The 55,614-nt window shown below is 69.4% G+C and carries 43 protein-coding genes and 5 pseudogenes (1 of these 48 only partly in view); 27 read left to right on the top strand and 21 right to left on the bottom strand.

Translation table 11 applies throughout. The features are described from left to right. Positions 1-655 (bottom strand): cupredoxin domain-containing protein (locus tag ACZ7L1_RS16290; RefSeq protein WP_471437789.1); only part of this gene is annotated, 655 nt, incomplete at its 3' end. A 775-nt stretch (positions 656-1,430) separates the two neighbouring features. Between ACZ7L1_RS16290 and ACZ7L1_RS16285 the strand changes: the two genes are divergently transcribed. From ACZ7L1_RS16285 to ACZ7L1_RS16275, 3 genes are all read left to right on the top strand, one after another. Further along, entirely contained in the window at positions 1,431-2,396 is a 966-nt protein-coding gene (locus tag ACZ7L1_RS16285) for a multicopper oxidase domain-containing protein (RefSeq protein WP_471437727.1), read from the top strand. Between the two features lie 288 nt (positions 2,397-2,684). Further along, positions 2,685-6,731 (top strand): ThuA domain-containing protein, encoded by a 4,047-nt coding sequence (locus ACZ7L1_RS16280; protein ID WP_471437726.1) that lies wholly within the window; start codon positions 2,685-2,687, stop codon positions 6,729-6,731. Between the two features lie 273 nt (positions 6,732-7,004). Further along, the gene (locus ACZ7L1_RS16275; protein WP_471437724.1) at positions 7,005-7,244 is read left to right on the top strand and encodes a helix-turn-helix domain-containing protein; all 240 of its coding nucleotides are present in this window, start codon (positions 7,005-7,007) and stop codon (positions 7,242-7,244) included. Positions 7,245-7,963: 719 nt separating this feature from the next. On the opposite strand, the gene ACZ7L1_RS16270 is transcribed toward ACZ7L1_RS16275, so the two are convergent. Then, positions 7,964-8,956 (bottom strand): sugar phosphate isomerase/epimerase family protein, encoded by a 993-nt coding sequence (locus tag ACZ7L1_RS16270; protein WP_471437723.1) that lies wholly within the window; start codon positions 8,954-8,956, stop codon positions 7,964-7,966. A gap of 670 nt (positions 8,957-9,626) precedes the next feature. Here ACZ7L1_RS16270 and ACZ7L1_RS16265 point away from each other — a divergent pair. Continuing rightward, positions 9,627-12,059 carry a PQQ-dependent sugar dehydrogenase gene (locus ACZ7L1_RS16265; RefSeq protein WP_471437787.1) on the top strand — a complete coding sequence of 811 codons (2,433 nt, stop codon included), beginning with the start codon at positions 9,627-9,629 and terminating at the stop codon, positions 12,057-12,059. Positions 12,060-12,238: 179 nt separating this feature from the next. Here the strand turns inward: ACZ7L1_RS16265 and ACZ7L1_RS16260 are convergent, their stop codons facing one another. Both ACZ7L1_RS16260 and ACZ7L1_RS16255 read right to left on the bottom strand, forming a co-directional pair. After that, complete coding sequence (locus ACZ7L1_RS16260; RefSeq protein ID WP_471437722.1) at positions 12,239-12,727, bottom strand: alpha-L-rhamnosidase C-terminal domain-containing protein; 489 nt, start codon at positions 12,725-12,727, stop codon at positions 12,239-12,241. Between the two features lie 39 nt (positions 12,728-12,766). Beyond that, entirely contained in the window at positions 12,767-14,926 is a 2,160-nt protein-coding gene (locus ACZ7L1_RS16255) for a ricin-type beta-trefoil lectin domain protein (protein ID WP_471437721.1), read from the bottom strand. A gap of 298 nt (positions 14,927-15,224) precedes the next feature. On the opposite strand from ACZ7L1_RS16255, the gene ACZ7L1_RS16250 reads away from it, so the two are divergent. The 9 genes and pseudogenes from ACZ7L1_RS16250 to ACZ7L1_RS16210 all read left to right on the top strand — a co-directional run bounded on the left by ACZ7L1_RS16250 (position 15,225) and on the right by ACZ7L1_RS16210 (position 25,601). Next, positions 15,225-16,259 (top strand): LacI family DNA-binding transcriptional regulator, encoded by a 1,035-nt coding sequence (locus tag ACZ7L1_RS16250; protein ID WP_471437719.1) that lies wholly within the window; start codon positions 15,225-15,227, stop codon positions 16,257-16,259. An 85-nt stretch (positions 16,260-16,344) separates the two neighbouring features. Further along, the gene (locus ACZ7L1_RS16245; protein ID WP_471437785.1) at positions 16,345-18,216 is read left to right on the top strand and encodes a glycoside hydrolase family 2 protein; all 1,872 of its coding nucleotides are present in this window, start codon (positions 16,345-16,347) and stop codon (positions 18,214-18,216) included. A 76-nt stretch (positions 18,217-18,292) separates the two neighbouring features. Further along, positions 18,293-19,567: an ABC transporter substrate-binding protein gene (locus ACZ7L1_RS16240; protein ID WP_471437718.1), complete on the top strand. Its 1,275-nt coding sequence runs from the start codon at positions 18,293-18,295 to the stop codon at positions 19,565-19,567. Between the two features lie 78 nt (positions 19,568-19,645). Then, positions 19,646-20,518, top strand: coding sequence for a carbohydrate ABC transporter permease (locus tag ACZ7L1_RS16235; protein WP_471437717.1), 873 nt, complete (start codon positions 19,646-19,648; stop codon positions 20,516-20,518). Then, positions 20,515-21,405 carry a carbohydrate ABC transporter permease gene (locus tag ACZ7L1_RS16230; protein WP_471437715.1) on the top strand — a complete coding sequence of 297 codons (891 nt, stop codon included), beginning with the start codon at positions 20,515-20,517 and terminating at the stop codon, positions 21,403-21,405. The genes ACZ7L1_RS16235 and ACZ7L1_RS16230 overlap by 4 nt, the downstream gene beginning before the upstream one ends. Before the next feature lie 468 nt (positions 21,406-21,873). Continuing rightward, a pseudogene (locus tag ACZ7L1_RS16225) lies at positions 21,874-22,089 on the top strand (IS630 family transposase); the annotation flags it as partial. A 224-nt stretch (positions 22,090-22,313) separates the two neighbouring features. Continuing rightward, entirely contained in the window at positions 22,314-22,517 is a 204-nt protein-coding gene (locus ACZ7L1_RS16220; RefSeq protein WP_471437713.1) for a hypothetical protein, read from the top strand. Positions 22,518-24,528: 2,011 nt separating this feature from the next. After that, positions 24,529-25,185 carry a YeeE/YedE family protein gene (locus tag ACZ7L1_RS16215; RefSeq protein WP_471437712.1) on the top strand — a complete coding sequence of 219 codons (657 nt, stop codon included), beginning with the start codon at positions 24,529-24,531 and terminating at the stop codon, positions 25,183-25,185. Further along, a complete protein-coding gene (locus ACZ7L1_RS16210) occupies positions 25,185-25,601 on the top strand; it encodes a YeeE/YedE thiosulfate transporter family protein (protein ID WP_471437711.1) in 417 nt (138 codons plus the stop codon). The genes ACZ7L1_RS16215 and ACZ7L1_RS16210 overlap by 1 nt, the downstream gene beginning before the upstream one ends. Before the next feature lie 493 nt (positions 25,602-26,094). On the opposite strand, the pseudogene ACZ7L1_RS16205 reads toward ACZ7L1_RS16210, so the two are convergent. Then, positions 26,095-26,558, bottom strand: a pseudogene (locus ACZ7L1_RS16205) (IS5 family transposase); the annotation flags it as partial. A 219-nt stretch (positions 26,559-26,777) separates the two neighbouring features. On the opposite strand from ACZ7L1_RS16205, the gene ACZ7L1_RS16200 reads away from it, so the two are divergent. From ACZ7L1_RS16200 to ACZ7L1_RS16185, 4 genes are all read left to right on the top strand, one after another. Next, positions 26,778-28,484 (top strand): FAD-dependent oxidoreductase, encoded by a 1,707-nt coding sequence (locus tag ACZ7L1_RS16200; protein ID WP_471437709.1) that lies wholly within the window; start codon positions 26,778-26,780, stop codon positions 28,482-28,484. 49 nt (positions 28,485-28,533) lie between these two features. Then, positions 28,534-29,538, top strand: a complete 1,005-nt coding sequence (locus tag ACZ7L1_RS16195) for an amidohydrolase family protein (protein ID WP_471437784.1) — start codon at positions 28,534-28,536, stop codon at positions 29,536-29,538. A 180-nt stretch (positions 29,539-29,718) separates the two neighbouring features. After that, positions 29,719-29,952: a hypothetical protein gene (locus ACZ7L1_RS16190; protein ID WP_471437707.1), complete on the top strand. Its 234-nt coding sequence runs from the start codon at positions 29,719-29,721 to the stop codon at positions 29,950-29,952. Between the two features lie 187 nt (positions 29,953-30,139). Continuing rightward, positions 30,140-30,277, top strand: coding sequence for a hypothetical protein (locus ACZ7L1_RS16185; RefSeq protein WP_471437706.1), 138 nt, complete (start codon positions 30,140-30,142; stop codon positions 30,275-30,277). Positions 30,278-30,605: 328 nt separating this feature from the next. On the opposite strand, the gene ACZ7L1_RS16180 is transcribed toward ACZ7L1_RS16185, so the two are convergent. Continuing rightward, a complete protein-coding gene (locus tag ACZ7L1_RS16180) occupies positions 30,606-30,965 on the bottom strand; it encodes a MerR family transcriptional regulator (protein ID WP_471437704.1) in 360 nt (119 codons plus the stop codon). A 62-nt stretch (positions 30,966-31,027) separates the two neighbouring features. Between ACZ7L1_RS16180 and ACZ7L1_RS16175 the strand changes: the two genes are divergently transcribed. After that, positions 31,028-32,260, top strand: coding sequence for an alkene reductase (locus ACZ7L1_RS16175; protein ID WP_471437703.1), 1,233 nt, complete (start codon positions 31,028-31,030; stop codon positions 32,258-32,260). 221 nt (positions 32,261-32,481) lie between these two features. Then, entirely contained in the window at positions 32,482-32,607 is a 126-nt protein-coding gene (locus tag ACZ7L1_RS16170) for a hypothetical protein (protein ID WP_471437702.1), read from the top strand. Between the two features lie 155 nt (positions 32,608-32,762). Here the strand turns inward: ACZ7L1_RS16170 and ACZ7L1_RS16165 are convergent, their stop codons facing one another. The 7 genes from ACZ7L1_RS16165 to ACZ7L1_RS16135 are packed head-to-tail and all read right to left on the bottom strand — an operon-like array spanning position 32,763 to position 40,960. Next, positions 32,763-33,572, bottom strand: a complete 810-nt coding sequence (locus tag ACZ7L1_RS16165) for a DUF427 domain-containing protein (protein WP_471437700.1) — start codon at positions 33,570-33,572, stop codon at positions 32,763-32,765. 22 nt (positions 33,573-33,594) lie between these two features. Continuing rightward, on the bottom strand, positions 33,595-34,608 hold the full coding sequence (locus ACZ7L1_RS16160) for a 2-oxoglutarate and iron-dependent oxygenase domain-containing protein (protein WP_471437698.1): 1,014 nt from the start codon (positions 34,606-34,608) through the stop codon (positions 33,595-33,597). 28 nt (positions 34,609-34,636) lie between these two features. Beyond that, a complete protein-coding gene (locus ACZ7L1_RS16155) occupies positions 34,637-35,455 on the bottom strand; it encodes an alpha/beta hydrolase (protein ID WP_471437696.1) in 819 nt (272 codons plus the stop codon). Between the two features lie 32 nt (positions 35,456-35,487). After that, positions 35,488-37,515: an ABC transporter ATP-binding protein gene (locus ACZ7L1_RS16150; protein ID WP_471437694.1), complete on the bottom strand. Its 2,028-nt coding sequence runs from the start codon at positions 37,513-37,515 to the stop codon at positions 35,488-35,490. Beyond that, positions 37,512-38,357, bottom strand: coding sequence for an ABC transporter permease (locus tag ACZ7L1_RS16145; protein WP_471437693.1), 846 nt, complete (start codon positions 38,355-38,357; stop codon positions 37,512-37,514). Before ACZ7L1_RS16145 ends, ACZ7L1_RS16150 begins: the two co-directional genes overlap by 4 nt. Continuing rightward, positions 38,354-39,313 (bottom strand): ABC transporter permease, encoded by a 960-nt coding sequence (locus tag ACZ7L1_RS16140; RefSeq protein WP_471437691.1) that lies wholly within the window; start codon positions 39,311-39,313, stop codon positions 38,354-38,356. Before ACZ7L1_RS16140 ends, ACZ7L1_RS16145 begins: the two co-directional genes overlap by 4 nt. A gap of 3 nt (positions 39,314-39,316) precedes the next feature. Further along, a complete protein-coding gene (locus tag ACZ7L1_RS16135; protein WP_471437689.1) occupies positions 39,317-40,960 on the bottom strand; it encodes an ABC transporter substrate-binding protein in 1,644 nt (547 codons plus the stop codon). A gap of 426 nt (positions 40,961-41,386) precedes the next feature. Here ACZ7L1_RS16135 and ACZ7L1_RS16130 point away from each other — a divergent pair, with 426 nt between their 5' ends. Beyond that, the gene (locus ACZ7L1_RS16130; RefSeq protein ID WP_471437687.1) at positions 41,387-42,175 is read left to right on the top strand and encodes a winged helix-turn-helix domain-containing protein; all 789 of its coding nucleotides are present in this window, start codon (positions 41,387-41,389) and stop codon (positions 42,173-42,175) included. 33 nt (positions 42,176-42,208) lie between these two features. Here ACZ7L1_RS16130 and ACZ7L1_RS16125 read toward each other — a convergent pair. The 3 genes and pseudogenes from ACZ7L1_RS16125 to ACZ7L1_RS16115 all read right to left on the bottom strand — a co-directional run. Continuing rightward, a pseudogene (locus tag ACZ7L1_RS16125) lies at positions 42,209-42,454 on the bottom strand (molybdopterin-dependent oxidoreductase); the annotation flags it as partial. A 545-nt stretch (positions 42,455-42,999) separates the two neighbouring features. After that, positions 43,000-44,280 (bottom strand): NtaA/DmoA family FMN-dependent monooxygenase, encoded by a 1,281-nt coding sequence (locus ACZ7L1_RS16120; protein ID WP_471437685.1) that lies wholly within the window; start codon positions 44,278-44,280, stop codon positions 43,000-43,002. A gap of 149 nt (positions 44,281-44,429) precedes the next feature. Beyond that, on the bottom strand, positions 44,430-45,497 hold the full coding sequence (locus ACZ7L1_RS16115; RefSeq protein ID WP_471437683.1) for an LLM class flavin-dependent oxidoreductase: 1,068 nt from the start codon (positions 45,495-45,497) through the stop codon (positions 44,430-44,432). A 243-nt stretch (positions 45,498-45,740) separates the two neighbouring features. Here ACZ7L1_RS16115 and ACZ7L1_RS16110 point away from each other — a divergent pair. Then, a pseudogene (locus tag ACZ7L1_RS16110) lies at positions 45,741-46,280 on the top strand (hypothetical protein); the annotation flags it as partial. A 223-nt stretch (positions 46,281-46,503) separates the two neighbouring features. Here ACZ7L1_RS16110 and ACZ7L1_RS16105 read toward each other — a convergent pair. From ACZ7L1_RS16105 to ACZ7L1_RS16095, 3 genes are all read right to left on the bottom strand, one after another. Beyond that, positions 46,504-46,662: a hypothetical protein gene (locus ACZ7L1_RS16105; RefSeq protein WP_471437801.1), complete on the bottom strand. Its 159-nt coding sequence runs from the start codon at positions 46,660-46,662 to the stop codon at positions 46,504-46,506. A gap of 12 nt (positions 46,663-46,674) precedes the next feature. Then, positions 46,675-47,100, bottom strand: a complete 426-nt coding sequence (locus tag ACZ7L1_RS16100) for a DUF6003 family protein (RefSeq protein ID WP_471437682.1) — start codon at positions 47,098-47,100, stop codon at positions 46,675-46,677. Between the two features lie 325 nt (positions 47,101-47,425). Next, the gene (locus ACZ7L1_RS16095; RefSeq protein ID WP_471437680.1) at positions 47,426-47,899 is read right to left on the bottom strand and encodes a hypothetical protein; all 474 of its coding nucleotides are present in this window, start codon (positions 47,897-47,899) and stop codon (positions 47,426-47,428) included. Positions 47,900-48,030: 131 nt separating this feature from the next. Between ACZ7L1_RS16095 and ACZ7L1_RS16090 the strand changes: the two genes are divergently transcribed. Next, a complete protein-coding gene (locus ACZ7L1_RS16090) occupies positions 48,031-48,693 on the top strand; it encodes a TetR/AcrR family transcriptional regulator (protein WP_471437679.1) in 663 nt (220 codons plus the stop codon). Positions 48,694-48,708: 15 nt separating this feature from the next. On the opposite strand, the gene ACZ7L1_RS16085 is transcribed toward ACZ7L1_RS16090, so the two are convergent. Together ACZ7L1_RS16085 and ACZ7L1_RS16080 are read right to left on the bottom strand one after the other, a co-directional pair. Further along, positions 48,709-49,509, bottom strand: a complete 801-nt coding sequence (locus ACZ7L1_RS16085) for an SDR family NAD(P)-dependent oxidoreductase (RefSeq protein ID WP_471437678.1) — start codon at positions 49,507-49,509, stop codon at positions 48,709-48,711. Then, the gene (locus ACZ7L1_RS16080; RefSeq protein WP_471437677.1) at positions 49,502-50,101 is read right to left on the bottom strand and encodes a carboxymuconolactone decarboxylase family protein; all 600 of its coding nucleotides are present in this window, start codon (positions 50,099-50,101) and stop codon (positions 49,502-49,504) included. The genes ACZ7L1_RS16085 and ACZ7L1_RS16080 overlap by 8 nt, the downstream gene beginning before the upstream one ends. 507 nt (positions 50,102-50,608) lie before the next feature. Here ACZ7L1_RS16080 and ACZ7L1_RS16075 point away from each other — a divergent pair. The 5 genes and pseudogenes from ACZ7L1_RS16075 to ACZ7L1_RS16055 all read left to right on the top strand — a co-directional run. Then, positions 50,609-51,100 (top strand): hemerythrin domain-containing protein, encoded by a 492-nt coding sequence (locus tag ACZ7L1_RS16075; RefSeq protein WP_471437675.1) that lies wholly within the window; start codon positions 50,609-50,611, stop codon positions 51,098-51,100. A gap of 174 nt (positions 51,101-51,274) precedes the next feature. Further along, a pseudogene (locus ACZ7L1_RS16070) lies at positions 51,275-51,457 on the top strand (helix-turn-helix domain-containing protein); the annotation flags it as partial. A 127-nt stretch (positions 51,458-51,584) separates the two neighbouring features. Next, a complete protein-coding gene (locus tag ACZ7L1_RS16065) occupies positions 51,585-51,971 on the top strand; it encodes a hypothetical protein (RefSeq protein WP_471437674.1) in 387 nt (128 codons plus the stop codon). A gap of 913 nt (positions 51,972-52,884) precedes the next feature. Then, a complete protein-coding gene (locus ACZ7L1_RS16060) occupies positions 52,885-54,162 on the top strand; it encodes a vanadium-dependent haloperoxidase (protein WP_471437672.1) in 1,278 nt (425 codons plus the stop codon). A gap of 824 nt (positions 54,163-54,986) precedes the next feature. Next, on the top strand, positions 54,987-55,614 hold the 5' portion of the coding sequence (locus ACZ7L1_RS16055) for an epoxide hydrolase family protein (RefSeq protein WP_471437783.1). Its footprint extends 623 nt past the window's final position; only the first 628 of its 1,251 coding nucleotides appear in the window; the start codon lies at positions 54,987-54,989; its stop codon lies beyond the right edge, outside the window.

Genomic DNA, 55,614 nt, shown 5'->3' with positions numbered 1-55,614 from the left:
CAGACGTGTTGCCCGCCTTGTCCGTCGCCCGGTACGCCACCGTGTGCTGACCCACACCGCTCACCTGCACCGGCGCGCTGTAATCCGCGTAAGCCCCCCCGTCCAGCGCGTACTCCACCTTCGAGACACCCGACTCCGCATCCGAAGCCGACACCGTCACCGTCGCGCTGCCGACGTAGTTGCCGGAGGAGTCCTTCGTACCGGACACCGACGCCGAAGTGTCCGGCGCGGTCGTGTCGTTCCCGGGGGCCGCGGTGACGGTCAGTTCGCCGGACATCATGTGACCCGGCATCGAGCAGTAGTAGTGGTAGACACCGGGGGTCAGGGTGACCTCTGCCGTGTGACGGCCTCCGCTGGAGTCCGACGGGCTCGCCTGGATGTTGAGGCTGACGTCGGTGTTGTAGTCAGGGTTGGAGGTGTCGAACGTCAGCGTGTGCGGCATCCCCGTCGTGTTGCCGGTCGCCGCGCTGTTCTCGAACACGATGGTCGCCGGGCCCGCCACCGCGGTGGTGGGGGCGGACGTATAGCCCATGTAGCCGTCCCCAGCCGTCCAGGTGAGCACCTGGGTCGGTGCGGCGGCGTCGGGACCCATCGCCGCGTACGCGGCCGGCGCGGCCAACGAGAACACCGTGAGCGCTAGGGCCACCAGCGCCACCAACGCCGGGTGGCGGCTGAACCGGCCCCGTGGCGCGAATCTGGAGGGGGGCGGATCCGGCTGGACATGGAGCAGTCTTCTGAACACCGCTGCACCTTTCGAGAATCGCTTGGTGCGGTACCACGCACGGATGGGCGGTACCGCCGGGTGGACGACCAGCCGCCGGGACGACCGCGTCGGGGCCCGTCCGGCCGGGTGCCGCGCGGAGCTCGACCCGGGGCGGCGACGGCACACGGTCCGTGACCTGACCGGACGCCCCTGAACTCAACGGCACGGCGAGTCGGCTGCGGGTGATCACCGAACGTGACGACGGCGACCGGCCGCGGTCACGCGAACGAGCAGGCGGTGTCCGCTCCGCCCCGTGCCGGAGCGGTGACACCGCAGGCCCGCGAGCGGGGCTCACCCACCTCTTTCGAATTGCGTCAACGACGTGAAAGTACTGCTCTTTTGACGAGCCGCCAAGGTCTATGACCGCAACCCGACCAACTTTGGCCTGAGTCTGGAAAAACTGGAGAAGCGCCGCTACGGTGAGGCCGTTCCGAGGCGCAGTCCGCCTCGGCCGAGCCGAGCCCGTCTCGGCCGAACGGCAGCCCCCGCCGACCGGACGGCCACGGATCGGTGACCCAGCCGACGACTCCTCTGCCGGCCCCGCGGGGCCGAACGCCCGACGCACCACCGCAAACGGCCCCGTCCGGATGCGGTGTTGCCTGGGGCCGCGCACCTCACGATCACGAAACGCCTTCAGGCACCGACGCCTGTCGCGGATTGGAGAACGATGACCGACTCAGGCGCAGGCGTGCGACGCCTCTTGTCCCGGCGATCGTTCGCCACTTCAGCTGTGGCGGCCGCCGTCGCCCCCGCGGTGCTCGGCAGTACCGCCGCCGCGCCCTCGGACCAGCCCGCCGCGAAGGACAACGGCGGCGAGGTCCGTAACCTGACGCTGTACATGGAGAAGCTCCCCAACGGGGAGATGGGCTACGGCCTCCACCCCGGTCAGGCGACGATTCCGGGCCCCCTCATCGAGCTGACCGAGGGCGACACCATGAACATCGAGGTGGTCAACAACCTCGACGTCGCCGCCAGCCTGCACGTGCACGGCTTGGACTACGACACCGCCAGCGACGGCACCAAGATGAACGACAGCGTCGTCCAGCCGGGCGGCCGGCGCACCTACGTCTGGCGCACCCACGCCCCGGGCAGACGCCACGACGGCACGTGGGAGGCCGGAAGCGGCGGCTACTGGCACTACCACGACCACAACGTGGGCACCGAGCACGGCACCGGCGGGATCAAGAAGGGGCTGTACGGCCCGGTGGTGGTACGGCGCAAGGGCGATGTGCTGCCCGACAAGCAGTTCACGGTCGTGTTCAACGACATGACCATCAACAACAAGATCGCTCCCGACACCCCCACCTTCAAGGCCGTCCGCGGCGAGCGGGTGGAGTTCGTCGTGATCACTCACGGCGACTTCTTCCACACCTTCCACGTGCACGGCCACCGATGGGTGGACAACCGCACCGGGATGCTGGAAGGCCCGCAGGACGTCAGCCGGGTCATCGACACCAAGACCACCGGCCCCGCGGACTCCTTCGGGTTCCAGGTGATCGCCGGTGAACGGGTCGGCGCGGGCGCCTGGATGTACCACTGCCACGTCCAGAGCCACTCGGACATGGGCATGTCCGGGGTCTTCCTGGTGACCGAGGCCGACGGCACGGTCCCCGGTGGCGGCATGCCCATGTAGACCGGGCAACCCGTGCCCGTGCCGTTCCCGCCCCGAAGCCACGCCCGTCGGACCTGACCGGACGGTCTGACGGGCGTGTACCACCCTGCCGCCGGTCGGTCGGCCCTGGGGCCTGAGGTCCCGGGGCGCCCGCGACTTCACCGGCTCCGGCGCCCCGGCCGTCTCCGGACCTCCTGATGGCCGACCCGAATCCGCCTCGCCCGGCGCCTGCCGTGCGAGGCCCGTGCGGCAGCCCTGGCTCCACCCCCTGACCACTCTTCCGTTGCCGGATCGAGTCAAGGAGCAACAATGGGCCGAAGAGACCGGTTCACCCTGTCACGACGAAGTGGAGCACCACCGTCGCTTTCCACGCGGACCCACCGCCAGGCACCGGCCTGGCGACGCGCGGTCGTCCTGCTGTCCGGCTCGGCGCTGGCACTGGGGTTGTCCGCGCTGCCGGCGCTGCAGGCACAAGCGCAGTCGCCGTCCGGACACGACGACCAGGATGCCGGCGCGGAAGCCCCGGTGAACGTCCTGGTCTTCCACGGACCGGCCGATCAGCAGGACGATCCCGTCACGACCGCCGTGTCGACGATCAAGGAACTGGGTCAGAAGAACGGCTTCTCCGTGGACGAGTCGGATGATCCGTCCGTCTTCACCCCCGACCGCCTGGCCCACTATCGAGGCGTGGTCTTCCTGTCGGCCAAGGGCGTGTCCCTCACCTCCGACGAGGAGTCCGCGTTCCAGGCCTACGTCAAGGGCGGCGGCGGCTTCGTCGGCGTCCACGACGCGGCGCGCGCGGACGCCGACTCCAGCTGGTTCACCGGCCTGATCGGCACGCGTCCGGCCGCCAGTCTGCCCGCCTCCGAGAAGGTGGCGGACGTCACGGCGAGCGACGACAACCCGCCGAACGAGACGAAGGCCAAGCTGTTCGACGGCAGCAACACCACCAAGTGGCTGGCCCACCAGAACACCGCGTGGGTCACGGCGAAGATGGACCATGCGGTCGCGGTGGCCCAGTATGCGCTGACGTCGGCGAACGACTACCCGGGCCGGGACCCCAAGAACTGGACCCTCCAGGGCTCTCAGGACGGGGACACCTGGAAGACGCTGGACACCCAGACCGGCCAGAGCTTCCCGGACCGTTTCCAGACCAAGCAGTACAAGTTCTCCAACACCACGGCCTACCAGTACTACCGGCTGAACATCACGGCCAACTCCGGTGAGCCGCTCATCCAGTTGGCCGAGCTGCGGCTCTTCGGTGCCGACCCGGCGCCCGCGCCGGAGACCAAGGTGCAGCAGGCGGTCGTGGACATCACCGACCGTCAGCACCCGGCGAACAAGGGCCTGCCGCTGAAGTGGACCCGGTCCGACCAGTGGATGAACTGGGACCCGAACCCGAACGGCAAGGTGCAGACGGTCGCCCAGGTCGAGGAGAACTCCTACGACGCGGGGCCGGCGGGCAACGGCCCGTTCCACCCGATCTCCTGGTGTCGGGACTACGACGGCGGCCGGTCGTTCTACACCGGCATGGGCCGCACCGAGGACAGCTACACCTCGGACACCAAGTTCCAGAGTCATCTGCTCGGCGCCATCGAGTGGACGACCGGCATGGTCCGCGGCGACTGCCAGGCGACCATCGCGTCGAACTACTCGGTCGAACGGCTCACGGGCAAGAACCAGCAGGGCCAGCTCGACCAGATCGGTGAGCCGCACGGTCTGACGATCGCCCCCGACGGCAAGGTCTTCTACATCGGCAAGGCGGCCTGCCCGAGCGGTCCGATCCCCGACTGGAACGACCCCAACGTGGGCCTGGGCTGCGGCACCATCCACCAGTGGGACCCCAAGACCAAGCAGGTCAAGCTGCTCACCACGCTCGACGTGATGGGCAACCGGGGCAGCGGCGACGAGCTGGTCAAGAACGAGGAGGGTCTGGTCGGCATCACGCTCGACCCCAAGTTCGAGCAGAACGGCTGGATCTACATCTACTGGATGCCGCACGAGTCGGTCGACCGGGACAAGCAGACGGGCCAGCGCACCATCTCGCGGCTGACCTACGACTTCAAGAACCAGTTGATCGACCAGAGCACCCGCAAGGACCTGCTGCACTGGACCGCCCAGATCCACAGCTGCTGCCACACGGGCGGCGGCATGGCCTTCGACAACGATGGCAACCTCTACGTCGGCGTCGGTGACGACAACTCCTCCCAGGGAGCCGGGGCCGGCTACTCCGGGAACAACTGGACCAAGGACTACAAGGGCCTGTCCTTCCAGGACGCCCGCCGTACGGCCGGCAACACCAACGACCTCAACGGCAAGATCCTGCGGATCCACCCCGAGCCCGAAGGCACGTACACGATCCCCAAGGGCAATCTGTTCACCGGCCAGGAGGAGGGCGGCGGCAAGACCCGTCCGGAGATCTACGTCATGGGTGTCCGCAACATCGCGCGGATCGCCTGGGACAAGACGAACAACTGGCTGACCGCGGGCTGGGTCGGCCCCGACGCGCCGACGCCCGACCCGGAGCTCGGCCCGGCCAAGTACGAGACCGCGACCATCATCACCTCCGCGGGCAACCAGGGCTGGCCGTACTGCATGGGCAACAAGCAGCCGTACCGCGACCGCAGCAACACCGATGCCAGCGTGCTGACCGGCTGGTACGACTGCGATCACCCGAAGAACACCTCGCCTCGCAACACCGGTCTGGTGGACCTCCCGCCGATCCGCACCAACATGATCTGGTACTCGCCGCAGGGCGGCGGCGTGGTCTACCCGAAGCGCAGTGACGGCAGCGGGCTGCCCACGTACGTGCAGAGCGACGAGAAGTACACCGAGCCGTACCTCAAGGGCGGCGGCCAGGCCATCATGGACGGCCCGACCTACCACCGCTCGGAAGTCGACACCAACAGCGGTGTCGCCTGGCCCGCGTACTGGGACAACAAGTGGTTCATCGGCGACGAGTCCAACGCCAACAACCGTGTCGCGGTCACCGTCGACCCGGCGAGCGTCAAGGACCAGGCGCCGCCGGCCTTCGGTGAGGACCTGCGTCAGATCCTCCCCGGCGGCATCGGGGACAACAAAGTCCAGAGCTGGATGGACGCCAAGTTCGGCCCGGACGGCGCGCTCTACATGCTCGACTACGCCGGCGGCTTCTTCAGCCTGGACCCGAACCAGAAGCTGGTCCGCGTCACCTACCACGGTGGCCCTGCCACGCCGAACCCGAGCGACGCCTCCGGTCGCCCGGTCGCCCAGAGCAAGCCGCGGACGATCCAGTTCTCGGCCGAGAAGGCGGGCGGCGTCGCCTGGGAGTGGGACTTCGGTGACGGCAGCCAGCCGTCGCACGAGGCCAACCCCACGCACACCTACGCCTCCTACGGCACCTACCACGCCACCCTGAAGGTGACCTACGCCAACGGTGAGCAGTCCACCGGGAAGGTCGACGTGACGGCGGGCTGCACGGCGCCCGACGCCCGTGCCACCGTCTGGCTGCTCGACACCGACACCGGCGTGGCCAACCACAAGGTCGGCGGCGGATGCACCATCAACGACCTGATCGACGACGAGGGCGCCTGGCCGAACCACGGCGCGTTCGTCAGCCACCTCAACGATCTGGTGGACCAGTTCCGCAAGGACGACGTCATCGACAACCGCGAGGCGGCGACGCTCAGCAAGGAGGGTGCCCAGTCGCCCATCGGCAAGACACCCGGATACACGTCCATCTTCGACGGATCGGCGACGAGTCTCGCCGGATGGAGCCAGGCGGGCGCGGGCGGCTTCTCGCTCCTGCCGGACGGCACGATGCGCAGTTCCGGCGGCATGGGCATGCTCTGGTACAGCAAGCAGCAGTTCAAGGACTACTCCATCCGGCTGCAGTTCCGGGATGTCGCTCCGGACGACCACCGGGCCAACAGCGGTGTGTTCGTGAGGTTCCCCGATCCGCGGACGCCGCTGGACCAGCGGCCTGAGGGCTGCAGCACGCAGGGAGCGGCCCGCACCGCGCCGGAGTGGGTGGCGATCTACTGCGGCAACGAGATCCAGATCTACGACGGCGACACCGGCGAGCCCCAGAAGACCGGCTCGGTGTACAACTTCGATCCGGTCGACCTGGCCCATGCGAGGGTCACCCCGAAGGGCCAGTGGAACGACTACGAGATCCGGGTCGTCGGGCAGCACTACACGATCATCCGCAACGGCGTGGTGATCAACGAGTTCGACAACACGCCCGGCAAGTCGTCGTCGCGTGCGGGCGACCCGCCCACGGACCTGCGTCAGTTCTTCAGCGGCTACGTGGGACTGCAAAACCACAGTGACAACGACCTGATCGAGTTCCGCAACATCCGGGTGCGGAACCTGTAGCAAGGAGCGATCGGTGCCGGGCTCGGGGCGGCTGCCCCGAGCCCGGCACTGGCGCGAGTCAATGTGAAACCGCGTGCCCCAGGCTTTTTCATGTACAACACATCGATGCAGCGGCACACCCCTTGACCGTGCGCACGCGATCAGTTACCCAAGCTACTTGAAACGTAATAAGCGATTGACGATCCAGCGGTCGATCATGGGTTCAGGCCTCCGATCCGGGTGGCGGCCTCCCCCGCGTTCCCACCCGGCCGCACTTGGCAAAGGAGGACGGAAGTGTCCACGCTCAGCTACGAGACGGACCGGCGGTCCCAGCCCGACAACCCGTGTCTGCGCAGCGACGAGGTGCACCTGCTGTCGCTCCTGGCAACCGGCCTGCCGGTGGAGTCCGTCGCCCGACGACTCCACGTCTGTCCCCGCACAGTGCGACGACGTTATCGAGGCGTGTGCGACAAGATAGGCGTCAGCAGCGTCATCGAGGCCGTCGCCTGGGCGGCGCGACGCGGACTGATCTGAACCCGCCCCTGACGCCCCTGAAGTGCCGCACCGCGCTCTACCGCGCCCTGCCGCACCTCGGAGCTGCGGCAGGGCGCGGAAACGCAGGCGCGGTCGGGCGCGACCGTTCCCCACAGGGCTGCTGGGCCGACCGACGTGAGATCGGCAGGTCGCCGGAGGCCGACGGCAGCGACTGGCGGGTAGGCGACACTGCGGAGCTCTACGAGCAGGGTGTGCCCGAGATCGGTGAGGTCACCGATCGGCGTCGCCGGCCGCCGTGCCGTCGACGACATCACTGGCGGTGAGGGAACCTTCGCCTCCAGACGCTCTGGCGGCACCGGGGATCGGCGCGTCCGCAGCGGACTAGAGCTGTGGCCGGAAAGGTCTGCCGGAAAGCTCGCGGCGTCCGGTGCGGTGCATCGCAACGCGGAGCGTCGCCCGCGTACCGGATGTACTCGGGCGATGCGACAACGCGGCGAGGTGCCGTGCCGGGCGTCGCGAGCCGGTGAACCTTTCCGGCCACAGCACCAGGCGGGGCGCGTCGGTGCCTCCCGGCTCACGAGCGCCTCCAAGTGGCCGACCACGGGGAGCCCGTGCGAAAGCGCACCGGGCCGGGCAGGGCGATTCCCGACGGCCCCAAACTGCCCAGGGTTGGTAGGGTCATGACAAGCAGATATGCCCGTTCCCCCGCTTACCCGGCACCAACCGGGGAAACGGGGGAAGAGGGCGCTGACAACGGGTCAGGAGAGCAGGTCCGAGAGTGCCCCGTAACTGCGCTGGGCGGCACCGAAGGAGCCGGGCGGGTTGGGCTGGGTGTCGGGGGCGGTGTCCTGCTCCCAGATGCCGTGGTGGTTGCCGAAGGGGCCGATCGCGTGGATGAAGCGCTGGTAGGGCATGTCGCCGGCGCCGAATTCGGTCATGTCGTAGCCGTCACCGACGTTGGGGTCGGACTTGCCGTCCTTCATGTGGAACAGCGTGTACCGGTAGGGGTGGTTGCGCACATACGCAGCGGGGTCGAAGCCGGGGTAGCGGAACTGGCCGACGAAGGCCCAGTACACGTCCATCTCGAGGTAGACGTGGTCGGGGTCGGTGTTCTGCAGGAAGACGTCGTACAGGCGCACCGCCGGCTGATCCCTGGCGAAGGCGAACTCGCCCGAGTGGTTGTGCTGGTAGAGCTTGAGTCCGCGCGCCGACGCGGCCGCGCCCCAGCGGTTGAAGTCCTCCGCGGCCGCCTGGTACCCGGCGACCGTGGGGGTGTCCGAGGGAGCGTTCGGGGTCCCGATGTTCGGCATGCCGAGGATCTGGGCGTTGTCGAGCTCCTGCTGCAGGTTGCTGCGGAGGTTGCCGATGCCGATGTGGCTGCCGATGGCCCGCAGGCCGTGGTCGTCGAGCAGCGTGCGGATCTCCTGGAGGGTGATCTGCCGGCCGAGGATGGAGGGGTCCTGGGTGTAGCCGGCGAACTCCACCTCCTTGAAGCCCATCCGCGACAGTTCCTCGAAGACGACGCGGAAGCCGAGCTGGTAGACCTTGTCGCGGACGCTGTAGAGCTGGATGCCGATGGCGTCCTTGGGGATGCTCAAGCTGGCGCCGTTGGGCGGGGCATCCGGGGCGGGCGTCTGGGCGGCGGCGGGGACCGCGCCGGCGAGGGTTGCCGCACCGATGGCTACGGTGCCTGCGGCTGCCGCACGCAGGAAGCCTCTGCGGTCGAAGTCATGGGCGAACTGACCCATCATCACTCCTTCGTTGTGAAGCACCTGGCCGCGGTGGGGCCGCGGCGAGGGGCCGTCAAGCGGAGCCACCCTCGCCCGGTGTCCGGGCGGCGTGGTGGTACGGGGCGTCATCGGCCTGAACGTCTGGCGGACAGGCGGTCGGGGAACCGGTAGCGGGGCGACCGGAGTCGCGCCCGGTGAGCGAGGGCGGTACAGGGTGCCGAAGCGCAACTCCCCGCAGCCCGCCTGATGACAGCAGGAGTGCCTCTACGCACCTCTTGAGGACGATGAACGCCTGAAGTCACCGATAGTTGAGCACAGATCGCCACCACTTTTCACCAGACAAGCAAAAGATGTGTCCACTTCAGGGCGCAAAACGCTGCTACCGAGCAGTACCTCCTTGACGGCTCATGGTCACGGGGCCACGCTCATGACGCTTCACCAGGGGGCCGCGAACCCCTCCGAGCCCTCCCTTCATCCCGCTCTGGACTTGTGCGCCAATCCTCTGCTCTGTCCGCAGTCACCCGGGCCACCCGCCCGTTCCACCGATTGACCGGCTCGCGTCGGCCTGGGCATCCGAACCTGGCCGGCCTCGCGACACGCGCTCGCGCCATGTCCAGAGCAGCGCCCCAAGAGAGGTAGGCAGTACGTGCGTAAACCAGTAAGCCGACTACTCACCGCCACGTTGAGCACAGTGCTCGGCGTGGGGGTCGCGGTGGCCGGATCGACGACGTCCGCGCATGCGCGGACCCAGGCATCGGACAGAACAGCCGCAGCCGCCTCCGCTGCCGCGACGTCCGACTTCCAACAGGTCACCCTCGCCAAGGGACCGGACCAGGTTGGCGAGCCGATGGGGCTCGCGGTGCTCCCCGACGGCAGCGCGCTGCACAGCTCCCGTGACGGCACCCTCTACCACACGACCCTCGACGGCCTCACCGAGGTGGCGGCGAAGCTCTCGGTCTACACCCACGACGAGGATGGGTTGCAGACCATCGCGCTCGACCCGCACTTCGCCAAGAACCACTGGGTCTACGTGTACTACGCGCCGAAGCTCGACACCCCGATGAGCAACGCCCCGGACAACGGAACGGCCGCCGACTTCGCCCCCTACAAGGGCTACAACCAGCTGTCCCGGTTCACCTTCACGGGCGGCAAGCTCGACCTGTCGAGCGAGAAGAAGATCCTGCGCGTCGACACCGACCGCGGTCAGTGCTGCCACGTCGCGGGCGACATGCACTTCGACGGCAACGGCAACCTGCTGCTGAGCACCGGCGACGACTCCAACCCGTTCGCCTCCGACGGCTACGACCCCATCGACCGGCGACCGAACCGCAACCCGGTCTACGACGCCGAGCGCTCCACGGCCAACACCAACGACCTGCGCGGGAAGCTGCTGCGGATCAAGGTGCACGACGACGGGACGTACACGATCCCGGACGGCAACCTGTTCCCGAAGGGCACGCCCAAGACCCGTCCCGAGATCTACGCGATGGGCTTCCGCAATCCCTTCCGGTTCAACGTTGACAAGAAGACCGGCGTCATCTACCTGGCGGACTATGGCCCGGACGCCGGGAGCGCGAACCCGCTGCGCGGGCCGGAGAACACCGTCGAGTACAACCGGATCACCAAAGCCGGCTACTTCGGATGGCCGTACTGCATAGGCAACAACACGCCGTACGTCGAGTACGACTTCGCCACCGGCAAGTCCGGCAAGGCCTTCGACTGCTCCCACCCGGTCAACGACGCTCCGCTCAACACCGGCCTGCAGAACCTGCCGCCCGCCCAGCCCGCCTGGATCTGGAACCACTACGCGGGCAACCCGCAGTTCCCGCAGCTGGGCGGCCAGGGCGCGCCGATGGCCGGACCCGTGTACCAGTACGACTCCTCGCTGAATTCCTCGGTCAAGTTCCCCCAGAGCTACGACGGCAAGTTCTTCGCGTACGAGTTCAGCCGGCACTGGATCAAGCCGATCACCTCTGACAGCGACGGAAAGATCCAGTCGATCGACACGCTGACCGACGGCAACGACTGGGCGAAACTGGTCGAGCCCATCGACACCGAGTTCGGGCCCGACGGCTCGCTCTACGTCCTCGACTACGGCAGCGCGTGGTTCGGCGGATCGCTGGACGCCGCCCTGTACAAGATCGAGTACTCGCCGGGTGACAAGGCACCGACCGCGGTCATCAAGACCGATGCCTCCTCCGGCAAGGCACCGCTGGCCGTTCAGTTCGACGGCAGCGGCTCGACCGACCCGGAGAACGACAAGCTCACCTACGCGTGGGACTTCGACAACGACGGCAAGGTCGACTCGACCAGCCCCAACCCCACGTTCACCTACACCTCGAATGGCCAGTACCACGCCAAGCTCACAGTGACCGACCCGAGCGGCAGGACGGGCGTCGCCGCCGTCCTGGTCACGGTGGGCAACACCGCACCGGTCCTGTCGTTCGCCCAGCCTCCGAACGGTCTGACGTTCAAGGACGGGGACCAGGTCGCGTGGAATATCAACGTGACCGACCCGGACGGCACCCCGGTGGACTGCTCCAAGGTCCAGGTCAACTACTCCCTCGGTCATGACATGCACTCCCACAACCTCGCGCAGGCCACGGGGTGCAGCGGTACCTTCACCATGACCACGGCGGGTCACACCGACTCCGACGACTTCTACGGCATCTTCACCGCGAGCTACACCGACACCTCGCCGACCGCCGGAGTGCCCAGCCTCACCGGCACGACGCAGATCGTCCTGCAGCCCAAGGCCAGGCAGGCGGAATTCTTCCGCACGCAGTCCGGCGTACAGACGAGTTCCGACGCCAACGCTCAGGCCGGCACGGCGGTCACGTCGATCGACAACGGTGACTGGATCGAGTTCGACCCGTACGATCTCCAGGGTGTGAGCAAGATCGACTTCCGGGCCGCGTCGAGCGGTTCCGGCGGCACCATCGAGGTCCACACCGACGCCCCCGACGGCCCGCTGGCCGGCACGGCGACAGTGGGCGACACCTCCGGCGCCTACACGACGGTCAGCGCACCGGTGACCGACCCGGGCGGGACGCACAAGCTGTACTTCGTCTTCAAGGGCGGCAGCAGCGACCTGTTCCGCCTGGACTCCTTCACGATGAGCTGACACCGCAACAGCCCGTCCCTGCCCCGCCGAGCCGTCACCGACGGCCCGGCGGGGCAGTCCTCACCAACGGGTCGACGCGAAACGGATCGGAGGGACGACTGCACCTCTTTCACCCCTGAGTATGGGCAGTCAAAAGGGGTGCCGCCGGGCTGCGGTGACGGCCCGACGGCACCCGCGCGTCACCCCTTGTCGACCACTGTGGTCGTCCCCGGCCGGACCCGGTCGACGACCAGCAGGCCGACCGAGACCGAGACGCTCCCCGGAGCGGCCGCGGCCTGCACCTGCAGCCCGGAGGGCGGAACACCGAGCGCGGCGGCGTCCAACTCGATGCGGCCGGTGGTGCTGGGCGGCAGGGCCACCTTCACAGGGCCACCTTCAGTCGCGGACGGTCGCGGACGGTCGCGGCGGTCCATCTTTGCCGTCACCGGGCCGCGCACCGTCGGCACGGTCCCAGTCATCCAGGTCAGCGTCCCCGGCTGCGGCTTGACGAGCAGGGTGCGCGCACCGGCTCCGGTGACCTGGACGCCGAGCACGTGGCGGGCGACCACATTGGCGGGAGCGGTGCCCCAGGCGTGCGAGAAGGTGGTGTTGGGCTTGAGCGAGGGATCCCAGGCCTCCATGACGACAGTGGCGTGCAGATCGTCGAGCATGTGCAGCCACGACGTCACGGTCTTCGCGGTCAGCAGGACTCATCCGCGCCTGCGTGTTCAGGGCAGGTGCCACACCTGGGTGGACAACCCGTTGCAGTCGTAGATCTGCAGCTGTGTTCCGCTCGCCGTGTTGCCCTGGGGGTCGTCCAGGCAACGTCCGGACTGGGGGTTGTACAGGCTGCCGTCGGCTCGGGGGACCCACTGCTGGCCGCCCACGCCGTTGCAGTCGTAGAGCTGGACCTTGCTGAAGTCGGCCGTGGCGTTCTTGTCGATGTCGAGGCACTTGCCGAAGGCGCGCAGGGTGCCGTCGGCGGCGGCCGTCCACTGCTGTCCGGGGACCTGGTTGCAGTCCCAGAGCTGGGCCGCGTTCTGGTTGGTGTTCGTGTTGGTGTTGACGTCGAGGCACTTGCCGGTGCCGCCGGGGCCGGTGACGGCGGCCGCCGTGCGGACGGTGATGTTGCGCCAGGCTGCGGTGGTGTCGTAGTCGCGGACACCGACCGAGCCGTGGGAGAAGGCGCAGTCGTTCAGGCTGAGGTAGGCGGGGTTGCTCCAGGAGCCGGACGGTGCTCCTTGGACGGAGATGACGCAGCCGGTGACCTGGACGGTCAGGTGGTACCAGGTGCCGGCGGACAGACCGCCGGGTATCGGCGCGCTGCCCAACTGGGTCCAGCCGTGGTTCTCGCGTCCGATCACGAGGTTGGAGCCGGTGACGCCCACGTAGTAGCCGTCGACGTCGTCCGTACCGGTGGTCGGGTCGGTGGCGCGGACCAGAAAGCCGGCGTTGCCGTTGCCGCTCGTGTCGCCGAGGCGGACGTCGCCCTGGAGGGTGTAGTCGGTCCAGCCGGTGGAGCCGGTGACGGCCTTGTTGCCGCCGGTGCCCGCGGCGGACTCGGTGTACGTGCCGCCGGAAGCGGACCACGTGCCGCCGTACTGCGTCCAGCCACCGTCGTTGGAGGAGAAGTCGGCGGTGTACGGCAGGACGCCGGCATTGCCCGAGCCGGTGAGCTCCTCACAGTTGTACGGGCCGGCGGCCCCCGCCGCGCTGTAGCGCACGCTCGTACCGTCGGCCGAGGGCAGCAGGTCAGGGCTGTAGTTGGTGCCGCAACTGGACGGGGCTCCACTGGTGGGCACCGCGATGGGGGAGGGCATCCAGGACCAGGACCCGCTGCCGCCGGCGGTGTTCAGGAGGACCACCTGCTGGTTCTCGGGGGCCCCGCCGGCCAGGCGTGACTCCGTGTGGCCGGTGAGCATGAGCTCGCCCTTGGAGCCGCCGGCCGGGCTCCAGGCGATGACGGGGGTGCCGTACAGCTCCCGGCCGTCGTCGGTCTTCGGGACGGTGCCCAGGTCGGAGGGGCCGCCGCCCCAGGTGTCACCGTCGGAGGACGTCTTGGTGTGCACCAGGCAGTTCTGCGGACCGCACACCTCATAGCCGGCCACGTAGGTTCCGGTGGACGGTATTCGGGCCACCGTGATCATGCCGGGCCGGTCGGCCTGTGTGGTGCTGGCGACGTCCTTGACCTCGCCGGGAGTCACACGCGTGCTGCCGTCGGGGTTGGCGCTCCAGGTGTCGCCGCCGTCGGCGGAGACGATGTGCCCGAGGAACTGGCTGTAGGTGGTGTTCTGGCGCTCGTCGGAGAAGTACATGAGCATCTTGCCCGCGGAGTCCAGGGCGATGAAGGGTTCCCAGATTCCGCTGCCGTCGGCTCCGTGTGCGGTCTGCGGGGCCCCCACGTAGGTCCACGTGGCGCCGTGGTCGGTGCTGCGCCATTCGCGGAACGTCACTCCGGATCGGTCGGCGGGCAGTGTGGCGCCCACCAGCAGCAGGGTTCCGGCCGGGTAGGCCCCGAGGGTCCGCGGATATTCGAAGAGGAAGGGCTGGTAGGAGAAGGTGTCGCCGGGGACCGTCGACAGGGTGGACCACGAGGCACCGTCGTCGGTGCTGCGGCGGATCACATACGAACTGGGCCTGCCGTCGGTGCTCCAGTGCTCGAAGCTCGCGAGCAGTGTTCCGTTGGCCGATCCACTGTACTGCAGGCGGATCATGCGGGTGTAGGCCATGCCCTCCGCACTGGAGGCGGGGCTGTACAGGACGTTGCCCGGGGTGTTGGCGAAGGCGCTGGTCGGCAGGGCGAGCAGACAGAGAAGGACCGAGGCGAGCGGGCTGAGCAGGAGGCGCGCACGACGTCTGCGACGGTCGTGCGGTGGCGACGTGGCCATGGCGGCTCCCTGTGCGGTGACGGGTGGGGACGCGGCCCGTCCGTGCGGAGACGGCGGGTGCGACGGGCGCCGTTTGCAACGATGGCAAAGCCCGCAGTCGGGGAGTATGGAGGCGCGAAGCGGCCTTTCGCAATGCTTCGGCAGCAGGTTTTTGCATCGATGCAATCGCCTAGACTGTACGAACCGCGCACGACACCGTCCGCGTCGTGAACCGCAGTGGCGACACCGCGGTACCGGCGCGGTATCCGTGTCGCGGCAACCACACCGCACACCGCTCGGCCAGAGAGGTCAACACGTGATGACGGCCCCCACGCTTCGAGACGTCGCCGAGCGTGCCGGCGTCTCGATCCGCACGGTGTCCAATGTGGTCAACGGCTACGCCCGGGTGACCGACGCCACCAAGGTGCGGGTCCAGGCGGCGATCGACGAGCTCGGATACCGCCCCAACCTGATGGCCCGCAACCTGAAACAGGGACGCACGCGCATCATCGCGCTGGTGGTGCCGGCACTCGACGTGCCCTACTTCGCCGAACTCGTGCGCCTGGTCATCGGCGAGGCGCGCGCCCGCGGATACGCCGTCCTCATCGACCAGACCGACGGCGATGTCGAACGAGAGCGGGAACTGATCATAGAAGCATCGCGCGCGGTCAGTTTCGACGGCGTGATCGCCAGCCCGCTCTCCCTGACCGCCGCCGATCTCGAATCCCGGCACGGCTCGGCACCCATCCTCCTGCTCGGTGAGAAGATCTTCGACTCCAGCGCCGACCACGTCGCCATCGACAACGTCACCGCGGCACGGGAGATGACAGCCCATCTCATCGGCCTGGGGTGCCGGCGAATCGCCGCCATCGGCGTCCACCAGGACCCCACGGACGGCACCGCCGTCCTGCGCACCCGCGGTTACCGGGAGGCGTTCGCGCAGGCCGGCCTCACCGTGGACGAGTCACTCATGGTGCCGACGCCGCACTACGAACGCCGGCACGGGGCCGCAGCGATGGCGCGGCTCCTGGACCGTCCCGACCCGCCGGACGCGGTGTTCTGCTTCAGCGATCTGCTGGCCCTGGGCGCCATGCGCGTGGCCTTCTCCCGGGGCCTGCGCATCCCCGATGACCTGGCGCTGGCCGGCTTCGACGACATCGAGGACGGCCGCTACAGCACCCCCACGCTGACCACCATCGCCCCCGACAAGCACCAGTTGGCGCGTGCCGCGGTGGAGCGGATCCTGGCCAGGATCGAGTCCGACGCGTACGACGCACCCGTGGAGATCACGGCTTCCCATCGACTGGTGGTCAGGGAGAGCACGGTCGGCGGGGCAGTCGACCGACCCGTGTGACCTCGATGCCGTTTCGTTATGGACGGCTGATTGCATCGTTGCAAAGAGTCGTCTCATACTCCGGGGCGTGAACGATTTTGCATCGATGCAAAGCGGCAGCTCCCCGGAGGGACACGGTCCTGGGCCCCGGGACGGCGACGGTACCGCCGCGGCCGCCCCCGCGGCCCCGCCCCGGCCGGAGTACCCCCGACCGCAGTTCGTGCGCCGCGACTGGCTCTGTCTCAACGGCACCTGGCAGTTCGAGATCGACCAGGCCGACACGGGTCTGGAGCGCGGCCTGGTGCACCGGGAACTCGCCTCCACCATCACCGTCCCCTTCGCGCCCGAGGCCCCGCTGTCGGGTATCGGCTGCCAGGACTTCCTGGAGGCCGTCTGGTACCGCCGGAGGCTTCCGATCCCGCACGAGTGGGCCGGGCAGCGCATCCTGCTGCACTTCCAGGCCGTCGACCACGACACGACGGTGTGGATCGACGGGCACGAGGTGGGCCGCCACCGGGGCGGCTTCAGCAGCTTCACCCTCGACATCACCGAGTTCGCCGCCCCGGGCACCGCGCCGGACCTCGTGGTGCGGGCGCGGGACAGCCGAGCCGGCGTCCAGGCCCGCGGCAAGCAGTCCACCCGGTACGACACCTACGAGGCGTTCTACCCGCGGACCACGGGCATCTGGCAGACCGTCTGGTTGGAGCCCGTCCCCCGGGTCCACCTGCTCCGGCCGCGCATCACCCCGGACGCTGCCGACGGCCGGTTCCTTCTCGACCTCCCGGTCTCCGCCAACGCCCCCGGCCACCACTGCCGCGCCGTCCTCGCCGACGACGAGGGAACGATCACCGAGGCGACGGCTCCGCTCGATGCGGACCGTACGGCACACCTCGTCCTGGACATCCCCGCCGAACGGCGCCGGCTGTGGCAGCCGGGAGACCCGCACCTGTACACACTCACCCTCGACATACGCACCGCAGAGGGCGAACTGGTCGACTCGGTCGCGAGCTACGCGGGGCTGCGGTCCGTGACGATCGACGGCCACGCCGTTCTGCTCAACGGACGGCGCGTCTTCCAGCGTCTCGTCCTGGACCAGGGCTGGTACCCCGACGGCCTGATGACGGCGCCGGACGACGAGTCCCTCGTACGCGACATCGAACTGTCGATGGCCGCCGGCTTCAACGGCGCACGCCTGCACCAGAAGGTCTTCGAGGAGAGGTTCCTCCACCACGCCGACCGTCTCGGCTACCTCGTGTGGGGCGAGTTCGGCGACTGGGGCGCCAGAGCCGGAACGCGGCCCGAACGCCAGGCCCCGACCGCCTCGTTCATCACCCAGTGGCTCGAAGTCCTCCAGCGGGACTACTCGCACCCCTCGATCATCGGCTGGTGCCCCCTCAACGAGACCTTCCAGAAGATCACCGACCGCATCACCGTGCTCGACGACGTCACCCGGGGCATGTTCCTCGCCACCAAGGCCGCCGACCGGACCCGGCTGGTGATCGACAGCTCGGGCTACTCCCACCGGGTGCCCGAGACCGACGTCTACGACTCCCACAACTACGAGCAGGACCCCGAACGCTTCGCCCAGGACATGGCGGGCCTCGCCGACGGCAAACCGTTCGTGAACACGGCACCGGACGGCAGCGCCTGGTCCCTGCCGTACGCCGGACAGCCCTACTTCTGCAGCGAGTTCGGCGGTATCCACTGGCCGACCGACCAGGCAGGGCTCCCCGACACCGGCTCGTGGGGTTACGGCAGCACGCCCGCGAGCGAGGAGGCCTGGTACGAGCGCTTCGCCGGCCTGGTGGGCGCCCTGATCGACGACCCCCTGATGTTCGGTTACTGCTTCACGCAGCTCACCGACGTCTTCCAGGAACAGAACGGCATCTACCGGTTCGACAGGACCGAGAAGCTCGACGTGGCACGCATCCGGAAGATCCAGACCCGGACCGCGGCCTACGAACTCGACCAGTCCTGACCGACGACGGCACCTGCGCGCCCCGGCGCCAAAGCACCTTCCTCCCCCGCCCCACCCACCGTTCAAGGAGCCCGCATTGAGAACTCGCCTTCGCCGACTGGCCACAGCGGCGGCCGCCTCGGCCTTCGCCCTCGTCCTGGCCGCCTGCTCGTCCTCTTCCTCCGGCACCACCGCCGACGGAAAGACCGTCCTCACCGTGGTCGGGTTCGAGGGCGGCGGCAACGAGATCGCCGACATCCCGGCCATCAACGCGGCCTTCGAGAAGGCTCACCCCAACATCAAGGTCGACTACAAGTACGTCGCCAACACCGAGTACGACGCCTACAACAACACCCGGCTCGCCGCGGGAACCGCCGCGGACGTCCTCATGGTCAACAAGGACCGCCTGACCACCTGGCAGCAGCAGGGCTTCCTCGCCGACCTCAGCGACCAGCCCTGGGTCAAGCGGATGCTGCCCAACCTGGCCCCGTACACGCAGGTCGACGGCAAGACCTACGACTTCGTCCAGCAGAACATCCCGATCGGCCTGTACGCCAACCTGGACCTGCTGAAGAAGGCGGGCATCAAGCAGGTGCCGCAGACCTGGCCCGAACTGATCAGCGACCTCAAGACGCTCAAGGCGAAGAACATGGGCGGCCTGGAGATACCCAACCTCAAGGGCTGGGACGCCGAACAGGTCTCCCTCGCCCTGGCCGCCAACCTCATCGACCCCTCCTGGGGCAGCGGCTACGACAAGGGCACCTCCACCTGGGCCGCGAGCTGGAGCCCGGTGATCGACCACCTCAAGCAGCTGCTGACCAGCGGTCTCGTCGACGGCAAGACCATGAACGGCCTGGACCCCTTCAGCCAGGGCGTCTCGCAGTTCACCGCGGGCAAGTGGGCCTTCTACGTCGACGGCGCCTGGGACCTGAGCCACTACCAGCAGAGTGCCAAGTTCGACTTCACGCTCAACCCCTTCCCCGGCGGCCCGGCGGGCAGCAAGCCCAAGACCTTCACCTTCATCGGCTCGGGGTGGTCGGTCAACGGCGCCTCCGCGCACAAGACCGCGGCCGAGAGTTACGTCGACTTCATGTCGCAGCCGCAGCAGGACAGCGCCTACCTGAAGGCCGAGAGCTGCTTCACGACGCTGACCGACGTGCCGAGCCCCAAGGTCCCCCAGTCCGCCCCGGTCGCCGCCGCCTTCGCCGCCGGCAACACCAGCCCCTCCCAAGTCGAGGTGCCCAACTACCCCAACTCGGAGGACAAGTTCACCGCTCAGCTCAATGCGCTCTTCAACAACCCCTCCATGGACACCGGCGCCCTGCTGAAGCAACTCGACAAGGACATCCCCAAGACCCCGTCGAAGAAGTAGTCACCCCGCCCACCACCGAACCCGTGCGGGGCCTGCCCTACGACAGGCCCCGCGGTCCGCGCCCCCGATGAGGTCGCCGTGAGACTCACCACCCGATCCGCCGCGCTGCTCATGCTTCCGGCCACCGCCCTGTACGCCCTCTTCGTCATCTACCCCACCATCAGGTCCGTTCTGCTCAGCCTCACCGACGCCCACGGCGTCATCGGCGGATCGTTCGTCGGCCTGGACAACTACCGCGAGGCCTTCCAGGACCCGCAGGTGCTCGCCGCGCTCAAGAACACCCTCGTCTACACGATCGTGGTGGTCGTCGTACAGAACGCGCTCGGCCTGGGCATCGCCTACTGGCTGTACAACTCGCCGGCCGTCCGCACCATCGCGCGCACCGGGCTGTTGATGCCCGCGATGATGGCCCTGGTCGCCGTCTCCTACCTGTGGTCGTTCCTCTACTCCCCGGTCGGCGGCCCGCTCGACGCCGTCATGGACGCCTTCGGCCTGCACAGCCTGGAGACCTCCTGGCTCGGTGACACCCACACCGCCCTGATGGCGATCGCCGTCTCCTACATGTGGATGTACCTCGGCTACACCGCCACCATCTACCTCTCCAACTACCTCTCCATCCCCGCCGACCTGATGGAGGCGGCGGCCCTGGACGGTGCCCGCGGGTGGACCCGGTTCCGTCGCATCGACTGGCCGCTGCTCGCCCCGTCCCTCACCGTGAACATGACCCTGTCGACGATCGGGTCACTGCGCGTGTTCGACCTGCCCTTCATCATGACCGACGGCGGCCCCGCCAACTCGACCCAGACCCTGAGCTACGTCATCTTCGAGGACAGCTTCAAGGACTTCCGCTTCGCCTACGGCACCGCGGTGGCCGTCCTCCTGCTGGTCATCACCGTCGTCGTCGGCGTGCTCCTCACGTCCGTCCTGCGCCGCCGGGAGGTCGCCGCATGACTCTCACCGCTCCCAGCACCACGAGAGCCGTCAGCCCCGCCCCGGCGGACACCGCCCCCCTGCGCCGGCGCAGGTTGCGCAGTGCCGCCTCGCACGTCGGCCTGCTCCTGGTCACCCTGGTCGTCGTCGCCCCGATCCTGCTCATGGTGAAGGTCTCGCTGGAGTCCGACGCCGACGTCGCCGCCCACCCGCTCTCCTGGCCCAGCCACTGGAGCCTGCACAACTACGTGGCCGCGGTGCAGACCATGAACTACGGGCGCAGCCTCTACAACACCGTCCTGATCACCGGCGGCGCCGCCGTCCTGGTCATCCTGACCGGATCACTCGCCGCCTGGCCGCTGGCGCGCATCTCCCGCCGCTGGACCAGGACGGTCTACCAGCTCTTCGTGGCCGGCCTCACGGTCCCCGTCTTCGTCATGATCACCCCGCTGTACATGTTCATGCGAGACCTCAAGCTGCTGGACTCCTACACCTCGGTGATCCTCGCGGAGGCCGCGATCAGCCTCCCCTTCGCCGTGCTCTTCTTCACCAGTTTCCTGAGATCCGTACCCGTCGAACTCGAGGAGGCCGCCGCCATCGACGGTGCGGGTCCGCTGCGCACGTACTGGCACGTCATCCTGCCCGTCCTGCGCCCGGCCACCGCGACCCTCGTCATCACTCTCACCCTGGCCATCTGGAACGACCTGGTCATTCCCCTGGTCCTGCTGACCTCCGACAGCAAGCAGACGATGACGCTGGACGTGTACTCCACGATCGGCACCCACGCCTACAGCACGTCCCAGCTCCTGCCCACGGTCGTCCTGGGCACCGTCCCGCTGCTCGTCGTCTTCCTGGTGCTGCAACGGCACATAGTCGCCGGTATCACCGCCGGGGTCAGCAAGGGATGAGGTACGCCCGGAACGGCCGGGGAACGGCCGCTGCGTGCGGCGCCGCCCCGGTCGGGGAGAGGACTGCCATGACGGCGACGTTGTGGCGGTGGCCCAGTCCCGCCAGTTGCTGAAGACGCTTTTCGCCCGTTCGCCCATTGGGCAGTGGACCGACGGCGAGCCAGTCACTGTGTCGCTACACGCCCTCGAGTACTCCGTCCGCGCCCTGAAAGCCTACGCCCGCGTGCTCCAGGTTCAGACCGCCGTCGAGTCATGGACGCTCGCGGACACCCCCACGGCCGCAGGCCCCTTCGTGGATCGGGGCGAAAGTGTCACCGGGGCCGTGAAACCGTCGTTCGCTGTCCGTCGTCACGCATCATCCAACGAGGCGGGCCCAGGTCGGGGTGTAGGCCGGCTGAGCGTTGCACGGCGGCCACCTGCTGCCCGTGGGCGGGCTCGGCGGGCGCGGGAGCTGGGCGCTTCGTACACCCGACCTACGCGTCCTGGGCCAACCCGATCGAGGCCCACTTCGGGCCGCTGCGGCAGTTCACCATCGCCAACTCCAACCATCGCAACCACACCGTCCAGACCCGGGCCCTACACGCCTACCTGCGCTGGCGGAACAAGAACGCCCGCCATCCCGACGTGCTAGCCGCCCAACGGCGCGAGCGCGCCCGCATCCGTAGTGAGAAGGGCATCCGCTGAGGTGGACGTCCGCCGAACGCCGCAGCCGGAGATCACTACTGGCCTGCCTCGCATCCATCCCAGGATGATGTGCTCCGATTCTTGGCATCGCCCGTGTTGCAGCGCGGGTCATCACCACTGATGGCCACGACAGCCGCGTCTATGACCTCACCGGACCGAAGGCGCTGACCTACGCCGAAGCCGCCGACGAGTTTTCCGACGTCCTCGGCAGGCCGGTGCGCTACGTGGGCCTGCCGGACGACGAAGCGCGCGTGGCAATGCTGAGTCGCGGGATGCCAGAGTTCCACGTCGATGCCCTGATAGGAGTTGCCCGCGCATACCGGGACGGCGGTGCCGAAATCGTCACTTCAACGGTGGCCGACATCACGGGCCGTGCAGCCCTCGGTTTTGCCGATTTCGTGCGCCAGAACCTCAACTTCTTTGATTGAGCATGGTCCTCATCGGCCTGTCCCCGGTGTGAGAGCACCGAAAGCCGGTTCCCTCCTCAGGAAAGAGATCCCCCATCACAACCTCACGCCGGTGGCTGGGACGTTCCGGGACATCCAAGTCCACCCCACTCCCCCGAGCGAGCAGCAATCCGGTGAACCTAATCCGTAGTCAAGGGCGTCCCGACGGAGCTGGAGCAGCTTCTCCACCAATCCCTCCACCAACGATCTTCCCAAGCCTCGGAGACCGGACAGACGGCACCTGTCATCCCCTTCGGAGGCCGCGTCCGCCGCACTCAACCACTCGGCGGCCTCATCAACGAGTACCAGCAAGCAGCCTGACGGCAAGCAGACAAACGGCCTGATCAGCAGCCCGAACCAGGGTTTTCACGCGGGACACCCTCGCGAGGCACTGGCACGAACGTCTGCCGTTCGACGAGGCACGGCCCGCGGAATGCCGCGTGTGTGTCGCTTTCGCCCCCGCGCCGCCGTCTCGCCCGAACTCGCGGCCGTACAGCGGGAGACGCTGGCTTCGAACCGTTCGGAACTGCTGGAGGCGCTGACCACAGTCGCTGCCTGCTTCACCAACTCGGAGATCCGTGGCTCGTCGGCAGCTGACAGTTCCACGGTCAGCCTGTACGAGGCCAGCCACATCGCGCCCTCGTACAGGTTCACCGGTGACGAGGGGGCAATCGAAGTCAGCTGCAGGGATGACGCTCAGGGCGGCTCAGAGGAAAGGCCACTGCATCACGCGGGCCCCCGGAGCGCCCTCTACTCACTTCATCCTGGGCTTTTCATCCACGCGGTGAGCCGGGTCCACCAGCCGTCCTTCGATCGGCCCGGTGAACCGTCTACGCGTCGAGGAATGTGTGTGCGTCGCACCGTCTCGCCCGGTCGGCCCGGCTCCGGCCCCGTTCGAGTCATCGGCTCCCCTGTCCTTACAGGCTTGCGCTCCGCCGACTCACACATGCACCGCTGAGGTGTGGGCACGCCGGCGAGCACTTGCTCCACGTGTCTTCCGCAGCCCTCATAGGTCGCCTTCCGGCATGAACGGCAGACAGTACGTCGGCACATGATTCCCCTTCATTATCGCCCTCATTAACAGACCAGTAACATTAACAGTTTCGTTACAGTCGAATCCACATTTCCGCCACAAACAACCCCCATACGTGCACGGTCTCCACGAACAATCAACTCCCGATGGCAGGGGGGACCGCTATGCGGGTTCGTCACGCCCCGACTTCGCGTGGCACACCTCACTCCGCGATGTCAAGCGGTCGCCGCTGGAATCCCCCTGAGGTTGCTCGGGACACCGAAACAATGGTTCCATCTCGCCCGGTCGAGAAAGGAAGGTACCGCTCCGCATCATGACAGGCCATCACCGCGCCCTTGAGATCGTCGACCAGGCGTGGCGAGGGCAAGAGACCGAGAACGGCAACCGCCCTCACGGAACGGGTGGTGTGCGCCGGTCAGAAGGGAGCAACGTGAGTTGCTCGCACGCCGCAGGATGCCCCCTTTTCCCCTTGCTCAGGGCGAGTTTGCAAGGTTGGCGCGACTACTACTGCGACAGCGAGGATCGGTGGCTCGGCTGTGCGCGCTACCAGGTGTCACTCACCGGCGAGCGTGTGCCGATCAGCCTGCTGCCCAACGGAGCCCGCGCGCGACACCTTGAAGACGCGGCCACCAGCCAGGACCGGTCCGGTGCCGCCGACCCGGAGCAGGGACCCCAGCAGACCCCTCCACCTCAACACCATCCCTGGCCGCCGGAGAACGTGTCCTGGTCGCAGCCAGCACCGACTCGGCCACCAGTGCCGTCAGAACCAGCGACCGCGGTACCGGAGACCATGGCTCAGTTCGGAGCAGCGTCTCCGACGATACCGGTCTCGCATTACCGACCGTCGCCATCCCCGCAGATTCCCCAGCCCCCAGACCGCCCGTCTCGGCACACGGCGCAAAGGCCCGGCTCGAAGCGCGGCTGGTGGGCTCGATTCACCGAATGGATGGGAGGCCCCGCGTGAGTGGCTACTGGCCCTGGTGGGCCGGCGCTGCCGGGCTCGCTCTGATCACCATCAACTACGCCCTGGCCACGGATCGGTCGTTTGGGGTGTCGTCCGCATGGGATCGCGTGTTGCACTGGCGCAGGGAGCGCCGTCTGGAGCGGATGGATGAGGAGTTCACCGACGAGCGCGCTCTGGCTGACGCTCTCGCGGCAGCTACGGCAGAGCACTTCGGCACCCGCCCCGGCGCGCCCACCGTGCCGCCGGTTCCGTACGGGACGTCACAACTGCCCGAAATGGACGTCGAACCGACGGTGAGTGAGGACACGTCGGTCAGGGGCCCGGGCCCAGCCCCGCTCGTCACTCAGGCTGCCCTGCTGGTATCGATTTTCCTCGGCGGATTGATCGCCGCGGTCACCTCCGGGCGGTTCCACCTCCGCTTCGACATGGGTCCGGGATTCCGGAACGTGGTCACCGCGAATCCGACCACCATGACCGTTCTGCTGTTCGTCGGGGGCGTGTTGGTCGGCTTCGGCACTCGGCTGGCCGGTGGGTGCAGCTCCGGCCACGGACTCAACGGCTGCGGGCGTCTACGCCCGGTCAGCCTCATTGCGACCGCCGTGTTCTTCGGCACCGCCGTCGCGGTGTCGTTCCTGCTGTGGAAGGTGATCTGATGCGTACTCGGGGCGCGATACTCCTGGCCAACATCATCACCGGACTCGCTCTCGGCTATACCGTCTCCAACATCGGCTTCGGCGACTACACCGAGCTGAACCGCATGTTCACCTTCCAGGACCTGCGCATGCTCCTTTCCTTCGCCGGTGCCGTCGTGATCATCGTGTGCGCATTCGCTCTGCTGCGGGTCCGCCGTACCCCGGGGCGTATCCACGCCGGCGTGATCCCCGGCGCAGTGCTGTTCGGTACGGGCTGGGCGATCTCCGGAGGGTGCCCGGCAATCCCGATCGTCCAGGTCGCCAGCGGATACCTGCCCGCCCTGGTCACCATCGTCGGCGTCACCGTCGGTATCCGGCTGTGCCGCTGGGCCAACGCCCGATACTTCCACCTCGACCGCGGTTCCTGCGAGCTCTGAGACAGGGGTCCGGCAGCAACCCCGGCCGCCCTGTCATGCGTGCGCGATGCGTGAGCGGACGTTCCGGCATGAGGTGTCACGAGCGGGATGGAGTACGACTCCTCGGTGCGCTGACCAGGCAGACAGCACTGCGTGGCAGCCTCCGGCAGCCGAGCCGCTCGTTACCAAGGAGCTCTTCGAGGCCAGCCAGCGAGCCCGCAGGCAACGCACCCACTCGACCGCGCCGGACTCGTACGCGCCCACCGGGCCGGACGCGAGGTCCGCTACGAAGCCGACCTGCAACCACTGAGGCGGACGACGCGGTGGACGGACACCCTCGCCACCCAGTGGGAACACCGCCTCAACGCGATCAAGGATCTGGCGGAGGGGGCCACTGGGCCCTGAATCCCCGCAGCGCCGCCTCAAAAGCCCATCGCAGTGCGGAGTCTTCTCCAGCAGATCAGCGCGCATCCCAGAACGAGGAAGGCTTCGTGGATGCCGTCGCGGATCTCCGAGTGGCGGCGAGCGGGATGCCGGTGGCGTCGGTGATCAGATGATGTTTACCGCCCGTCCTGCCCCGGTCGACAGGGCTTCGTCCCGTCTTGGGGCCCCCTTTAACGCCCCGATGTGCGAGCCGTCGACGGCCGCCCGAGAGAAGTCCAGGGCGTTCGCGCCGCGAAGCTCGGCAAGAAGGGTCTCGTGGAGCCGGGGCCACACCCCGGCCTCGGTCCACTCGGCCAGGCGGCGCCAGCAGGTCATGCCGGAACCGAAGCCGAGTTCCTGCGGCAGGTGTTCCCAGGAGATCCCGGTGTGCAGCACGAACAGGATGCCCTGGAACACCAGCCGGTGAGGATGCCGCTTGTGTCCGGGATGCCGGGTCCGGCGCTCGGCCCTGGGCAGCAGCGGCTCGATCACCGCCCACAGTTCGTCGTCGACCTCCCACGGCTTCGGCCGCGTCACCCCGCACCCCCTGGCCATCAGTCTGGGAGTGATCCAACCACGCCGAAGATCATTTTGTTAGGAGCTCTTAGCCCGTCCGGGGCGGCGGCGGGACGCGGCGTCGCGATCAGAGCAACAGGAGGTGCGGGGCCCGGGAAGCGGGCGAAGAGTTGATGCCGAATGGAAACGCCCCGAGTCACCGCTTCCTGCGGTCTCGGGATGTCCGGCTTCAGATGACAGACGACAGGGGATCAGCCGATGAGCAGACGAGCCGTGGAATCTGTACCCGTTCTGGTGGTGGGCGGCTCCTTGGTGGGCCTGTCCACGTCAGTCTTTCTCGGCCGCCTCGGCGTCGAGCACCTCCTCGTCGAGCGTCACGCCGCGACGTCCACCCACCCCCGCGGCCGTGGGAACAACCTGCGCACCATGGAGCTGTTCCGGACCGCGGGCGTCGAGCAGGACATCCGCGCCGCGGCGGGCGCCCTGGCCGGGAACGACGGCGTCCTCCAGGTGAGCACGCTCTCCGGCGGCGACCGCCGGTGGATCGTCAAGGCCATCGACACGGGTCCGTCCCTGTCGCAGATCAGCTCGTCGGGCTGGTGCCTGTGCAGTCAGAACGACCTCGAGCCCGTCCTCCTGCGCTACGCCCGCTCCCTCGGCGGTGACATCCGCTTCGGCACCGAGTTGGTCTCCTTCACACAGGACGCCGAAGGGGTGCACGCGGAGGTACGGGACCGTGGCAGCGGCAAGACGTGCACCGTGCATGCCCAATACCTCGTGGCCGCTGACGGGCCCCGCAGCCCGGTGCGCGAGCGGCTGGGCATCACCCAGTCGGGACCGGGCCCGCTGTTCCACAACGTGAGCGTCACGTTCCGCAGCAAGAAGCTGCAGGACGTCGTCGGCGACAGGAACTTCGTCGTCTGCTACATCACCGATCCCGCCGGCGAGGGTGCCCTGCTGCCGGTGGACAACCGCGAGCGATGGGTCTTCCACGCCCCCTGGGCCCCGGACCGGGGCGAGACGCTGGACTCCTTCACCGACGCACGCATCACCGCCCACATCCGCGCCGCGGCGGGCGTCCCCGACCTCGACATCGAGGTCACTGGCAAGGCCCCCTGGCACGCGGCGGACCGCGTGGCCGACAGCTACGGCGAGGGCCGGGTCTTCCTGGCCGGTGACTCGGCGCACGAGATGCCCCCCACCGGGGCCTTCGGCTCCAACACCGGTATCCAGGACGCGCACAACCTCGCATGGAAGATCGCGGCAGTTCTGCGAGGCTGGGCCGGACCGGGGCTGCTCGACACCTACCAGACGGAACGCCGCCCGGTCGCGCTCGCGACGACCGCCCGCGCGCTGTTCCAGGCGGGCGAGGAACAGCACCCGGGCTACACCCCGGAGAAGCGCAGAGACGATCCGGCCGACGCGTTGACGGTGGCCCTGTGCTACCGCTACCCGTCGGGCGCCGTCGTCGGCGCCGGCCCGGACGCCGCGATCGTGCCGGACCGGTTCCGGCTGGGCGGCGACCCCGGAAGCCGCGCCCCTCACATGTGGGTGACCACCCGGGACGGCCGACGGATCTCCACCCTGGACCTCTACGAACGGTCCTTCGTCGTCCTCACCGGCCCCGGAGGCGAGGCCTGGCGCACCGCAGCCCGCCGTGTCGCCACACGCCTGGGCGTCCCGGTGGAAGGCTACGTCGTCGGCGTGGACCACGACCTGGTCCCCGAGGACAAGGCCGACTGGGCGGCGCTGCACGGCACGGCGGAGTCCGGGGCCGTCCTGGTCCGCCCCGACGGCTTCGTGGCATGGCGGTCGCCCAGGCTCGTACCGGACCCGGAACGGGACCTCACCGACACGCTGATGACGGTGCTTCGCCGCGAGACGCCACCGAACGCCGCGGCCGAGCTGCAGCCTGCGACCGCGACGGAGCAGCCCCTGGTGGCGGCATCCGACGGGCGCCTCTGAACGGACTCCACTTGAACGCCGCTTCTGAACGAAGGAAGAGCCCGTGACGATGTCATCCCAACCCTCGGCCTTCGCCCCCGCCGACGACGACGCCCGAACCTCCCGCGTGGACGTCCACCACCACTTCACCGCCCCCGCCTGGCTCGACTGGGCCGAGGCGCAGGGCCTGGTCCGGCGCGACAGGCTGCCCTGGTGGACCCGCTGGGACGTCGACTCCGCGCTCGCCCTCATGGACCGTACGGGCATCCGCACCACCGTCATGACCGTGGCCATGCTCGGCCGCATCCAGGAGCGCGACAAGCGCGAGGAGAGCGCACGGGTCGCGCTGCAGGCGGCGGCGGAAGTCACCGCGAGCCACCCCACCCGCTTCGCCTTCTTCACACCGGTCTTCCTCGACGACCTCGACCTGTCGAGCTGGTCGCTGAAGTACGGTCTCGACGACCTCGGCGCCGTCGGAGTGAGCACGCGCACCAGCGCGGGCGGTGTCTATCTCGGCGACCCCTCCCACGATCGCCTCCTCGCCGAGCTGAACGACCGCTCCGCGGTCGTCAGCACCCACCCGATGGACGTATCCGGCGGGAACGCCGACAGGGCGGCCGTCCCGGGCCTGCCGCCGTACATGTGCGACTTCCTCATGGACACGACTCGCGCGGCGATCAACCTCATCCTCAACGGCACCCTGGACCGCTACCCCGACCTCACCTTCGTCCTCCCACACGGCGGCGGCTTCCTCCCCTACATGGCCACCCGCCTGGAGCTCTTCGGCGACCGCCTCACCCCCGAGATCGAACCGTCCCGGGTACGCGACTACCTGCACCGCTTCTACTACGACACGGCGGGCCCCATGTCCCCGTCCTCGACCCCCACCCTCATGGCCACGGTCGACCCCGCCCGGATCCTCTACGGCACCGACTGGCCGCCCGTCCCCGCCCACATCGTCTCCGACGTCGCGGCACCGGCCCTGGACAGCGACCCGGCCATCACCGACCACCAGCTCCGCGGCATCAACCGGGACAACGCGCTACGCCTGATCCCGGCACTCGCACGGGCCTGAGCGCGGTCTCTCACGCCGCACCACATCATCACCGCCGACTTCCAGGACGCCTGCCGCCACTACTACGCCGCGACCGCCACTGAACTCCCGCCTGCACTCGGGCTTGCCCGACCGTCAGACGGCTGCGCCGCCGTGTCGGCCCGGGATGGTTCGTCGGATTGCCGTCGGCGTCAGCAGTCGTTGCTGGACCTGACGGCGTGGCTGGCGAGGCGCCCGCTCACCCGGCCCGGCGAAACCGCGATCGGGCACTCCTCCGTGCTGCGCAGCACAGTGTCTGTGCTGGTGGGCATGGAGGTACTGGTCGAGGATCTGATGGACGTGTCGATGATCCCGCCCGCGTGGCGGTTGTTCCACCTGCTGCGGCTGGCTGATCATCGATCTGACCATGTCTTTCGCCGCCGTCACCCGACGTAATCCGCACAGGCTCACCGAAGACACGCTGCGGAGCCGGGCGGGGCTGTTCGATGAGGTCGTGCTTCCGCTGAGCTCTGTCCGTTCGGTGCACCGTGAACTGGTGTCCGTGCCTGGCCGGGGCGTCCGACCGGTTCCGGGCCGGGCCGGGGATGTGGTGTGAACGGTCTCCGGTACGGCGGAGATCGGGGTGGTGCCGAACGAGCCGGTGGAGCTGCGGCTGGCGGACGGTTCGCGGCTGACCGCGTGCCGCCTCCGTCTGGCAGCGGACAGTCCCGGCGATGCTCTGCACCAGCTGATTCGGGCGGTGGCGAAGGCCGAGGATTGACCTTTTGGGCCCAACTCGGCATTCGACCTCAGCCCTTGGCGCCCAAGCAGGCACTTCGGGCCGGGGGAGACGGTCGGGGTCCCGAGGGAGCTGCACCGCCGCGGTGACGGCTGGAAGGCGCGGGCCGTGGGGCAGGGCTACCCCTCCGGCCTTGCGGGAGCGGCGACGGCGGTGTCCCAGAACGCCCAGGCGCTGTCAGCGGCCGTCGTGGGAACGTCGGCTGATTGGGCATCACGAGCCTGGCCCGGTAGGGAGCCGGGTGTTCGACGGCCAAGCGCAGGTAGACCCGGCACACGCGCGCAGGCGCGTTGCCGGTCGCTTCGGCCGGTCAGGCGTCCCGGGCCGTGCGGATGACCTCGTCCAGGGTCTCCCGGGAGCGGCGTAGATCGGCGATCATGCGGTCGATCCGGTCGCGCTCGGCGGTCAGGTCCTGCACCAGACGCGGGGTGGCGATCGCAGAGGGTCCGCCGTCCTGGTCGCGCATGCAGGGCAGCAGCTGCCGGATCTTCTCGCTGTGCAGTCCGGCCGCGTACAGCTCCTGGATGCGGATGACCCGGTCGACGGCCGTCTCCGGGTAGTCGCGGTGGCCGCCGGGGGTGCGCTCGGCGGTGAGCAGCCCCTGGGTCTCGTAGTAGCGCAGCGACCGCTCGCTCACGCCGGTGCGCCGGGCCAGTTCGCCGATCCGCATGTCCGCCTCCGCCGGGAAGAGGGCTTGAACCTCACATCAGTGTCAAGTTCTACCGTGCCGGCATGACGCGGACAACGGACTTCCTCGCCCCCGCCCGGCTCGGCCGACTCACCCTCCCCAACCACCTTGTGATGGCCCCGCTGACCCGAAACCGCGCGGAGGCCGACGGCACCCCGACGGACCTGATGGTCACCCACTACACACAGCGCGCCTCGGCCGGACTGATCATCGCCGAGGGCTCGACGCCCAACCCGGCCGGACAGACGTACCCGGACATCACCGCAATCCACACCGACCGGCACGCGGCCGGCTGGCGGCGGGTCACCGACGCGGTGCGGGCGGCCGGCGGGCGGATGTTTCTGCAGCTCCAGCACGGGGGCCGGGTCAGCCACCCGGCGACCACCGGCCTCACGCCCCTCGCTCCCTCCTCCGTCCCGCTGCCGGAGACGATCTTCACACCGCAGGGCCACCGGCGGGCCGCCGTGCCGCGCGCGATGACGACGGACGACATCCGAGCCACGATCGCCGACTTCGCCGCCGCCGCACGCCGGGCCGTCGACGCGGGCTTCGAGGGCGTGGAGGTGCACTCGGCCAACGGGATGCTGCTGCACCAGTTCCTCGCGGACAACACCAACCGCCGCACCGACGGCTACGGCGGCTCGGTCGAGCAGCGGGTGCGGTTCGCGGCGGAGGTGACCGAGGCGGTGGCCGACGCGATCGGCGCGGACCGGGTGGGCATCCGCATCTCCCCCGCGAGCACGGTCAACGGCGTCCTGGAGGAGAACACCGACGGCCTCTACGCCACGCTCCTGGACCGCCTGAAGGGGCTGGACCTCGCCTATCTGCACCTGGTGCGCTCCGACCCGGCGACCGGCTGGTACCGGCGGATCCGCGCCGACTGGCCCGGCGTCCTGATCGGCAACCCGGACCTGACCGAGCTGTCCACACAGACCGTCACCCGGGCCACGCGGGAGATGCTGGCGGCCGGCGCCGACCTGGTGGCGCTCGGCCGGCCCTTCCTCGCCAACCCGGACCTGGTTACCCGACTGCGTCTCGGCGCACCGCTCAACCCGGTCCGGGACCGGTACTTCATGTACGTGGGCGGGGCCGCCGGCTACAACGACTACCCCACCCTGGCGGATCAGGCGGGGCCGCCGTCCAGCGACTCGATGGTGGCGTTGGACGGGGCACAAGTCGTGGGCACGGCTCCCGATCGTGCCCGAGCCGCCGATTCCCGGGCGGGCGGCCCCGCGGGGCACGGAAGTACCGTTGAGCAGTTGAGCAGCCTTCGGTAGTCCGGCCGGACGACTCCCTGCGCCCAACTGTCCAAGTACAACACTCAGCGGCCAACTACGAGCTGTCCGGCGGATCCACGCTGTGGCCTGGGAGTGTCCATGCGACGATCGTCCTCAGGTGTTCCATGAAGACCTGCCGAGTACGACTACCTGCCCGAGGACTGAAGGCCATTGAGAGAGTCCAGTGGATGAACGAGTGCCTTGTGCCTTGGGGAGCATGAGTGCCGGATATCGAAGCCTTGCGCGTCATCCACCCTGAGCTGCGCACCCTGACCGACTGGCTCGCCAAGTCCGGCGCCGCGGCACTCCGTGCCCACCTGGCCGGTCACCCTCAGCGGCAGGGGTGACCGGCCGATCCGGTCCACGGCGACGGCGACGGCGACGGCGACGCCGACGGCGACGATGCGGTGTCCGCGCCCGGCGTACCGTGAGACGGCCGCCTCCTCGATGCCCGACGCGGCGCCCGTGAGCACGGCGACCGTCGTCACGGCACCGTTGCCGGTCACGTCGTCGGGGCAGGCTTCCGGCTGAAGTGGGTGACCGGGCGCTCCAGATGCTCGCCGTCGACGGTGATGTCCACCTCCTCGTTGTAGAAGGCGAGCAGGCCCTCGATCGGACCGACCGCGGGCAGCGGGTCCGGGTAGCTCCAGACGAGGTTCGGCGGCACGGCGGCCTCGCCGCGCCACGACCAGTACTCGGCGGTGCCCTTGTAGGGGCAGCCTGTGTGGTGGTCGGTCGCTTCCAGCAGGTCGAGGCGGACGTCCTCGCGCGGGATGTAGTAGCGCGTGGGCAGACCGGTCTCGAAGAGCAGGACCGGCCGGTGGGTGTCGGCGACGACCGTGCCGTCGATCGAGACCTGGACGTGGCGGCTGCTCGGGATGGCGTCCACCCGTTTGTGGGGGTCACGGGGGTGGATGAAGATCTCTTCCTCCTCCTCGTACCAGTGGTCGAGCCCCTTTCCGCTGCGCCGGAACCACTCGAAGGCGATGTGGTCGGCCAGGTCGGCGGCGGGGAAGATCCAGGCGGCGTTCTCCAGCAGTTCGCCGTCGAGGTCGAGATCGTAGAAGATCCGTGAGCCGGTGTGGGTGCCGGTCGGCGGGTTCTTCGCCGGACGCAGGAGGTCCTCGCGGACGTCCGCGCGCGGGAACGCGTACAGCGGGACGGGTACGCCCGGCTCCCAGACCAGGACGGGACGGCGGCTGTCGACGACCGTGACGTCGCCTTTGCGGCCCCGCACCCAGCGTTCGCTGGGCTCCCACAGAAGGCCCTCGGGGGTGGTCCGTACGGCTTGGAGGGTGGGGTGTGTGGTCATCGGCGGTTCTCCTTCGGTCGGCTCACACAGTGACTTCGGCGACGTAGGGGCGGTTATCCCGCCAGGCGGCGAGCTGCTCGGGGCGGCCGAACACGCGCAGGTACTCCTCGACATTGCCGCTGGCCCGCTCCCACACCGACACCGGTTCGAAGTCGGAGCCGTCCGGGTCGGCGAAGGCCGGCAGCGGTTCCACCACGGTATCCAGGCTCGGGTGCACGAACACCGCGGAGGAGCGGCGGGTCACCTGCCCGCCGGCCACCACCCGGTGCCGCCCGGGACGCAGCCGGCCCTCCGTCCAGTTGGTCAGCAGGGTGCCGGTGAACACCTGGAGGGCATCCGGCCTGATGGGCACGGGTATCCAGGTGCCGTCGGGACGCTGACCCTGGAGTCCGGCGTAGTCGCCCTCCTGATGGAGCACGGTGACGGCGGAGCTGTCGGCGTGCTCCAGGAGCAGAAGCTTCTCCTCCTCCGGTGCGTCATCGTGCGGCCACTTCGGGTAATTGTTGACGACGATGGTCGTGTAGGGGTCGTCGCCCAGCGGGAACGTCTCCGCGGGTACGTCCAGCACGCGCGCGTACAGGCCGAGGACGCGGCGAGCGACGTCCACGAGGGCGTCGTGGTAGCGGTGGGTCGCGGCGCGCAGCCCCGGTTCCTGCGGCGGCCAGACGTTGGTGTGCTGGTAGAGGGTGGCGTGCTCGGCGGACAGGCCGGCGGCGCGGGCGGCGTCCGGGTCGTCGTACTGGCCGATGTTGAACCGTTCGAGTTCCAGGCGCCCGAAGTCGTCCGGCCACTGGCGCCAGCCGCGGTAGGGGTGTCCGGTGGGGCTGGCGAGTTGTTCCCGCTGCTCGCGGGGCAGGTCGAGGACGCGGCGGAAACCGTCGTTGAACTCGGCGATCACCTCCGAGGGGACGCCGTGGCCCACGACCTGGATGATGCCGATCGTCTCGGCGGCACGGCGCACGGTGGCCAGCAGGTCCTCGGGTGCGTCGTCGGCGAGGGCGGCGGCGAGGTCGATGACGGGGATGTCGTCCGACATGGTGGGTGCTCCTTGGGGCGGTAGGTGTTCAGTCGGTCAGGGGACGCAGGGCGTCAGCGAGGGACCGGGCGTCCGGATGGACGGTGAGGACGTCTCCCTCGGGCACCTGGGCGCGGAAGCGGTCGAGAGACACGGGGTCGAGCGGGCCGCCCTCGGTGCGGATGAGCAACGGGGCGTGGACGGTGGCGAGTTGCTCCCAGAGCGTCTCGTCGTCGAGGGTGGTGGGCGCGTCGGACGGCAGGCCGGCGAGGTGGTGGCGCCAGGACCAGGTGCCGTCGGGGGCCTGCTCGGTCTCCAGTTCGGCCGTGCGGACGGCGCCGGTCGCGCCACGTTCCACCAGCCAGGCCGCCGCCGCCTCGCGGTCGGCGAACTCGGGGGCGGCCGCGGGCCACAGGCGCAGGCCCGGCGACGGGCTGCCCGGCAGCGTGTCGACCAGGACGAGGCGTCCGGCGCTGTGCGGGAACCTCGCCTTCAGCGCGATCGCGGTCAGCGCGCCGAGCCCGGTGCCCACGACGGGCACCCCGCCCGGCGCGAACGAGCGGACCGCCTCCTCCAGCGCGGCAGCGAGCCGACGGGGCCGGTAGTCGCACCGGCCGCGCCTGCTGGAACGGCCGTGACCCGGCAGGTCGAGGGCGACGGCGGGCCGGTCCAGGGCGAGGAGTACGTCGTCCCAGGCGCGGGCGCTGGAGCCGGCGTCGTGCAGCAGGACGAGGGTGGGCCTGGCGGTGTGCCAGAAGACTCCGCCGACATGCCCGCCGGTGGCCACGGTCACCCAACGGCGTTGGATGACGGGGGCGCCCGGCAGGTCGGCGAACTCTTCGGCGGCGGTGGTCGTGCTCGTGGTCATACGCTCTCCCGGGGTTCGGGGCGGTCATGGGGTCACAGCGGGTCGGCCACGCTGAGCGGGGCGGTGGCGGGGATGCCCGGGGGCAGCTCGGCGGGGTGCAGGTGGCAGCGCACGACATGTCCGCCGCCGCCCAGGTTCCGCTCCGGCGGCGCGGCGTCCTCGCACAACCCGGCGATCCGGCGGGTGCAGCGGTCGGCGAAGCGACAACCGCCCGGCCGCACCGAGGCGTGGCCCGGCGCTGCGGGCGAGCCGGTCCCGACGGGCCGCGAGGCGGCCTCGACGAGCAGCGCGGTGTACGGGTGCGACGGGCCGCGCAGCACCTCGGCCGTGGGCCCCTCCTCGACGATCACGCCGCGGTACATGACCGCGATCCGGTCGGCGAGATAGCCGACGACCGCGAGATCGTGCGAGATGAAGAGGTAGGACGTCCCCGTGCGGTCCCGCTGGTCGGCCAGTACCTCCAGCACCGCCGCCTGCACGCTGACGTCCAGGGCGGACACGGGCTCGTCGCAGATCACCAGATCGGGGCTGCCCGCGAAGCTCCGGGCGATGGACACGCGCTGTTTCTGCCCGCCGGACAGCCGGTCGGGCGGGCGGTCCAGCAGCTCGGCATCGATGCGGGTGCGCTCCAGGAGGGTGCGGAGGGAGGTGCCGGACGGGTCCGCGAGGGTGGCGAGCGATCTCTTCAGGACGGTGCGGACGGTGTGGCTGGGGTTGAGGGAGGCGTCCGGGTTCTGGAAGACCATCTGGATGCGTGGGCGTTGGCTCGCGGCACGCCGGGCGAGGCGGGCGGGCAGCGACTCGCCCCGTAGCCGCAGGCTTCCTTCGCCGTCGGGTGCGAGGCCGGCGATGGCGCGAGCCAGGGTCGTCTTGCCGCTGCCCGACTCCCCCACCAGACCGAGGACTTCGCCCTCGCGGATGGTCAGGTCGACGTGGTCGACGGCGACGGTCTGACCGAACTTCCGCACCAGGCCTTGCACTTCGACGAGTGCGGTCGACGCCCGACGATGCGTCTCGCCTGACTCCGCCCGCCGGGTCGAGGCGGCCGTCGCCTCCCCCGGGTGCAGGCACCGCACCGCCCGGCCCGGTACGGCCTTGGTGTCCAACGCGGGTTCGGCGGTCCGGCACGCGTCCTCGGCGAGGGCGCAGCGCGGGGCGAAGGAGCAGCCGGTCGTGATCTCACCGGGCAGCGGCAGCCGCCCGGGCACGGGCCGCAGGGGGCGGTCGTGCCGCGTCGCGCCGAGCACCGGTACGGCGGCCGACAGCCCGGCGGTGTACGGGTGGGCGGGGGCGGCCAGGACCTCGCCGACCCGTCCGGTCTCGACGAGGCGCCCCGCGTACAGCACCCCTACGCGGTCGCACATCCGGCCGATCAGGCCGAGGTCGTGGCTGACGAAGACCACGGCGGCGTCCAGTCGGCCCCGCAACTCGTCCAGGAGACCGAGGACTTCGTGCTCGACCGAGGCGTCCAGGCCGGTCGTCGGCTCGTCGAGGATCAGCAGCCGGGGCTCGGCCGCGAGTGCCGCGGCGATGACGACGCGTTGTTGCTGGCCGCCGGAGAGCTGGTGCGGGTACCGGTGGGCGAGCCGCTCCGGGTCGGGCAGCCGTACTATGCGCAGGAGTCGGACGACCCGTTCGGCCGTCTCCGCGCCGGACAGGTCGCGCCCGCGCAGGACTTCGGCGAGCTGTTTGCCGATCTTCATGGTCGGGTCCAGCGAGCCTGCCGCGTCCTGGTGCACGAATGCGAGCCGGGACGCCCGCCACTCCCGCAGCCGCCGTCCGGTAAGCCCCAGGACGTCGGTGCCGTCCAGCCGTACGCCACCTGTCAGCGCCCGGCCACCCGGCGCGAAATGGCGGGCCAGCGCGTACGCCAGGGTCGACTTGCCGCACCCGGACTCGCCGACCAGGCCGAAGATCTCCCCGGGGGCGACGGTGAACGACACGTCGTACAGCACCTGGGCGGAGTTGTAGGCGACGCTCAGCCCCTCGACGACGAGGCCTTGTTCGCTTCGTCCGCCTCCGCCTGGTTCGCCCCCGGTCCCCTTTTCCTGCGTGCTCATGCCCGGTCACCTCCCGCCGCCCGCCGTGAGGTGTCCGCGACCAGTGCCACCCCGACGACCAGCGAGACGATCGCGAGGGCGGGCGCGAGGACGGTCCAGGGCGCGTTGTTCAGCCACACCCTGTTGTCGGACACCGCCGCGCCCCACTCCGGTGAGCCGGGCGGCTGGCCGAGGCCGAGGAAGGAGAGGGTGGCGGCGGCGAACACGGCGTCGCCGAGCCGGGAGGTGGCCTCGACGTACACGGTGCGCCGGACGTTGGGCAGGATCTCGCGGCCGAGCAGCGACCACAGGGGCTCGCCGCGCAGCCGGGCCGCCTCGACGTACGGTTTCTCCCGTTCAACCAGGGTCGCCGCCCGGACGCTGCGGGTGACCAGCGTGGTGAGGGCCGCCGCGACGACGAGCACCAGTACGGTCGTGGAACGGCCCAGGAGCGCCGCGAAGAGGACGGCGGCGATGACGGCCGGGAAGACGACGACCGCGTCGACGATCCGCATCACCACGTCGTCCAGCCATCCGCCCACTCCCCCGGTGACCAGCCCGATGACGGTGCCGGCGAGGACGGCCAGCGCGGTCGCCGCCGGTGCCACCTCCAGGACGGGGCGCGCCCCGGCGAGCGTGCGGGACAGGACGTCGCGGCCGAACTGGTCGGTGCCGAGCCAGTGTTCGCCGCCGGGCGGCAGGAACCGGTCCTGGGGGCGCTGGACTTCGGGGTCGTACGCCACCAGGTGGGGCCAGAACAGCGCGACGGCCGTCCACAGCGCGATCAGCGCGGCGCCGGCAGTCGAGGCGGCGGGCAGCCGGCCGAGCCGTCCCAGGGGGCGCAGGGCGATCGACACGCTCACGCCGCATCACCCCCGAGGCGTATCCGCGGATCCAGCAGGCGGTAAACCACGTCGGCGAGCAGCACGACCAGCATGTACAGCACGCCCAGCACCAGCGCGCACGCCTGCAACGTGGGCAGGTCCTTGTCCTGGGCGGCCTGCAGCAGCAGGGCTCCGGCTCCTGGATAGTTGAAGAGGAGTTCCACGACGACGATGCCGCCGAGCAGGTACTGGAACTGCACGCCGAGGGCGCTGGTGGCCGGCACGGTGGCGTTGCGCAGCACGTGCCGCAGCACGATCCGGGCGGGGCGCACACCACGCAGCCGGACGGCGCGGACGTAGGGGCCGTCGACGACGGCGATGGTGCTGGCGCGCACGTGCCGGGCGACGTAGCCGGTGCACACCAGGACCAGGGAGACGGCCGGCAGCAACAGGTGCCAGAGCGTCTGTCCCAGGCCGTCGGCCCCCGGCTGGGTCTGGGCGGAGGCGGGCAGCCAGCGCAACTGCACGGAGAACACCACCAGCAGGACGACTCCGGTCACGAACTCCGGTGTGGCGCCCAGCGCGAGGGTGGTGGAGGTGATCGTCCGGTCGAGCACCCGACCGTGGTTGACCCCGGCGAGCACGCCCAGCGTGAGTGCGACGGGTACCAGGAGCACGAAGGCGTAGCCGGCCAGGAACAGCGAGTGCCCGAGTCGCTCCAGCAGCAGCCCGCGCACGGGCACGTGCAGGGTGTACGAGGTGCCCCAGTCGCCGGTGAAGAAGTGCCCGAGCCAGCTGCCGTACTGGACGGCGAGGGGCCGGTCCAGGCCGAGTTGGTGGTTGAGGGCCCGTACCGAGGCGTCGGTGGCCTCGCGGCCCAGCACGGTGCGGGCCACGTCGCCCGGCAGCACCTGGGTGGCGAGGAACACGAGCAGGGAGACCCCGAGGAGGGTCAGCGGAATGGCCGCGAGGCGGCGCAGCAGGAAGCGGGCCATGGTTCAGATCCGGGAGACGGTCGTGAAGTCCACGTACTGGCTGGGATGGGCCTGGACGCCACGGAACTTCCGGCTGTCGTAGGCGCGTACCGCGCCGCCCCAGAAGGCGATGACGATCGGGACGTCCTCGTGCAGGGCCTTCGCGATGATCTCCGCCTGCTTGCGCCGCTCGGCGTCGGTGGTGGCGGCGTCGTAGGCCTCGGCGGCCGCGTCGAGGGCCTTGTTGGCGTACTTGGAACCGTTCCAGACGCCGTCACTCTTGACCATGGGGATGATGAACTGGCTCGGCACGGGTCTGCCCGCCCAGCCGACCAGGTTGGCGGTGGTGAACAGCCAGGGGGTGTCCTCGGACTGGTCGCCGCCGTAGAACTCCTTCGAGGAGCGCTGGTCGAGGTCGACGGTGATGCCGACCTCCTTGAGCTGGCTCTGGACGGTGACCGCGTAGTCCTTGGTGGGCGGCTCGAAGGTGAGGGTGAAGCGCAGGCTGTCCAGTCCGGCCGCCTTCAGGAGTTCGGTGACCTTCGCCTTGTCCCTGGCCCGTTGGGCGATGTCGGTGGGGGCGGCCGGGAACAGTGGCGCGAACAGGTGGTCGTTGCCGAGGTCGCCGAGTCCGCTGCCGGCGGCCTGGCGGACAGCGGGCCGGTCCAGGGCGTAGGCGACGGCCTGGCGGACCTCCTTGCGGTCGAAGGGTGCCTTGTCGACGCGCAGGGTGAGGACGGTGACGTTGGTGGACTTCACCTTGTCGACGCTGATGCCGTTGCCGCCGCTGTGGCCGAGCGGTTCGACGAGCGCGGGGCGGCTGAGGAACTGGGCGTCGATGTCACCGGACTGGAGGGCGACGAGGTCGGCCTGGTCGTCGGCGTAGAACCGCACGTCCACGCCGTCGAGGTAGGGCTTGGGGCTGTCCCAGTACTTGGGGTTGCGGGCGAAGGAGGCGCCGGTGGAGACGTCGTACGAGGTGAGGGTGAAGGGGCCTGTTCCGATGCCGTGCTTGGTGAAGTCGCCGGCGTAGTCCTGTTTGAGGATCACGGCGTTGTAGTTGCCGGCCGAGACCAGATAGGGGAAGTCGGAGAAGGGGCGTTCCAGGGTGAAGACGACGGTCGAGTCGCCCTTGGTGCTCACTCCGCCCGCTTTGAGCACGGTGTCGAAGGCGGAGAGGGCCGCCGACTTGCTCTTCGGGTCGAGGAGCCGGTCGAAGGAGGCCTTGACGGTGGCGGCGTCGAGCTTGGTGCCGTCGGAGAAGGTGACGCCTTCGCGCAGCGTGAAGGTCCACGTGCGGCCGGTTGCGTCCGAGGTCCACTTCGTGGCGAGCCGCGGCACCAGCGTGAAGTCCTTGTCGAGCCAGATCAGGTACTCGGCGACCAGCTGGTACAGGGCGATGGCGGTGCCGTCGTAGGCCGTGACCGGGTCGACGGCGGTGGGTGGCGGCGGGGCGCCCACGCGGATCGTGCCGCCGCGTCTGGCCGGGCCGGTGGGCGAGGCGGACGCCCCGGCTCCGGTGTCGTCCGACGCGCCGGGGGCGCAGGCCGCGAGCAGGGCGGCCAGCGCGCCGCCGCCGGCCAGGGTGAGGAAGCCGCGGCGGGAGGGTTCGGCGGGCAGGACCTCCTGCGAGTGCTGAGGCAACGCGTCGGCATCGGGTGCGGGCATGGGTTCTCCAGGGGATGACAGCGACACGGCACAACGCGGAAGGGCTGTACACGGGTGTGCGCGGCGCAGGCAGGAAGGTGGAAGTACAGGTGAAAGGGGGCCGAGGGCCGTCATAAGGCCGGCGCGGAACGCGCGGGCGGGTGCCTCAGCGGCGCGGACAGGCGCACGCGCCGACGCGCAGCAGATCCACGTGGATCCTCCGGGTCAGCGGCGTGTTCGCGGTCATGCCACATTGATAACAGCGGAGTTCGAGCCCAGACAATGCGGGACTTGTTTCAGAATCGAGAAACTCCGCCGTAAAACTCCGCTCGTACACTTCCGGCATGACCGACTTCCGCATGCCCTCGCGTCTCGCCGGGGGCTGTCGCCGCCCCGGTTCCGACGACCACCGGCCGTCTCCGAGGCTCGACACAGGAGTTGCTCACCATGCAGTCACCGGCGCACATACGGCGGCAGGACCCGACCGGCACTGACGACATCCAGGCGCCTCCGCGCCACCAGTCGATCGACGACCTCCTGGCGCAGGCCCGTACCCGTCTCGACCGGCTCACTCCCCAGCAGGCGGCCCGTGAACTCGCCGACGGCTCCCTCCTGGTGGACGTACGCGCCGACCTGGTGCGCCGGGCGGAGGGTGAGATCCCCGGCTCGCTGGTGATGGACCGCAACGTGCTGGAGTGGCGGCTCGACCCGTGCAGCAGCTGGCGCATCGAGGAGGCCGCCGACCACTCCCTGCGCGCCGTCATCATGTGCTCGCAGGGCTTCATGTCGAGCATGGCCGCGGCCGGACTGCACGACCTGGGCCTACTGCGGACCACTGACATCATCGGCGGCTACGAGGCCTGGCGTGCCGCGGGGCTACCGGTGGTGCCCGGTGGCACGATGCCCGGCTCGTACGTGGCCGCGACACCGTCTCCGATCAGCCTCGACCCGGGCGGGCAGCGCATGCTGGTCGACGGCGCCCCCGTCGCCCTGACCCCGCTGGAGTTCCGGCTGCTGACCGCGCTCCTGCGCGGCAACGGCCGGGTGATTCCCCGCGAGGACCTGCGCTCGGGCCTGGGCGAATGGGCCGGCAGCCGCAGCCGCTCCGTCGACCTCCACATCCATCGCATCCGCCGCAAACTCGGTCCCCGCGCCGCGTCCCTCCTCACCACGGAACGAGGTGTCGGCTTCCGCCTGCGCGCGCAGCCCGCGCCGGCAGACCTCGCCGGTGGCTGACACCGTGCCGCACCGGCACGTGGGCACCCCTCGGTACAGCGGCTGCGCCGACACCTCGATGTCGCCGACCCATTTGATCGAGGCGATCCCCACCCACGAGGGCACGAGCACCCGCACCGGGTAGCCGTGGTCGTACGGAAGCGGCTCGCCGTTCATCTCGTACGCGAGCAGCACGTCGTCCAGCGCCTTGGCCAGGGGCAGCGGTCGGCGCACCCGGCCGAGGCTCTCGCCACCGCTGACATACTCGGCGTCGAGGCCACGGGGCTGCACGTCCACGGCGGGAGCGCGGTGGCGGCGGCGGTCGCGGCCAGCAGAGTCAGCAGCCGGCGCCGGGTGACCCCGTCCGCTCTGGCCTCCCCGGCGAGCCACTGGCGCAGCCTGCGGCGGTCGTAGGCGATCTCGTGGTGGGCGGCGGAGCCGGCAGCGGACATGGCTGTCCCGTCATGGGTGGATGGGGAAAAGGAGCTCGGGCAGAGCGCAGCAGCCGACGCGTAAAGGAGCGTCCTCGGCAGGCCTGCGGAAACCGACAGCGCTTGCGCGACACGGCCGTCGGGGAAGAGAGCCGGGAGAAAAGCCGATCAGCCGGGGAACCGACACAGCGCGGCGGCCACCCGGACGAGGTCCACGGCGCGGCGACGGGTCAGAGGCTCCGGCGGAAGCATGACGCGATGCAAGCACGTGGTCCGGTCGGTGTCAACGGACCGGCTGTTCACAGTGGTTGGGGTTTCGTATACCTGCGATCCGCGCCCGGGACCTGACCGGTCCCGGGCGCGTGTCGGGCGCGTGTCGGACGCCGTCGCCGGCTGGACGGCTCTCGGCCCGGGTCAGACCCGGACAGGTGCTGTGTCGCGGGCCGGCAGTTCGAGTCCGAGGTTCTCGCGGAGCGTGGTGCCGGTGTACTCGGCGGCGACGATCTTTCGTTTGCGCAGCTCGTGCAGGAGGCCGTTGACGACGAAGTCGTGCTGGCGCGGGTCCGCGAGACCGCCCAGCGAGATCACGTCCAGGACGCCTGCGCGGAAGCGTTCCTCGACGGCGTCGGCGAGTTGCTCGGGGGTTCCCGCGGCGGCCCAGTGTCCGGTGTCCTGTGCCGCGACGATGAGTTCCCGCAGCGTGTAGCCCTGCCGCGCGTAGCCGGTGAAGATGTCGACCCGGCCGCGGCGGCGGTTCACCGACGCCACGTCGGGCAGCAGGCTCTCCGGCAGCGTCGCGTCGAGCGGAAGTTCCGACAGGTCGACTCCGCCGCCGAGCATGTCGGCCAGTTGGGCACGGCCGCGTTCGAAGTCGATCGACTCCCGCTTCTCGCGTACGAGCCGCTTCGCCTCCTCCTCGGTGGCGCCGTACGTGGCGTGGAACGAGCTGAAGATCAGCGGCAGTCCGTCGGCCCGTCCCAGGGTCCTCGCCTGGTCGCGGATCTTCCGGGTGAAGTCCAGAGCGTGGTCGAGGGTGGGCAGCGACGTGAACACGATCTCCGCGTAGCGGGCGCCCAGCGCCGTCCCCGCCTCGGACTGCCCGGCCTGTATCTGCACCGGGCGGCGCTGCGGCAACGGCGGGATGTTCAGCGGACCGGTCACGGTGAAGAACCGGCCGGAGTGGTGGATCGGGTGCACCCGTTCGCGGTGCAGCACCGCCTTTCCGCCCGCGCCGGCCGTCAGCGCGCCGGGTTCCCAGCTGTCCCACAGCGCGTTGACCACTTCCAGTGTCTCCGCGGCGCGCGCGTAGCGCTCCTCCGGGCTGGGCAGTTCGCCGGCGCCGAAGTTCTCCTCACCGATCGAGGAGGTCACCAGGTTCCAGGCGGCCCGCCCGTTGCTGACGTGATCGAGAGTGCCGAAGAGCCGGGCCAGGTTGAACGGGTGGTGGAAGGTGCTCGACACAGTCGCGATCAGGCCGATCCGCGAGGTCACCTGGCTCAGCGCCGAGACGAAGACCAGCGGCTCCTGTGAGCCGATCGCGCCCTGGGCGTCGAACCTGAGCAGATCGGCGGTGAACAGCGCGTCGAACCTCGCCGCCTCGGCGAGCTTCGCCACCCGCACCGCGGTGTCCAGAGTGGATCGGGTCGGGTCGATCGCCAGGTCGTACGTCTCCGAGGTGCCGCCGGCTCCGGTCACGGTCTTCAGTGTTCTGGGCTGCTTTGCGCTCACTACTCGTCCGTTCTCATCGATGTCGGTGGCACCCGGGGGGCGGCTGTTTCTGGTGGGACGGCCTGTTCAGGGATGGGCGAGCGCCCGGGCAGGGTCTCGGACGCCGAGCCGCGTGGTCAGCGCAGCCGGGGCAGCAGTTGGTCGCCGATGCGGCTGATCTCCTGCTTGTAGGGGGTGTCGGAGAGGACGAAGTGGGTGATGCCGAGCTTGCGGTAGTTCGCCAGCGCCGTGGCGACGTCGGCGGCGGAGCCGACCAGCCAGGTGGTCCCCGCTCCCCCACCACCGAACCTGCCGGGCGTGGTGTACAAGCAGGTGTCGAGCACCTCGCCCCGCGCGGTGAGGTCGAAGAGCCGCCGCTGTCCGACGGCGGTCCTGCGGTCCCCCGCCCAGGTCAGCTCCTTCCCCCCGTCCGCCGCCATCTTCGCGACCCTCTCCTCGGCCGCGCGCCACGCCTCCTCCGCGGTGTCGCGCACCAGCGTGGTGATCCGCAGCCCGAACTCGAGCGGCTTGTGCCTGCGGCCCACCTGCTCGCTCAACGCCTTGAGCCGGTCGATCCGTTCGGCGAGTCCGTCGAGCGGTTCGCCCCAGAAGAGCTGGACGTCCGCCTCCGCCGCCGACACCCGCTCGGCGGCCTCGGACGCGCCGCCGAAGTAGAGCGTCGGATGCGCTCTCGTGCCGGATACGTACGGGCGTGGGGCCACCGTGGACCGGCCGACCTGGAAGTGCTCGCCGTCGAACGTCACGTCCTCTTCGGTCCACAGGCGTCGTACGAGACGGAGGAACTCCTGGGTGCGGGCGTAGCGTTGCGCGGGATCGCTGCGGGTGTCCCCGTACGCGGCGAGGTTGTCCAGTCCGCTGACGATGTTGACCAGGACCCGGCCGCGGCTGAGCTGGTCGAGTGTTGCCGCGGCACTGGCGAAGTGAGCCGGCTGCCAGTAGCCGGGGCGGATAGCGATCAGGGGCTTGAAGGTGGTGGTGCGGGCGGCCAGCGCTGTGGCGACGGTGAAGGTGTCCGGGCGTCCCCACCCCGTTCCCAGGAGTGCGCCTCCCCAGCCGTGTTCCTCGGCCGCGCGGGCCAGGTCGGTGGAGTACTCGAGGGAACCCCAGCCGGTCGTCGTGTCGTCACCGCGGTGTCCCGACTCGACGGTGTTGGGGATGTACCAGAGGAATTCCGGGCTCATCATGTTTCCGATCGCTGTGCGGGGTGGCGGCTGTCAGGAAGGCGGGTGGAGGGACGGCGCCTCAGGCACTGTGCGTGGATCGGTGTCGAGCGTCCGGAGCAGCCGGACTCACGTCCTTGTGGGTCGAAGCGGACGCGGCAGCACGCGACAGTGGACTGGCGAAGGGGGCCAGAGGATCAACACTGGGCGCTGGACACCCGTACGAGGTCGACGCATCGCTCGCTGGTGAGCATCAGGACCTCGGGCATGCGATCGAGTCTCCGAGTGATCGATGGGAATGTCAATGCGATCGATTCGCCGCTGCACGGCCAGTGCGGAGCCGACCGACGTCGGCCTCTTCCGGCCCGATTGGATTTGTTCTGCCCCCGGATCCCTCACCTGGACGGGCCTTGCCCGCACGGCATTTGGCGCCTCCTCCCATCGAGCGGCCGACGACCGCTACGAAAAGCCCGGCAGCTCTCGCAGGGCCGGCGACTCCGGCCTCGAAATCCCCGCCTTCTCGTTCGGCCGCTGGCCGAAGTTCGGGACGGACCGCCCCTACGCGACCCAGCGCGAGATAGTGCTGCACGCCTTCGACCTCGGCATCACCCACTTCACAACGCCAACCGCCATGGTCCGCCGCCGCGCGCCGCCGAGAAGTTCTTCGGCACGGTGCTCCAAAATGACCTGGCGCCCTGCCGGGACGAGCGCGTCCTGTCGACCAAGGCCGGCAACCCGCTCGGTCCGAGTCCCTACCTCAAGGGCGGCTCCCGCAAGTCGCTCCTGACCTCGCTCGACCACAGCCTGCTCGATCTCGGCACCGATTACGTCGACACCTTCTACAGTCACAGCCCCGACCTCTGTACGGATCGGCCATCACGTGCGCGGTGTGCGGCCAGCGGCCCATTTTGTGGTGGCCCGCCGAGGGCTTCGCGGCCAGCTCGTGCGCGATCCGCCGTGCCTCCTCGTAGTCGCCCGTCCCGCTGGCCGCCCGGCCGTACACGGCGGACAGCAGACCGACGCCATACGCCTAGTTGGCCGGGAACCTCTGGCTCTCCCGGCGCAGTTCCCGCAGGGCATCCTCATCGCCATCGCGGGCGCGGCGGATGGTCTCGTCCATGTGGCCTTTGCGCTGGTCCGCCATCTGCTGGAACTCGGGGTCCGTGTGAGAGGACCGGAACCCATCCACCAGACCTTCGTCTCAGCGCCTGGCCGCTGCCCTGACCGCAGCCATGTCCTCGCCGGTCAGTTCCGCGACACGGTCGGGCGGGAGGCCTGCGGCCAACGCCCGAGCGAGCAGACCGTCGCGGTCGTGGGCGCAGTCACGGTATGCCAGGAGTTCGGCCTCGATCGCAGCCAGGGCTTCAGGAAGCGTGCGGTGGCGCAGGCGGCTCAGTTCCTCGTCGGCCAGCGGAACCGGCAGCCGCTCCGCCTTTGCCGGGATGGCCCCGGTGTCCTCAGGTGCCACGAGCCGCAGCCGGGGGGACGTCTCCGACGCATGGTGCGCGTCGAGCCAGGCACGCACAGCGGGGGTCTCCATGCAGGCGAGTGATCCCACTGCGGACGGCGGCACACCGGGCGCCTCGGTCGCTTCGTCCACGAGAAACAGGTACGCGTCATCGGTCATGGCACACTCCTCGTCCCCGGTTCCTGACCGGTGGCGTCCCTTTACCCCGTTTGCCGTCGCGCAGCCACAGACATCGTGCCGGTTGCCGGCCATCGGATCGACACGTGGACTGTGGCCATCCTGCGTGCCTGACCGCACAAGCCGGAAGGACGCGTGCCCGGCCGGGGTAGGCCGATGCGCATGCCCGGCCGGCGGAGGCCGATGCCAGGGTTCCCGGGGTCGCTCGTCAGGCGTGTGCCATCGGTCGACCGGGGTGCGACCGCTTTGGCCGTCGGCGGGCCGCCCTGTCGTGGGACGAGTCGTGGTCCTCTTCCAGTGGGGGTGCTCAGGCACGCCGCTCCCGGTCGCCGGCGTGGGCGCGGCGTTCCCGGGCGAGCGTGAGCACGGCTCGCAGGTGTGGTACCTCACTGCACGGCACCCGGATACGCCTCCGCGTGCCGTGCAGGGCAACGATGACGAAAGAACGATCCTCCGCAGACACCTCGCGGACGGTGCTCCATGGGTGCACCTCACCGTCGACAGCCAGCCCGGCGGTGTCGAGGGTGAACCGGCCGTGGACGAGCGTCTCGCCGCGTTCGAGGGCCGCCCGGGTACGCAGCAGCTCTTCCTCGAAGAGCAACCGAGCGACCTGCTCCACGTCTTGCGCAGTCAGGCGCAGCAGTTGGCGTCCCTCGCGGTCGCGCAGGACCAGCCGGAGTCGGTCGCGCGAGTCGGGCCCGGACTCCGTGAACTCGAAGGGCAGTACCTCACTCCAGGAGTACGGCACCGCATCACCACGGTCGCCGGTCGCCAGGATCATCCCGTGCTCGTAACAGTGTCCCGGGCAGCGCTCGCCGGTTTCGGCCGTAGGCGGGGCGCCGCGCAGAACGCGCTGGTCCTCGGCCTCGCGGGCGGCGGCCGGTGCGGGGCGGATGGGATACTGCCGGGGCGATGACCGATTCCACTGATACGCCTCCTCGCCCGCCGACAATGCGCGACGACCAGCGGGAGGCCACCCGGCGCAGACTGCTCGACGCGGCCCTGGCCATCCTCGCCGAGGAGGGTTACCGGGGCCTCACGGTGAAGAGGGTCGGTGATCGGGCCGGGGCCAGCCGGGGCCTGGTCAACTACCACTTCAGCTCCAAGGCGGGGCTTGTCGAGGCAGTCCTGCATGACATTCGCGAGGCGTTTGTCGACCGGCTGCGGGCGCTGGCGGAGTACCCCCGGATGAATGGTCTGGAGGCCGTACTGGCGAAGGTGGAACAGTACTTCGCCCGTCTCGCGGAGCCGGGACCCGGGGTTCGGGCGCGCGCCCTGCTGGTGCTCCTGGTGGAGGCGGTCGGCACTCCGGGTGAACCCGGCACGGGCCTGCTGGCGGGTCAGCTCGACCTGGTCCGTACCGGTGTCGAGGACGACATCCGGCGAGGGATCGCCGACGGAAGCATCCGCCCGGACGTGGATGCCAGTGCGCAGGCGTTCCTGCTGGAGAGCATGGCGCGCGGCGTGCTGCTGCAGTACCAGCTGGATTCCTCGCGTGCCACCTTCGAGGACATCGGCCGGGCGGCCCGCCGGATGGTCCTCGCGGCGCTCGCCCCGGCCGGGAGCACCGGCTGATCCCGGTGGTGGCGGTCAGACGGCACTGAGTCCCCCGTCCACCACCAGCTGCTGGCCGGTGATGTAGGAAGCGCGGTCGGAGAGCAGGAAGGTGACCGCCTCCGCCACCTCCCATGCGGTGCCCTGCCGGCCGAGGGGGATCCGCGCGAAGGACGCCGTCCTGGAGGCGCGTGCCGCGGAGGCCTGTCGTCCCATGGGGGTGTCGATCAGACCGGGCACCACCAGGTTGGCCCGGATGCGCCGCACGCCGCCTTCCTTGGCGACATGGCGGGTCAGCCCCACCAGGCCGGCCTTGGAACTGTCGTACGCCGGGGAGCCCGTGGCCGCACGCAGCCCGGCGACCGATCCGATGAAGACGACGGCGCCACCGTCGGTCATGGCGGGCAGGCCGTACTTCGCGGCCAGGAAGGGTGCCTGGAGATTGAGGGCGAGGACACGAGCCCAGTCCTCAGGGGTGGAACCTGCCAAGCCGGCACCGAGTCCGATGCCCACGTTCACCACAAGGGCATCCAAGCCGCCGAGCGCGCCGACGGCCTCGGTGGCCAGCGCGGCCATCTGCTCGGCGTCGGTGGCGTCGGCGGTGAGCGGAACCCCGGACGCCCCCTCCGCTGTGACGAGCCGGGCCGTTTCCACTGCCGCCTCGGGCATGATGTCAGCGCACGCCACACCCGCACCCTCACGGGCGGCCAGGACGGCTATCGCCCGCCCGTTGCCGACCGGTGCCTGCGGATCGGCGTCCGGACGGGTGCCCGCGCCGATCACCAGCAGTTTGCGCCCCGCCAGTCGCCGGGCGCTCGCCGGATGCTGCTCAGCCATCGGCGCGCACCCCCTCGGGAGCGTCGGTTTCGTCGAAGCCCGGGTCGAGCTGCACTCCGGCGGAGTTCAGGAAGAAGGCCACCATGTGGTACTGGCCGACGAGCAGGGTGATCTCGATCAGCTCGGCCGCTTCGTAGTGGGCCGCCAGGGCGTCCCAGGTGGGAGCCGTGATGCATGCGTCATGGTGCAGTTCGTCGGTTGCCCGGAGCAGATGCCGTTCCAGGTCTGTCCAGCCGGCGGCCTCGGGGCCCTCGATGATCCGCCGGATCTCTTCAGCCGTCACTCCCGCGGCTCGGGCCAACGGCAGGTGGCGGCTCCATTCGTACCCGGCCCCGGTGTTGCGCGCGGTGCGGAGGATGAGCAGCTCCCTCGCCTTGCCCGGCAGCAGCCCGCCGCGGAGCAGGTAACCACCGAACGGCATGAACCGGGCATAGAGGTCGGGATGGCGGGCCAGGGTGGTGAAAATGTTCGGCACCCTGCCTCCCCGGTCGCATGGTGCGTCCCCCAGGAGCTTTCGCACCCGCTGATCGCGGCCGTCGTCCGGCAGCGGTGGGATGCGGGGCGGCCGGGTCGTGTCTGTTGAGTCGCTCATGCGCCCACCGTAGAAACTGGCTGAACGCTTAGCAAGTGAATTGGAGCAGGAATCTCGGGACCCGGATCTCACTGACGAGCAGGCGGTGGAGTAGCGGTGGGCCGGCATGCGGCCGCGCAGCGTCTTCGGTGATGTCCAGGCAGGGGTGGCGATGGCGTTTCCACGATGCTCGTCCAGGCTCGGGGCGCGGCGGAGGCCGCGCAGGCCGAGAGCGAGGTGACGGCGGGCTTCGGCGAGCAGGTGGCGGCGGTGGAAGAAGCCGTCCTTGTGGCGCGGGCCTGCTCGGAGACCTCGGGCGAGAACTTCCCGTTGCCGTCGACGGCAGTGAGTACTCCTGCTACAGGTATGCCCGGCAGGCCGCTGTCTGGTCGCCGCGCCGGGTGCGGCGCGGCCGGACGGGGCACCTATGGGGGCGCCACGGGCCGCGGCGCTGATGAGCCATCAACGCAGACGGTGAGGGTAGGCGGTAGTGACCCCAACCGTACGCAACGAAAGTGGTGCGCTGCCATGGCCGAGACACAGGACGTCGTCGAGCTCATCCTTCAGGACCACCGGCGCATGGAGGACCTCTTCCGCCTGATGCGCAGCGTCGAAGCCGACCGGTCCGCCGCGCTGTCGGAGTTCGCGGACCTGCTGATCGCCCACGCGCTGGCCGAGGAGGCCAAGGTCTATCCCGCCCTGAAGAGGTACAAGAACATCGACGACGACGAGGTCGAGCACGGCGAGCACGAGCATGACGAGGGCAACAAGGCCCTCCTAGACCTGCTGGAGGTGGAGGAGGTCGGCTCCGAGCAGTGGGACTCCAAGCTGGAGGAACTGGTGCAGGCCGTCACCCACCACGCCGACGAGGAAGAGCGCACCATCCTCAACGGCGCGCGCGAGAACGTGGCGATGGAGCGGCGTGAGGAACTGGGAGCGGCGTTTTGGGAGGAGCGCGAGCGTCAGCTGAAGGCCGGCTGCGGCTCGGTCGACAACGTGCGCCGCATCGTCAATTCCTGACCACGCCCATTGCGGGCGTCCCGCGCCGGGTCAGGGTCCCGGCCGCAAGGCCGGTTGCACGGTCCGGCCCGCCGCGCGCCCCCTCCAGCTGCGCCGCGAACGCCGACATGCGGCGCGGCGACGTGGGCAATCGGTCATCAGTCCTGATGTCGAGAGTCGCAAGAGGAGATGTGCGTGCACAAGAAGAAGTGGATCACTGGTGACGCGCGTGAGGAGCTCGCCGAGGTCCTGGCCAAGGAGTACGAGGAGGGGCGCTCGATCCGTGCCATAGCGCAGGCCCATGGCCGGTCATACGGCTTCGTCCATCGTGTGCTCGCCGAAGCGGGCGTACCGCTGCGGCCGAGGGGAGGCGCAACGGCCGCCCCCTCCGTGCCTTCCCCAGCCAATCGACGACCCGGCGCAAATCGCACGCCTCGCCATACGTCGAACCGACCGCCTCGGCGGGCTCCTCCACCAGTACCAACATGCGGGCCGGGCAGGGCGGATGAGGTTTTCGGCAAGGACAACAGAGGGCTCCAACGCCGCGGCCCTGCTGACGACTGGCGGCGGCATCTGGCTGACCAACATCATCGCCTTCAGCCTCTGGTACTGGGAGTGGGACCGAGGCGGCCCGGCAGCCCGTGCCCTGGGCGCGCATCAGCACCCGGACTTCCTCTTCCCCCAGATGCAACAGGAGGGCCTCGGACCCGACGACTGGGAGCCGCAGTACATGGACTACCTTTATGTCGCCCTGACCAACGCCACGGCCTTCAGCCCCACCGACACCATGCCGCTGTCCCGTTGGGCGAAACTGCTGATGGCCACACAGTCCACGATCTCGCTGCTGACCCTGGCCCTGATCGTCGCGCGGGCGGTCGGCGTCCTGCAGTAATCCCGGGCAGAAAAGGCCACAGCGCGCCGCGAGCGGCACTGATCAGTGAACCGCCTGGCCGACGAGGTGAACGCGGTGATGCCCGCGGTCAGCCGGCACCTGCCGAAGCTGAAGCCGGCGGGCCTCGTCGGCTCCCGGCGCGAGGGCCGACGCCAGGTCCACTTCGCCGACGACACGTATGCTTCCACCGTCGTATGGGAGTTGACCGGCCGACTGGCCGCTCGGGCCGCGGCGGAGCCCGGCCCGTCTCCCCGAAGTCCGTCCCCGGTGCCTGATGCGGTTGCCTGTTCCCCGGCACCCGGACCACGACGTGATCCGGGTCCTGACTCGTGCGGCCAGTTCGCCCCCCGAACCGGTACAGCGCGCCGCGTGCGGTCTCCCGGAGACCGCGGTGTGCGCGTGGCGGGGCACGTGTGGGATCGGGTGCCGCGTGCAGCAGCTTGATCAACCTGACGGTCTTCCCGGTCACGGCATCGGGTGAGTCGCGGTGCCACCTCTGCAGCGACCTGGTCCTACGACCGAGTTGCGGGGCGGATCGGGTCCCTGCAGGCTGTATCTGGCAAGTGACCTTGATGACGTGAAGAGGTGATCGGGTTGCAGGACCATGCGCGCCCGGTCAGCCCTCCGAAACGTTGGTGTGGGTGACGCGCGCCGCCTCATGAGCCGGTGCCCCGGTGAGTCCCGTCGTGATTCTTCAACGACCGGCCCAGCACAGGCATCAGACGGAACCGGTGCTTCGCAATCCCCGTCCCACTCCGGAGCGGATGTCCGGAGTGCTTCTTTGTGACACGCGCTGCGGACTCCCCCGCGATCCGTGGTGTCCGCTGACCGGGTGGTCCGCCGTGTCCCAAATGGGCGACGTGTTCGACCACGGTCGCTACAGCCCGCCACCAGCGACAAGGAGCGACAGCACATGGGTGGAAAACAGAAGATACTCCTCATACTGACCGGAACCGCGTTGGCAGCCGGACTCACCACCCCCGCCTTCGGGTCCAGCGCCGCTCACTCGCCGGCCCTGCCCACCGCGGCCACGGGGTCCGGGACGTCGGTCGTGGAATGGAACCGCGAGCTCATCACCATCCTCAGCGATCCGAAGGCGCAGCCGGCCACCGTCCACCCCACGCGCAGCTTCGCCCTCCTCCAGGCTGCCGAGTACGACGCGGTGGTGTCGATCACCCGGGCCGGCCCCGCCTATATGTTCTCGGTGTCGGCGCCGCGCGGCGCTCGTGCGGATGCCGCAGCGGACCAGGCAGCCCATGATGTGCTGGTCGCCCTGTATCCGGCCAAGCGCGCAGCCGTGGACCAGCGGCTGCGCAGCCAGTTGTCCGCGATTCCGGGCGGTCCTGGCAAGCAGGCGGGTGTGGGGGTGGGAGCCGAGGTCGCCCGCCGGCTGATCAGCCTGCGGTCCCACGACGGGTCCTCAGCGAAGCCACCGCTGTTCCGCCCCGGCGACAAGGCCGGTGACTACCGGCCCACCCCTCCCGACTTCCCGAGACCGGTGTTCACCAACTGGGGGTCGGTCAAGCCGTTCGTGCTGGCGAGCGGACGCCAGTTCCGCCCGGCAGCGCCGGCGGCCGTGAGCAGCGCCGCATACGCCACGGCCTTGAACGAGGTCAAGAGCCTGGGGAGCAAGACCAGTACCACTCGAACGCCCGATCAGACCGCGGCCGCGAAGTTCTGGGCGGCGGCGCCTGTCTGGAACGTCTGGAACCAGATCGCGCAGAACCTTGTCACCTCCCAGAACGCGAGCCTGGAGAAGGCGGTCAAGGTCTTCGCCCGGCTCGACCTGTCCCTCGCCGACACCGCGATCGCGATGTACGACGCCAAATACGCCTACCGCGTATGGCGGCCCGTGACCGCCATCCGGCTGGGCGGTACGCGCTACAACGCGCGCATCGTCGGCGATCCCAACTGGACCCCCCTGCTGACGACCGCCCCTGACCCGTCCTATCCCGGCGCTCACGGTGCCCTCAGCCAGGCGGCGGCAACGGCGCTTGCCGGGTTCTACGGTGCGCGGCAGCATCTCGCGGTGACGTCGAAAGGCATCACCCGAACCTTCGCCGGCTTCCAGGACGCCGCCACCGAAGCGTGGCTCAGCCGGATCTGGTCCGGCCAGCACACCTCTCTCGACAACCGCGCGGGCCAGCAACTCGGCACGCTGGTGGCCGACTTCGTGGCAGGTCACCTCTGACAGTCCGCAGCGGGCGACAACCATGCGCACCACGGTGGCGACCAGAATGATCCAGCGCCGATCCAGCAGGGCCCGGGGCCCCTACCGACCTCGCTTGCAGGTGGCCGGTCTGGGTGGTCGCAGCGGCGGCCATGGCAGCCTGCGGGTGCCGAAAACCCTATCCATGGCCTGTGACCTGCAGATTGTCGCGAATGGTCCGTGATCGCAGGATGAGCGTGTCAGGCTGGTCGCTCATGCTGATGCGACTGCCCTACCTGGCCGTGTCGAGCGTGTTCGCCTTGATCCGACTGTTGCCGACGAGCGCTGTCGACAAGGACATCGAGATCTTGACACTGCGCCACCAGTTGGCCGTCCTGCAGCGGCAGATCGACAGGCCGCGCGTCACCCCAGCGGACCGCGCTTTCCTGGCCGCGCTCCTCCACCGGCTCCCCAAGCCGAAGCTGCGGCAGCTGCATCTGATCGTCTCGCCGGAGACAGTCCTGAGGGGTTGCCCCGGGTGGCGCGGGCGAGGACGAGGGCACCGACCATGGTGCAGAGCTGGGCCATTTCCCGAGTTGCACCTTTACCCTGAGGTAGATAACGTTACTTTAAGTAACAATCTTCTCTCTCCCGGAGCTGGGTCCCGCAGGCATCGAACCTCCTTCAGACCAACGAGCAGACCGGTCGGCGAAGAAACTACCCTTTCGCTTAATCGGCGCCTCCGGAAGCGATGGAATGCACCAAGGAGACCCGTCATGCCCGAATTCCTCCGTACATACTCCCGCCGATCGTTCATCTCCACATCGGTCGCCGGCGTCACCGCGGCAGCGACAGGGTCTCTAGGTTTGCAAGGGCGGCCGTACACCGGGAAGGAACACATCGGAAAGCCGGCCACCGCGAGTGAGCGGCAGAGCATCCGTCCCTTCCGCGTGAACATTCCGGAGCGGGATCTCACCGAATTGCGTCGACGAATCGTCGCGGCACGGTGGCCCGATCGGGAAACGGTTCGCGATCAGTCCCAGGGCGTCCAGTTGGCCACGATGAAGGAACTCGCCCACTACTGGGTGACGACCTACAACTGGCGGAACGTCGAGGAGAAGGTCAACTCGCTGCCGCAGTACATGACGGAGATAGACGGACTTGACATACATTTCATCCACGTCCGCTCCCGCCATCCGAACGCCCTCCCCATCATCCTGACCCACGGCTGGCCCGGCTCCATCCTGGAATTCCTGAAGGTCATCGGGCCGCTCAGCAACCCGACGGCCCACGGGGGACGCGCCGAGGACGCCTTTCACCTCGTCATACCGTCGATGCCCGGCTACGGCTTCTCAGAACGGCCGACCACCACCGGGTGGAACCCCGACCGCATCGCGCGCGCTTGGGCCGTGCTGATGGAGCGGTTGGGATACCAGCACTACGTGTCCCAGGGCGGCGACTGGGGCGCCGTGATCTCGGACAAGATGGCCGTAC

This window comes from Streptomyces sp. NPDC107546, from assembly GCF_055639175.1.
This window is presented reverse-complemented; position numbering and strand designations above follow the sequence as displayed.

What these genes read in the sequence shown, in the direction of transcription:
- ACZ7L1_RS16285 (WP_471437727.1), top strand. Translation starts at nt 1,431, where the DNA reads ATGACCGACTCAGGCGCAGGCGTGCGACGCCTCTTGTCCCGGCGATCG.
- ACZ7L1_RS16280 (WP_471437726.1), top strand. Translation starts at nt 2,685, where the DNA reads ATGGGCCGAAGAGACCGGTTCACCCTGTCACGACGAAGTGGAGCACCA.
- ACZ7L1_RS16270 (WP_471437723.1), bottom strand. Translation starts at nt 8,956, where the DNA reads ATGATGGGTCAGTTCGCCCATGACTTCGACCGCAGAGGCTTCCTGCGT.
- ACZ7L1_RS16255 (WP_471437721.1), bottom strand. Translation starts at nt 14,926, where the DNA reads ATGGCCACGTCGCCACCGCACGACCGTCGCAGACGTCGTGCGCGCCTC.
- ACZ7L1_RS16250 (WP_471437719.1), top strand. Translation starts at nt 15,225, where the DNA reads ATGACGGCCCCCACGCTTCGAGACGTCGCCGAGCGTGCCGGCGTCTCG.
- ACZ7L1_RS16245 (WP_471437785.1), top strand. Translation starts at nt 16,345, where the DNA reads ATGCAAAGCGGCAGCTCCCCGGAGGGACACGGTCCTGGGCCCCGGGAC.
- ACZ7L1_RS16230 (WP_471437715.1), top strand. Translation starts at nt 20,515, where the DNA reads ATGACTCTCACCGCTCCCAGCACCACGAGAGCCGTCAGCCCCGCCCCG.
- ACZ7L1_RS16210 (WP_471437711.1), top strand. Translation starts at nt 25,185, where the DNA reads ATGCGTACTCGGGGCGCGATACTCCTGGCCAACATCATCACCGGACTC.
- ACZ7L1_RS16200 (WP_471437709.1), top strand. Translation starts at nt 26,778, where the DNA reads ATGAGCAGACGAGCCGTGGAATCTGTACCCGTTCTGGTGGTGGGCGGC.
- ACZ7L1_RS16195 (WP_471437784.1), top strand. Translation starts at nt 28,534, where the DNA reads ATGTCATCCCAACCCTCGGCCTTCGCCCCCGCCGACGACGACGCCCGA.
- ACZ7L1_RS16180 (WP_471437704.1), bottom strand. Translation starts at nt 30,965, where the DNA reads ATGCGGATCGGCGAACTGGCCCGGCGCACCGGCGTGAGCGAGCGGTCG.
- ACZ7L1_RS16175 (WP_471437703.1), top strand. Translation starts at nt 31,028, where the DNA reads ATGACGCGGACAACGGACTTCCTCGCCCCCGCCCGGCTCGGCCGACTC.
- ACZ7L1_RS16165 (WP_471437700.1), bottom strand. Translation starts at nt 33,572, where the DNA reads ATGACCACACACCCCACCCTCCAAGCCGTACGGACCACCCCCGAGGGC.
- ACZ7L1_RS16160 (WP_471437698.1), bottom strand. Translation starts at nt 34,608, where the DNA reads ATGTCGGACGACATCCCCGTCATCGACCTCGCCGCCGCCCTCGCCGAC.
- ACZ7L1_RS16155 (WP_471437696.1), bottom strand. Translation starts at nt 35,455, where the DNA reads ATGACCACGAGCACGACCACCGCCGCCGAAGAGTTCGCCGACCTGCCG.
- ACZ7L1_RS16150 (WP_471437694.1), bottom strand. Translation starts at nt 37,515, where the DNA reads ATGAGCACGCAGGAAAAGGGGACCGGGGGCGAACCAGGCGGAGGCGGA.
- ACZ7L1_RS16140 (WP_471437691.1), bottom strand. Translation starts at nt 39,313, where the DNA reads ATGGCCCGCTTCCTGCTGCGCCGCCTCGCGGCCATTCCGCTGACCCTC.
- ACZ7L1_RS16135 (WP_471437689.1), bottom strand. Translation starts at nt 40,960, where the DNA reads ATGCCCGCACCCGATGCCGACGCGTTGCCTCAGCACTCGCAGGAGGTC.
- ACZ7L1_RS16130 (WP_471437687.1), top strand. Translation starts at nt 41,387, where the DNA reads ATGCAGTCACCGGCGCACATACGGCGGCAGGACCCGACCGGCACTGAC.
- ACZ7L1_RS16115 (WP_471437683.1), bottom strand. Translation starts at nt 45,497, where the DNA reads ATGATGAGCCCGGAATTCCTCTGGTACATCCCCAACACCGTCGAGTCG.
- ACZ7L1_RS16100 (WP_471437682.1), bottom strand. Translation starts at nt 47,100, where the DNA reads ATGACCGATGACGCGTACCTGTTTCTCGTGGACGAAGCGACCGAGGCG.
- ACZ7L1_RS16095 (WP_471437680.1), bottom strand. Translation starts at nt 47,899, where the DNA reads ATGATCCTGGCGACCGGCGACCGTGGTGATGCGGTGCCGTACTCCTGG.
- ACZ7L1_RS16090 (WP_471437679.1), top strand. Translation starts at nt 48,031, where the DNA reads ATGACCGATTCCACTGATACGCCTCCTCGCCCGCCGACAATGCGCGAC.
- ACZ7L1_RS16085 (WP_471437678.1), bottom strand. Translation starts at nt 49,509, where the DNA reads ATGGCTGAGCAGCATCCGGCGAGCGCCCGGCGACTGGCGGGGCGCAAA.
- ACZ7L1_RS16080 (WP_471437677.1), bottom strand. Translation starts at nt 50,101, where the DNA reads ATGAGCGACTCAACAGACACGACCCGGCCGCCCCGCATCCCACCGCTG.
- ACZ7L1_RS16075 (WP_471437675.1), top strand. Translation starts at nt 50,609, where the DNA reads ATGGCCGAGACACAGGACGTCGTCGAGCTCATCCTTCAGGACCACCGG.
- ACZ7L1_RS16065 (WP_471437674.1), top strand. Translation starts at nt 51,585, where the DNA reads ATGAGGTTTTCGGCAAGGACAACAGAGGGCTCCAACGCCGCGGCCCTG.
- ACZ7L1_RS16060 (WP_471437672.1), top strand. Translation starts at nt 52,885, where the DNA reads ATGGGTGGAAAACAGAAGATACTCCTCATACTGACCGGAACCGCGTTG.